The 57671-nt window shown below is 46.6% G+C and carries 37 protein-coding genes (1 of these 37 running past the window's edge); 20 read left to right on the top strand and 17 right to left on the bottom strand.

Going from position 1 to position 57671, the window contains the following annotated elements:
* From ACR6Z4_RS14575 to ACR6Z4_RS14565, 3 genes are all read left to right on the top strand, one after another.
* Positions 1-760 carry the final stretch of a helix-turn-helix domain-containing protein gene (locus ACR6Z4_RS14575; RefSeq protein ID WP_479718019.1) on the top strand. 905 nt of this gene lie to the left of the window's left edge, so the window shows 760 of its 1665 coding nt (coding positions 906-1665); the start codon falls outside the window, past its left edge; it ends in the stop codon at positions 758-760.
* 1141 nt (positions 761-1901) lie between these two features.
* Positions 1902-4583: a DnaB-like helicase C-terminal domain-containing protein gene (locus ACR6Z4_RS14570; RefSeq protein ID WP_479718018.1), complete on the top strand. Its 2682-nt coding sequence runs from the start codon at positions 1902-1904 to the stop codon at positions 4581-4583.
* Entirely contained in the window at positions 4564-7017 is a 2454-nt protein-coding gene (locus ACR6Z4_RS14565; RefSeq protein ID WP_479718017.1) for a bifunctional 3'-5' exonuclease/DNA polymerase, read from the top strand. The genes ACR6Z4_RS14570 and ACR6Z4_RS14565 overlap by 20 nt, the downstream gene beginning before the upstream one ends.
* A 39-nt stretch (positions 7018-7056) precedes the next feature.
* Here the strand turns inward: ACR6Z4_RS14565 and ACR6Z4_RS14560 are convergent, their stop codons facing one another.
* The gene (locus ACR6Z4_RS14560; protein WP_479718016.1) at positions 7057-7383 is read right to left on the bottom strand and encodes a hypothetical protein; all 327 of its coding nucleotides are present in this window, start codon (positions 7381-7383) and stop codon (positions 7057-7059) included.
* Between the two features lie 136 nt (positions 7384-7519).
* Here ACR6Z4_RS14560 and ACR6Z4_RS14555 point away from each other — a divergent pair, with 136 nt between their 5' ends.
* Complete coding sequence (locus ACR6Z4_RS14555) at positions 7520-10819, top strand: RNA dependent RNA polymerase (protein WP_479718015.1); 3300 nt, start codon at positions 7520-7522, stop codon at positions 10817-10819.
* A gap of 22 nt (positions 10820-10841) precedes the next feature.
* Here ACR6Z4_RS14555 and ACR6Z4_RS14550 read toward each other — a convergent pair whose 3' ends face one another.
* From ACR6Z4_RS14550 to ACR6Z4_RS14540, 3 genes are all read right to left on the bottom strand, one after another.
* Complete coding sequence (locus tag ACR6Z4_RS14550; RefSeq protein WP_479718014.1) at positions 10842-12533, bottom strand: ATP-dependent nuclease; 1692 nt, start codon at positions 12531-12533, stop codon at positions 10842-10844.
* A 63-nt stretch (positions 12534-12596) separates the two neighbouring features.
* The gene (locus ACR6Z4_RS14545; protein ID WP_479718013.1) at positions 12597-12854 is read right to left on the bottom strand and encodes a hypothetical protein; all 258 of its coding nucleotides are present in this window, start codon (positions 12852-12854) and stop codon (positions 12597-12599) included.
* Positions 12855-13187 carry a hypothetical protein gene (locus tag ACR6Z4_RS14540; RefSeq protein ID WP_479718012.1) on the bottom strand — a complete coding sequence of 111 codons (333 nt, stop codon included), beginning with the start codon at positions 13185-13187 and terminating at the stop codon, positions 12855-12857.
* Positions 13188-13339: 152 nt separating this feature from the next.
* On the opposite strand from ACR6Z4_RS14540, the gene ACR6Z4_RS14535 reads away from it, so the two are divergent.
* Genes ACR6Z4_RS14535 through ACR6Z4_RS14500 form a run of 8 tightly spaced genes read left to right on the top strand, consistent with a single transcriptional unit; the run spans position 13340 to position 24345 of the window.
* Positions 13340-15289 (top strand): hypothetical protein, encoded by a 1950-nt coding sequence (locus tag ACR6Z4_RS14535; protein ID WP_479718011.1) that lies wholly within the window; start codon positions 13340-13342, stop codon positions 15287-15289.
* A gap of 31 nt (positions 15290-15320) precedes the next feature.
* Positions 15321-15953: a hypothetical protein gene (locus ACR6Z4_RS14530; protein WP_479718010.1), complete on the top strand. Its 633-nt coding sequence runs from the start codon at positions 15321-15323 to the stop codon at positions 15951-15953.
* 25 nt (positions 15954-15978) lie between these two features.
* On the top strand, positions 15979-19224 hold the full coding sequence (locus ACR6Z4_RS14525; protein WP_479718009.1) for a hypothetical protein: 3246 nt from the start codon (positions 15979-15981) through the stop codon (positions 19222-19224).
* Between the two features lie 12 nt (positions 19225-19236).
* Complete coding sequence (locus tag ACR6Z4_RS14520) at positions 19237-20052, top strand: hypothetical protein (protein WP_479718008.1); 816 nt, start codon at positions 19237-19239, stop codon at positions 20050-20052.
* 55 nt (positions 20053-20107) lie between these two features.
* Positions 20108-21226, top strand: coding sequence for a hypothetical protein (locus tag ACR6Z4_RS14515; RefSeq protein ID WP_479718007.1), 1119 nt, complete (start codon positions 20108-20110; stop codon positions 21224-21226).
* Positions 21227-21228: 2 nt separating this feature from the next.
* Positions 21229-21954 carry a hypothetical protein gene (locus ACR6Z4_RS14510; RefSeq protein ID WP_479718006.1) on the top strand — a complete coding sequence of 242 codons (726 nt, stop codon included), beginning with the start codon at positions 21229-21231 and terminating at the stop codon, positions 21952-21954.
* Positions 21955-21970: 16 nt separating this feature from the next.
* Positions 21971-23641, top strand: a complete 1671-nt coding sequence (locus ACR6Z4_RS14505) for a hypothetical protein (RefSeq protein ID WP_479718005.1) — start codon at positions 21971-21973, stop codon at positions 23639-23641.
* Positions 23638-24345: a hypothetical protein gene (locus tag ACR6Z4_RS14500; protein ID WP_479718004.1), complete on the top strand. Its 708-nt coding sequence runs from the start codon at positions 23638-23640 to the stop codon at positions 24343-24345. Before ACR6Z4_RS14505 ends, ACR6Z4_RS14500 begins: the two co-directional genes overlap by 4 nt.
* Before the next feature lie 2 nt (positions 24346-24347).
* Here ACR6Z4_RS14500 and ACR6Z4_RS14495 read toward each other — a convergent pair whose 3' ends face one another.
* The gene (locus tag ACR6Z4_RS14495; RefSeq protein ID WP_479718003.1) at positions 24348-25193 is read right to left on the bottom strand and encodes a helix-turn-helix transcriptional regulator; all 846 of its coding nucleotides are present in this window, start codon (positions 25191-25193) and stop codon (positions 24348-24350) included.
* A gap of 307 nt (positions 25194-25500) precedes the next feature.
* On the opposite strand from ACR6Z4_RS14495, the gene ACR6Z4_RS14490 reads away from it, so the two are divergent.
* The 3 genes from ACR6Z4_RS14490 to ACR6Z4_RS14480 are packed head-to-tail and all read left to right on the top strand — an operon-like array spanning position 25501 to position 29683.
* Entirely contained in the window at positions 25501-26634 is a 1134-nt protein-coding gene (locus ACR6Z4_RS14490; RefSeq protein WP_479718002.1) for a hypothetical protein, read from the top strand.
* Positions 26635-28890 carry a Mov34/MPN/PAD-1 family protein gene (locus ACR6Z4_RS14485; RefSeq protein ID WP_479718001.1) on the top strand — a complete coding sequence of 752 codons (2256 nt, stop codon included), beginning with the start codon at positions 26635-26637 and terminating at the stop codon, positions 28888-28890.
* Positions 28891-28894: 4 nt separating this feature from the next.
* A complete protein-coding gene (locus ACR6Z4_RS14480; RefSeq protein ID WP_479718000.1) occupies positions 28895-29683 on the top strand; it encodes a hypothetical protein in 789 nt (262 codons plus the stop codon).
* Between the two features lie 50 nt (positions 29684-29733).
* Here ACR6Z4_RS14480 and ACR6Z4_RS14475 read toward each other — a convergent pair whose 3' ends face one another.
* Genes ACR6Z4_RS14475 through ACR6Z4_RS14465 form a run of 3 tightly spaced genes read right to left on the bottom strand, consistent with a single transcriptional unit; the run spans position 29734 to position 31804 of the window.
* Complete coding sequence (locus tag ACR6Z4_RS14475) at positions 29734-30495, bottom strand: hypothetical protein (protein WP_479717999.1); 762 nt, start codon at positions 30493-30495, stop codon at positions 29734-29736.
* Complete coding sequence (locus ACR6Z4_RS14470) at positions 30465-31007, bottom strand: hypothetical protein (protein WP_479717998.1); 543 nt, start codon at positions 31005-31007, stop codon at positions 30465-30467. Before ACR6Z4_RS14470 ends, ACR6Z4_RS14475 begins: the two co-directional genes overlap by 31 nt.
* Positions 31007-31804, bottom strand: a complete 798-nt coding sequence (locus ACR6Z4_RS14465; RefSeq protein ID WP_479717997.1) for a DUF4058 family protein — start codon at positions 31802-31804, stop codon at positions 31007-31009. Before ACR6Z4_RS14465 ends, ACR6Z4_RS14470 begins: the two co-directional genes overlap by 1 nt.
* A gap of 528 nt (positions 31805-32332) precedes the next feature.
* Here ACR6Z4_RS14465 and ACR6Z4_RS14460 point away from each other — a divergent pair.
* From ACR6Z4_RS14460 to ACR6Z4_RS14450, 3 genes are all read left to right on the top strand, one after another.
* Positions 32333-33439 carry a tyrosine-type recombinase/integrase gene (locus ACR6Z4_RS14460; RefSeq protein ID WP_479717996.1) on the top strand — a complete coding sequence of 369 codons (1107 nt, stop codon included), beginning with the start codon at positions 32333-32335 and terminating at the stop codon, positions 33437-33439.
* Between the two features lie 284 nt (positions 33440-33723).
* Entirely contained in the window at positions 33724-34554 is an 831-nt protein-coding gene (locus tag ACR6Z4_RS14455; RefSeq protein WP_479717995.1) for a ParA family protein, read from the top strand.
* Positions 34551-35507: a ParB/RepB/Spo0J family partition protein gene (locus ACR6Z4_RS14450; RefSeq protein WP_479717994.1), complete on the top strand. Its 957-nt coding sequence runs from the start codon at positions 34551-34553 to the stop codon at positions 35505-35507. Before ACR6Z4_RS14455 ends, ACR6Z4_RS14450 begins: the two co-directional genes overlap by 4 nt.
* A gap of 32 nt (positions 35508-35539) precedes the next feature.
* Here the strand turns inward: ACR6Z4_RS14450 and mads8 are convergent, their stop codons facing one another.
* The 8 genes from mads8 to ACR6Z4_RS14410 all read right to left on the bottom strand — a co-directional run bounded on the left by mads8 (position 35540) and on the right by ACR6Z4_RS14410 (position 53626).
* Positions 35540-41026 carry a methylation-associated defense system ATP-binding protein MAD8 gene (mads8, locus tag ACR6Z4_RS14445; RefSeq protein WP_479717993.1) on the bottom strand — a complete coding sequence of 1829 codons (5487 nt, stop codon included), beginning with the start codon at positions 41024-41026 and terminating at the stop codon, positions 35540-35542.
* A gap of 22 nt (positions 41027-41048) precedes the next feature.
* Positions 41049-42710: a methylation-associated defense system protein MAD7 gene (gene mads7, locus ACR6Z4_RS14440; protein ID WP_479717992.1), complete on the bottom strand. Its 1662-nt coding sequence runs from the start codon at positions 42708-42710 to the stop codon at positions 41049-41051.
* On the bottom strand, positions 42710-46972 hold the full coding sequence (gene mads6 / locus ACR6Z4_RS14435) for a methylation-associated defense system protein kinase MAD6 (RefSeq protein ID WP_479717991.1): 4263 nt from the start codon (positions 46970-46972) through the stop codon (positions 42710-42712). Before mads6 ends, mads7 begins: the two co-directional genes overlap by 1 nt.
* Positions 46972-48381 (bottom strand): methylation-associated defense system restriction endonuclease subunit S MAD5, encoded by a 1410-nt coding sequence (gene mads5, locus ACR6Z4_RS14430; protein WP_479717990.1) that lies wholly within the window; start codon positions 48379-48381, stop codon positions 46972-46974. Before mads5 ends, mads6 begins: the two co-directional genes overlap by 1 nt.
* Positions 48378-50411, bottom strand: coding sequence for a methylation-associated defense system DNA methyltransferase MAD2 (mads2, locus tag ACR6Z4_RS14425; protein WP_479717989.1), 2034 nt, complete (start codon positions 50409-50411; stop codon positions 48378-48380). The genes mads5 and mads2 (ACR6Z4_RS14425) overlap by 4 nt, the downstream gene beginning before the upstream one ends.
* Positions 50408-52549 carry a methylation-associated defense system DNA methyltransferase MAD2 gene (mads2, locus tag ACR6Z4_RS14420; protein ID WP_479717988.1) on the bottom strand — a complete coding sequence of 714 codons (2142 nt, stop codon included), beginning with the start codon at positions 52547-52549 and terminating at the stop codon, positions 50408-50410. The genes mads2 (ACR6Z4_RS14425) and mads2 (ACR6Z4_RS14420) overlap by 4 nt, the downstream gene beginning before the upstream one ends.
* 38 nt (positions 52550-52587) lie before the next feature.
* Positions 52588-52983, bottom strand: coding sequence for a helix-turn-helix domain-containing protein (locus tag ACR6Z4_RS14415; RefSeq protein ID WP_479717987.1), 396 nt, complete (start codon positions 52981-52983; stop codon positions 52588-52590).
* A 148-nt stretch (positions 52984-53131) separates the two neighbouring features.
* Positions 53132-53626 carry a MerR family transcriptional regulator gene (locus ACR6Z4_RS14410; protein WP_479717986.1) on the bottom strand — a complete coding sequence of 165 codons (495 nt, stop codon included), beginning with the start codon at positions 53624-53626 and terminating at the stop codon, positions 53132-53134.
* A gap of 248 nt (positions 53627-53874) precedes the next feature.
* Here ACR6Z4_RS14410 and ACR6Z4_RS14405 point away from each other — a divergent pair, with 248 nt between their 5' ends.
* Both ACR6Z4_RS14405 and ACR6Z4_RS14400 read left to right on the top strand, forming a co-directional pair.
* Positions 53875-55245 (top strand): DUF4365 domain-containing protein, encoded by a 1371-nt coding sequence (locus tag ACR6Z4_RS14405; RefSeq protein ID WP_479717985.1) that lies wholly within the window; start codon positions 53875-53877, stop codon positions 55243-55245.
* Positions 55235-56743, top strand: coding sequence for an argonaute/piwi family protein (locus ACR6Z4_RS14400; protein WP_479717984.1), 1509 nt, complete (start codon positions 55235-55237; stop codon positions 56741-56743). The genes ACR6Z4_RS14405 and ACR6Z4_RS14400 overlap by 11 nt, the downstream gene beginning before the upstream one ends.
* Here the strand turns inward: ACR6Z4_RS14400 and ACR6Z4_RS14395 are convergent.
* Positions 56734-57671, bottom strand: a 938-nt coding sequence (locus ACR6Z4_RS14395; protein WP_479717983.1) for a hybrid sensor histidine kinase/response regulator, incomplete at its 5' end; no start/stop codon positions are given. The two genes, ACR6Z4_RS14400 and ACR6Z4_RS14395, sit on opposite strands and share 10 nt — an antisense overlap.

Raw genomic sequence — 57671 nt, 5'->3', positions numbered from 1 at the left:
AACGAAGGTCGGGAATGGACCTGTCCGAGCTGGCACTCTATTCAAGGTGGCATTTGGCACAGAGAAGGTGGAGCAAGCCAGGAAAGCTTCTGCTCCCCGTAAACGCCTGGTTTCTCAGTGGAAAACTACCCTGAAAGTGTTGGATGAACAGGGCTGGAAGTTTACGTTTGATCTGGCAACTTATCCACCTCAGTACCTGCCTGACCTGCCTGACCTATTGCCTTTAACTGACATTCCCGATGATCCCGAACAGGCAGCCGAGTTCTGGTTAGAGGATGGGGCTAAGGGAGAGGGCGATCGCCTCACCGATACTGTAAAGCGACCCTATGGTGGTTTTGAGCAGTTGCTCACAGCCCGAATGGTTGTACAACCACCAGAGGAAATTTCCAGGAAGTTAGAGGAGCTAAAGGAATCACGCCCAGTACGCAGCATTTCCGCAGGGGAAGCAATATCCAAGCTAGCCTTAGAGGCTGAACCTTCATCACCAGCGTCAGTTAAATCGCGGTCTCGCAAGTCTGAACGGCGCTTACTGTCTCCTGAACCATCTAACCAGTTGCCTGAAACCACTAAGCCAACTGAACGGATTGATTCGGGAGAGAAGTTGAAGGCGCTGAGGCTAACCAGAGGCATGACTCAAAGTGTCCTCGCCGCTAAGATTGGCAAGAGTACAAGTTGGGTCAAACTGGTTGAAACCGGCAGACGCAGCATTACGCCGGAGGATCAAACAGTACTACTGACTGTTCTTCAAGCCACAATGTAGGCGCTAAAGGCATCTGTAACCTTTGGCAGTCCGACAAGGTTACATTGTGGTTACACTGCGACAGAACTGAACGCTAAATCTGGGGGTTTAGTTGATTAACCTTGCATTATAGGTAGAGTTCCAACTTTCGATCGCATCTTTGAAAAACTTCCAAAAAGCTTGCGGGAGCGGAGATCCAGATCCTACTGACAGGTGCTGCTGCAAGTCAGTTCAAAAACGGCTTTCAATACCCCAGGATTAGACTGAAGGTTACAAACAGCTTACTGAATGGAACGTACTGCAACTGGGTTAAAACTCTTGCGTAGATACCATTTGAAGGAGTTTTCAGGCAAACTCGAACCTTGGAAACAAACCCGTAGTCAAAGTAGAAATACCGTAGGGTTAACCAGAAGGTTACAAGCCAGTATTTTTTAGAAATACCCTTAGCTAACTCCAAAAGTTACAACACGAATTGAAACCATAGAGTATCCCCAGGCTAGCCCTAAAAGTTACAGTAGAAGGGTTACATCATGGGTTCGCCAGAATCACCCTAAGGCTATCCTAAAAGTTACGTTGGAGGAGCCAGGGTTACAAAATACCCCAGGGTCAGACAGAAGGTTACAAGCGAGTTTTGAAGAAATATCGTAGGGCAGGACCAATAGTTACAGAGAGAGGGTTACAAAATACCCCAGGATTGAGCTGAAGGTTACAGTAGGGACAAGATTTGCCATAAATACCGTTGGCCAGTTCCAATAGTTACAAATATCCAGGTAGCGATCGTTTTGTAACCATTGGGCTAATTTCTCAAAAGCCTTATTTTTCAGATCATTCAGCGATTCGCTTCTCCCGTTACAAACCCAACTCCTTTCAAAGGTTACAAGGAAATACCCCAGGGTTGCTTAGAAAATACCCCCGGTCTGTCCCAAAAACACCCTCTGCTAATTCCAAAAGTTACAGGAAAAATCTTGAAACGCCTATCCAGTAAGCGTTTTAGATTTTGGTTACACATCTGATCATTCTAATGATCTTGATCCAGCAACCGCTCTGGCTGCCTTCCAGAGCGGTTGCTATTGTTAGAGCAACAAAAAACACCGCGCCGTCGGTACCAGTTTGTTCTTAGGCTCATCAATCTCAAGACTTCGTTGCAGCGACAGTTAAATCCATGTCCCCCGGTACTACAACTCAGCTCACTCAACAGCTTTATCGCCTGATCCTTCATGAGCATCAGCAGCTTTATGCAGTCTGGCAAAGCACTGACGTATTGCAATCACAGTATGACAAGGTGCTGACCCTTGATGTTGTAGAAGCCCATCTTCAGGGCAGACAAACTGTGTCAGTGCGATTATTGCAACCGGGCACTAACACTGCTAAAGCGGGTTGTATTGATTTTGATGCTCCTAAAGATGGCTCTGATACTGAAGCACTTCAGGCAGTTTTAGCTCAAGCACAAAAGGTGCAGCAAGTTGCTACCGATCGCGGTTTATCAACATACCTAGAATTTAGCGGTCGTCGGGGCTTTCATCTTTGGTTATTCGCTGATACCTCTCTACCTGGCGCAACATGGATTAAGGCATTACAAAACCTCTGCTACTTATCAGGTTACAAACCCAAAGAAATTTATCCGGCAACCGCGACGATCGCAAATGACGGCAAGGCTTCTGGACGACCAATTCGTTTACCCTGTGGCATTCATCAAATGAGTGGTAGGCGCAATGGATTCTTGCTTGAAGTAGTGGAGTGGGCAGAAGGTTTTCCTGTTGTGCCAGAGAACCAAGTGGCGCTGATGACAGAATTTCAACAGGTCAATGCAGGTGCGATCGCTCGATTGGCAGAGGAAAAGTTACAGGATACAGACAAGATAAAGGTAGCTCCAGACTTCCATGCAAAACCCAGGATCCAGAATCTAAAAACAGACTTTTCTATCCTGTCGCCTAGTGAGCATCCTGTCTGTATTCACTATCTGATAACCAATGGTGCTCCAACCGACCAAGACTACAATGCTGTCAACCTCACTCTCTCTCGCTATGCCATCACTAGAGGATTCGATCGCACCCAAATAGAATCCTTAGCGGAAAGAATGGCTCAGGCATCAGATCACCACCCTACTAGCAAACTTACCGTTGATGCCAAGCTACGAAACTTTCAGAGTGCCTACGCTTCGGCTCGACGCAATCCTCAAGATTACCAATGGAGTTGCAGTTATGTTCGAGCTAGTCAGGAACTGGTAAGTTGTGGGGGCTGTACGGGCTATGCTTGTCCCTTCTGGCAGTGGGAAAAACCTGATGGTGACAATGAAGCAGCAAGACGCGCAGAACGAGAATTATTAGCATACATCCTCTGCCATCCAGAAGCGGGGATGCAGGAAGCGTTGGGGATTGACCTGCCTGCTGAGGGATTCGTTGCAAACTGCCCATCTGTAGCAGATGAAAAAACTCCTTTATACTTGCATCAATTAATTTGGGAAGCCCTCGTAACGCTTGAAACCGCAGGGAGAGAACTGATTCCTAGCTTGATTCTGGCTCAATTGGAACAGGTTTTAGATGGGAAATCAGCTTCGCCGACCAGTGTTATCAACCAGGCAGCCACGTATTTGGATGAATTGCTGCAAATGCCGCCTTGTAGTTGGGACACGTTTGTTGAGCATTTGACAAAGGTAAGAGATACGGGGCTGCGTTTACTGGCAAAAGAAAAGGCAACTACGGCGACTGAGTTGTTGGGCGATCGCCTTCAACCCGTCACCGAAACCCTGGAAACCCTGATCAATGAGTCTCAGAATCTCCAGCGTCGCAGTGCCTCTCAAACGCTGCCAATGGTGGCATATAGCCAGGATTTGATCCATGACCTGTTTGGACAACCACAGACTGCAATTCCGACACCTGCCCACTGGCTCAACCATGCTCTCAATGGTGGGCTGCATCCCGGCAGGCTCTATGTGATTGGTGCACCCCCTGGCTCAGGCAAGACAACGTGGTGTGCTTGGTGTGCGGATGAGGCAGCCAAAGCCCGAACGCCGGTGCTGTATGTCTCCTTTGAAATGGGCAAACAGCAGCTCTGGGTCAGTGCTTTGTCCAGGCTTGCTGGACTGAATTCAGGACTGATTGAGTCTAAACAATGGGATGAGCCAGGCTATTCCAATGCTCAGTGGTTGAAGCAGCAGGTTGCTCAGGCGATTCGTGCTTACGACCAGCAGATTGCAGAACATCTAACCATTCTCGAAGCTGGACCAGAAGTGACAGTAGCTCACCTTAAAGGTGTGATTGCTCAGGTTAGACGCACGGCTAATTTGAATAAGAATGCACCAGTGCTGGTGGTCGTTGATTACCTGCAACTGATGTGCTGTGGAGATGAAAAGTTGGATTCTGGTGCCAATGAGGTTTTGCGGGTTTCTAGAGTGGCAACCGGGCTGAAACAACTGGCACGGGATACGAATACGGCTGTCGTTGCAATTAGTGACATTAATAAAGCGGCTTATCAAGAGGCACTCCGCACTGGAATGTTGGACATGAGTGCGTTGCGAGATTCGTTCAAGATTGCTCATGCGGCGGATTGCATCATGCTGTTGCAAACCGGTAAGGCACAGCGTGGTAATGACCAGCCTAGAGATCAGGTTGATTTATTGGAAGAACGCTATGCAGGTAATCATTTGAAGCTTCGACAACTTCAGGATGTTCGGACTCGCTTTCCTTTGAATGAAAGAGCAAAAGCCACTTATGCACGTCTTAGTCTGCTCAAGAATCGAGGTGGTATGACCGCAGAACCCATGTTTGTTTATGAAAAGGCATATCACCGCTTTGTTCCGGTTGATCTTGATTTAGGAGGGGACAATGAATTTGAAGACCTCTAGCTCCTCCACGTCAGCATCGGAAGTTGACCTGAACTCTTCAGATTCCATCTACGATGACCTGATGGATTGGGCAAAGGAACGCAAGCAGCAGTTCTTAAGAAATCGTGCGAAAGGTAGTCCTATAAGCTCAAGCTCAAATAATCCAGAATTACCCATCAAAACAGAGACAGAAGCCTGGATTGAAACCTGGTACACTCCCCCGTCTCTGCCTTCGAGAAATGCTAGACAGCGAGCCGTTCCTTCCAAGGCTCTTTGTCAAGAAGCGACAGATATAGAAGATGGGGAAGTGAAGAAAGTTCAAGAAGAGAGTCAGTCTGAACTTCAAGCTCTAGAGCCTAAACCCTCTCCCTCGCCTCAGTCTGCTGTTGTACTAACTCAACATCCCTCAACGTTTGAGGTTGGTCATAAAGTTGTTCTTCGTCCAGATGCTAATCGTATTCCTGATGGTATTCCGCTAAATGCTGTAATGGTCATTCAGGAGATGTATGTCAATGTTTATCGACAGCATCAAAATATCTGGTGTATTTGGTGTAGTAGTGATGCTTTTTCTGGTCTAAAGTCGATTGATTCTGATTGCTTAGTGCCATTGATAGAAAAGGTCTCTAACTCTGATGTAGAAAGCATACCGGTAATGGAATCGGAAGAATTTCATGCTGGGATAATAGACTATGTCTCATCTAATGCGGTTGTCAGCTACGAGTTTGTTGAAGACGGACAGCGGCTTGCAGAGATACTCAAACCTTTGCAAACCTGCCCAGTAATCGCAGTTGACACAGAGACGACTGGGCTTGACCCACTGAAAGACAAAATTCGTTTAATCCAGATTGCGGCTGAAAATAATCCAGTTATTATTGTTGATCTCTTCAAGATTTCAAGGGAAACGCTTGCTCCTCTAGCTGAACTGTTTCAGGGAGCACCGATTAAAGTTTTGCAGAATGCCAAATTTGACCTGAAATTTTTGCAACAGGCAGGACTTCCCATTGCTGGCAAACTGTTTGATACGATGGTCGCTGCACAGTTGTTAGATGCAGGGGTGAGATCGCACGGCTACAACTTGGCGGAACTGGTCAAGGTTTATCTGGGAGAAGACTTATCCAAGGAACAGCAGCGAAGTGACTGGAGTAATCCCAGTCTTTCGTCAGAACAGCTAGAGTATGCAGCGCGGGATGCTGCAATTTTACTTCGGTTGCGTGAGGTTATGAAACCCAAGCTAAAAAATGCTCGCTTGGTCGAAACTGCCAAGCTGGAATTTGACTGTTTGTGGGCGATCGCCCAAATGGAACTCAACGGGATGTTGCTCGATCTCTCTCGATGGGACGACCTGCGACAAGAACTCGAACGAAGCAGGGATCAGTTAGCAGATACCTTGAGAAAGCAGCTCCAACCAGCTTTGCTCAGTACTCAACTTGATATTTTGGGAAATCAAACCTCTCTCAATTTAGACAGTCAGCACCAGGTATTAGAGGCACTACAGCAAATGGGTGTGCCAGTGAAAAATACCAGCAAGCTCTCTTTAATTCCCCTGGCAGAAGAGCATCCATCGGTTAGAGGGTTGCTAGACTACCGCAAGGCAGCCAAATCAGTCCAGGCGTTTGCCAGTAGCCTACCCAAGCATGTTCACTCCATTACCGGACGAATTCACCCCGATTATCAGCAAATGGGGGCTGCTACTGGGCGCATGTCTTGTCGAAACCCCAATCTACAACAGATCCCCAGAGACAAAATTTTTCGCAGTTGTTTCATTCCGGCTCCAGGATATTGTTTGGTGGTAGCCGACTACTCTCAGATTGAGTTGCGGGTAGCCGCAGAACTCAGTGGCGATCGCCGCATGATTGAGGCATACCAGAATGATGAAGACCTGCACCAGCTAACCGCTGCCTTGATTGCTGATAAATCCTTGGATCAAGTTGAGAAATCGGAGCGGCAGGCAGCTAAAGCCGTCAATTTTGGGCTGATTTATGCGATGGGTGCTAAAGGTTTGGCTGAGTACGCCTACAACAATTATGGAGTACAGATGAGCCTGAAGCAGGCAGAAACGTTTCGGAAACGATATTTTGAGGCATATCAAGGAATTGCCCGATGGCATGGGGCGATCAAGCGCAGACTGCCGAGGGAGATGCGGACAATGGGCGATCGCCTCCGGCGCTGGCAAGATGAGCCGAAGTTAACAGAGCTTCTGAACACCCCAGTTCAGGGCACTGCCGCAGATATTACCAAAGCTGCATTGGCAAAACTTCCCGCAGCTTTGAGAGAAACGGGAGCCAAGTTAATTGCCACTGTGCATGATGAAATTCTGCTGGAAGTCCCAGTGAGTGTAGCGGAACGGGGTGCACAGATTCTTCAGCAAGTGATGGAGCAGTCGGGACAGCAATATCTGAGGAGGGTGCCAATTAAAGCAGAGGTAGCGATCGTCAGCAGTTGGGCTGAGAAATAATATTTTGGGAGTAGTTACTCAAAAATTATTTGTCTACAACTACAAAGATTCGTCGGGCTCGTAAGAGCGCCAGTCAAAGCGATGAGACTGACTACCACTATCTAACTTATCGATTGCCCCTGGATCACTGTTCAAAAACTCATCCAAATCTTCGTACTGGCTGGGATAGCGAGAACCAGAAGTAGTGGTTTTTGGTTCATCTGGTAGTACCAGACTTTCTCCAGGCTTCAGATGAGCAAAGCGCGGGTAGCATTCATCTTGCGTCTTGCCGTCCGGTGTCAGGAGTTCTTCGCTTTCATCATCGGGTTCCCGATCGTATTCCTGAACCAGCAAACCGTTTTCTAGACGCTTAATGTGCCACGGCATAATTTAGTCTCCTTGCCTACTCAATCAGAAATAGCCACATGGCTGATTTTGTCAATTTTGTTGTGCGTGAAAGTTAGAAAACAGTCTAACGCTTTTAGACAAGGGAACAGTACGTACACCCCACATACCGTAGGTAATGGATCTGACCACACGGGTCATTGCAGGTTCCGGTCTCAGCATCCCGATTTTTGATGGGGCGCACAATAACGGGAAAGGACGGTATTTATCTGAGCCGGAGATTATTAAGAACTCCTTGCTGGAGCAGATGTTTGAACCAGAGGAGTTGCAATCTTTGCTGCTGGTGAAAATTGATCATCGCAATCCAGACGCAAATCATCTACGCAGACGCGAATTTGCAGATGGCACTCGACGGCGACTGGCGTTTAGTTCTGGCAACAGTTACTACTTTGCAGATGACGACTTGCGTAAGAAGATCCGGCGATTGTTCGCAACAGAGCCGGATGCTGCCTGTCGGTATGGTTCTCTGCTGGTGAGTAACTGCTACAAGGGGTCTGATACGTTAGAGAACCTGCGGGTCAAAATAGTGGATTTCAGTGATCCGCAGTATGCTCGCTATAAGACCGGAGATTGCCACGGTAAGATTTCGCCCCAGCTTGCTCGTCACTTAGGGGGTGAGCAGAACTGCCCGTTTCAGTTCCGGCTTGCCTGGAGGCGGCAGTGGGCGGAAGGAAGTGAAGAAAGCGGTCCCCGTGCTAGCTTCCTATCCAAGGGAACGCTGCTGCCTGATGCTCAACTCACTGATGCAGAGGGTTATGACATCGTTATGGATCGATCGTCGATCAAGGGCATTAAAAAGGCGCGATTGGATGAGTTGATTCCTTGTGGAGATTATGAGTTTCCGCAAGTTGCAATGGGCAACCGGGGCAATGCCAGAGCCACCAGTTACGACAATAGCTGGCAGTTTACCATCTGGTATTCTGAGGACGCTGTGCGGCAGGATTTGAAGCAGCCAACAGAGGAAAAAGCTAAGGTCTTGGCAGATTTACAACGGAATCCTTTGGCACTGGCGCGGTACATTGTGCAAGAGTACGACAAAGAACAGCAACGGCGACAGGAGCGATCGGAAGAAGAATTTGGGGATGTGGATGGCAATGCCAACAGCCAAGTGCAAGAATCCCGCTGGATCTCTCTGCTTCGCAATGACAAGTATGGACAGTTGGTTGAAACACCCAAGTTTCGGAAATTTGCAACAGATTATGTAGCGGGCAGATGGCGAGATCTAGCGATTAAGAGCGGCTACACCCACAGTTCAGGTATGGCAATGCCATCGAATAATCTACCGCGCGGTACGGTTTGTGTGCCTCATTTACCAGAAGGGGATGTAATTCTGACCCGATATCCGATCGTCAACTCAGACAATATCCGCCTCTATCAAAACGTTCACGATCCAGAATTAAAGAAAACTCGCAATGTCATCTGGATCAATCCCAGAGATGCAGAGGAATATCACCAGGCAGACTTTGATGGCGATCAACTGATGGTTAGCCCTGCCAGCAAGTTACCCAATATCGCCAAAGAAACGCTGCGGGCTGGTGAACCAGGGCGATTTGAGACGGTGAAGCAACGCCCCAAGTTAGCCTATACCGAAGTTCTAAATGATGATGGCGGTTTGAAATACCGGAACCTGGCTCAGATTGCGGCGGCAGTGAATCAGAATAAGGTGGGATTGGTGGCAACTAATATTGGACGGGTGCAATCGTCAATGCCGGGGGAAGGGGAGAATGTTGAGCGGTTTGAGCGCCGCCAACGAAAGTTGCTCAACCGTTTGTTTCAAGCACTTCAGGTAGAGGTTGATTCGCCCAAGAGTGCAGAGCGGCTGGAGGATATCAAGGAGATTGAAGGAGAAAACCTACTTTCAGATGCGAAGCGGTGGTCTGAGACGCATCCTAGCCACTTTTTTGACTTTAAGAAGGACGATCGCCTCTATCGCAGTTTTGCCATGCCTGCGGATGCTCCCGGTTCGATCAATGTTCTTGCTAGAGAAGTGGTCAATCCCTTGTGGGAACCGACTCGGATTCGCAGCCGCGATCGCCATGAGTTCCGCTATCTGTTCCCTAAAAATGAATTATCTGTGGATGCGTTGGAGTGGGCAGAGGAGCTGAAGACTCGCTTCCAGCAAGCCAGAGATGAGATTCAGGAAAGAGTTGGGGAAGACCGGGATGCCTTTAATGAAGAGCTGGGCAAACTCTACGATAGCTACCGGGCTGAAATTAATGAGTTGTTTCCGACCCCAAAAGAACGGTTTGAGGGGGCAGCCGCACTCTGGTATACCCAGCACACGCGCCCAGAAATGGATCGGCACCGCCGTGACTGCCTGACGCTGGCAGAGCAAATGGATATTACCTTTACCCTCCAGCATGGGTATGAATTGCCCAGTGAAGCGCTACCCAGAGATGCCTATGTGTTGAGTGTACCGTTTGGGTCGGATGCAATTCGGTGGAAGGAAACTCTGGAGCAAAAGGGCATTCAATTTGATGCGATCATTCATCCTCAGCTACCGATGATTGAATTTGCACTCAAAGATATTCCCTCGCGATTGGTTGAGAAACTAGAGGCTAAGTTTGGCAAGAACGTTAATGATCTGGATGCACTTCACGTACCTGATGATTTGCGGATTATTCCTCCCGCTGATCATACTTGGGCGGCATCTCGGCAGGATTCAGGCGTGGGGGCGCTGGCATACAACCTGTTGACTGAGGAAGTCTGTCAGCAGCTTCAGGCATTTCAGTTTGATGAAATCAAGATCTTAGGCATTCGCCACAATGACTTTGCTGGGGAGAATTTTGCCAGTAAGCAATGGCGCAATCAAGCGGTGAGTTTACAGGTAGGTGCATTTGAACTGCCGGAATCTCATCCTGAGTACTACCGCTATAACGGAACTCCGATCGTGCAGATTGATGACAAGAACTTGGGCACCTTCTCACCAGATATGCCCAAGTTACCCATTGGGAGTTCCTTTGAAGCCAAGCTACGTCCTGAAGGTTCCAGCGTAGTGCTGAAGTTGTATCCTGACTCAATTCAACTCCCTGAGCCAGTCCTCCCTGGTTCAGAACCTATCCAAAGCTCTGAACTAGATAGAAATCAGTGGCGTAGGGAAATGTTTGAAGGCTTAGTGACAGCCGTTGGTGCAACCTATGAACAGCAGCGGTCAGATGGATCTGAAATTGCGCAGTTTAAGGTGGGTGATAAATGGACTGCTTATGTTCAACCAACAGGCGACTTCACTATTCGGAATGAAGCAAGGCGAACGATTTGTCGGGGAAATTTGAATACAGGTGAGGAAATAGTTCCATTAGCCGAGGATTATGCGAGTGAACTGGAGGGTATGTTGGCAAAGAGAGAGCGATCGCAAGCCCTTATTGAGCAACGAGTTATTAAATCAAATACTAACTATAGTAGTGTCGAGCTAGCTTAGTAATTTTAAACTTATTTATTGTTCACCTGGTTAGTAGTTGTTCTAGGTGAATCAGAGCAGCATTTATAGAGTTAAAAACTTGAATCCATCTAAAAGCCCAATTAAAGTCTGATTGGGTTTCTGCAATTTGCTTCATCTGTTTAGAGAAATCTGATTTATGGTTATCTTTTATTTTAAAGGTCTCAAGAGTTCCCGAAGCATCTACCGAGAAATCATTGTCAAACCAAGAAGAGTGCTGATTCTTTAAATTAATTATCCAATCATCAGGAAAAAGACCTTCGATAGCAAATCTATCTCTTATAGAAACATAATGGATATTTGGTTGGAAAGGAATTTGTTTTTGACCAAAGTAGTTTTGTAGATCCCTTCTTTCTCTAACCCCAGCATCATCTCCGTCAAAGATAGACACAGTAACTCTTTCCTTACTCATAAATTCATATGTGGCACGTAAGAAACCAGACAGATGTTTTACTCCACCAAAATCTAAAATTGCAGTTTCAATTGATCTTAGATGAGACCAGCTTGTATCTTGTCCATTGATATTGGTTGGTAGTAACTGTAAAATCCATTCAAAATAGCTTTTGTCTGACGGTCCTTCAACAAATATATTGTATTTGGCTAAATTGTAGTAGTCACTAAATTTAATACCTAGGGATTCTCTTAATTTTCTAGTTGCATCCAGATGAGATTTAAATGTACTAACTTTTGTATGTCCATTAACTAAATCAATACCTGCTATCATATTAGGATCTTGAGGTACGAAACGTAAGGAGTGAGTTGTGAGCACAACAAGTGATTCTTCCCGAAGTTTCTTAAGAATTAGATCGCAGTTTTCCGAAAGCTCAGGGTGCAGATACGATTCTGGTTCTTCCAATAGCCAAATTACTTTTTTACCACGTGATATTTCTTCTTTAGTCACCCATAAAAATGAAGCCATTAAAGCTGTCGATTGAATTCCCATTCCTTTTCGGAAGATTGATGTTTCTGTAGGATCTAAAAGTCTGAAATCGAATCCACTGATAAAGTCCTCAAGAGAATTGTTAGGTATTCCGAATGATGCCTTTATATTAGATAAACCAGAATAATTGAGTACTTGATTTAGATGATCAGCAGTTGTTTGTAGAACATCTTTAATATCTTGTATGTGAACCAATATTTTATTTGCAGTAACGCTTTTAAGGAAAGGTACAAGTAAATCAGTATAAAGATCTCTAACACTTTTCTCAGATGGAATATAGTGACATGAAAAACTTGAAAGAAGATCAGAAACTAATTGACGTTGCTTGTTAGAATACTGAACTTGCTTAGTTCCTGTCTTAGGTTTCTTTGCGTTTGGAAAGAATTGATACGTCGGATTAGAGTTAGAGCTAAACTGAAGGTTTAGTGATATTGATATTTCATTGTTTCGGCTTGTTCCCAACAAATTATGTAGTTCATCAATGCCGTCATATATCGATTTATCATTACCGTTAGGATCGCCACTAAAGGTAGCTAAAAGACTTGTTCTGGATCTATTGTCATTGAAAGTTAGATCCAGGTTCCTATCATACCCTAGCTGATTTTCATGACCTGTAAATAATAATTGAACAGCTTTAAGAATATTAGTTTTACCACTATTGTTTGGACCAACAACTGCTAGTCCCTTCGCTAAATCTAAAGACTGTTCAGCACTTATAGTTCTGTAAGATTTAATTCTTATACTAGTTAGATCCATATTCAGATGATTAATGATGAAAGACTGAGATTTACCTTAAGCTCGTAAGATATTTAGGCTCGTTTAAGGTAGCTGTCCGTAGTTATACATCACTGCTACCACCACAATATACTCCTCAGAAATCGGTAGATAAAGAACATACCAGTTCCGGAACTTGATGAAGCAGAGGTCAGAGTAGCGTGGATCAGAGCAACGCATTCCCTGTCCGATGTACGTCATGCTTCGCAAGAAGTCTCTTAAGGGTTTGCGGAACTGTGTTGGCACACCTCCCTTCTCGTTCTTGATGTCATCTAGAGCAGCTCGTTGAAACGTGACTTTCATTTAGTCGTCAAACACCTCAGCCTCTTCTTCAGGAGTTGCCCACTCTCCTTGTTGGGCAGCCGCGATCGCCTCATCCAATCGTTGCAACCCCCCATGCTGCTGTTCATAGCTGGTTAGCACGATTTGGCTGACCTTAACCCGCAGTTCATTCCAGGCTGAGATCAGTGCCTCATAATGCTCTGGGTTGACTAGATAGGCAATAGTTTCCCCATTCCGAGTAATGAGAACATCCGCGTCTTTCGCCAAATCAGCGATTTTGGCAGTATTTTTCAACTCCGTCACCTGAGCATGGCGCATCGGGAACGTAGGATCTTTGATTACGCTGTTGTTCATAGCTTGAGCAAACCGAAAGGATATAATTCTGGGATTATTATAACCTAGCCAACTGGATACTGGACAAATCGCCATTTGGCATAGGTAGCTTGAGCGATCGCCTTGTTAGGGTGACAACTACAGCAACCTTAACTTGTGTTTCAGGGCTGCCTATGGCTACCAAAACACCTACCCGACCCAAGCAGCAGCAGAGTACCCAGAAGCGATCCTGGCAAAACCTGACCGATCGCCGCAAACTCCGCCATCTTGAAAACACCCTGGATAAAGCGATCACCAACGCCCTCCAAGAGGGAGGCATTGAGTCGCACGAAGACTTCAAGGCTTATGTGGAGTCATTCAGTGAGCGATCGGGCAAGGCTCCCATCACGGTTGAGCTTTGTGAGGGTGGTGGCAATGATGATGAAATTCGAGGATACCGCTTCTATCTCAGCAGTGACCCCAGCCAGAGAACCAGCGGCAAGTATCTGATCAAAAACTTAGAAGGCGTTACAGACAAGGATGAAAACTACTTTACGCCCTCCAACATTGCTGAGATGTTTGGGTTTGAAGAGGCAGAACTTGATGATCTGGATACTGACCTGGACGATGCGCTTGATCTCGATGACGACTTTGATGAAGAGCCAGATGAGGATTTAGAGACGCTACTAGATGCCGATTTAGATGATGAGTTAGATGAGTTAGGGGATGAGGAGCTTGCTTCGCCTCCGACAGCTAAACATCAAGCTAAAACGTCACCGACAGCTCAGAGCAGAACTCAATCCAAGGCGCAAGCTCAAGGCAAAGCAGGTAAATCTAATCATCGGGACTTCCGTTACCGCGACCCAATGGAGGAAGCGTCGCGGCTCAGTGCTTCGGCTGCTGTCAATGGACGCGAAACGAATGGAGTGAATGTTGCAGGGCTGGCAGGACAACTGGCAACCTTGGGCATTGTGGTTGGGCAGGGAGTGTTAGAAAACCTGGCAGCTCAGGACGACGAGGAACGGATTGAACGAATTGTCCAAGAACTTCAGCGGCAGAATGAGCAGGTAGAAAACCTGACCAACCGTTTACAAGAAGCAGCAACCGGACGTGCAACGGTAACGCCGACAGAGGAGCCAGAACAAATTGCGGTTGAGAATCCTTTAGCAACTGCGGCTGAGACAGTTGGAAGTAAGGTAGACAGGCTAGGTGTAAAACTAGATTCCACCTACAAATCTCAACCGCTAGAGCTGGACCGGGAAGCCAGCATTAGCGAACAGCTTGACCAGATTGAGTCATACCTGAAAGGTCTTTCCAAACGACTTGATCGTTTAGAAATTGCGGTAAGTCGTTTAGAGAAGCAAGTTGCAGAACAAACCAGTTCTTCAATGGTTGAGCCGGAGGTACATACAGAAGAAAGTCAAGCTGCGGCACCTGAACAACTGATCGCAGAGTCCAAAGTGCTGGAACAACTTATGGCGCGACGAGCTGATCCTCAGCAAGTTTCTTGTGCAGAATCTTTGGTGGGCTTTGCCAGAGTTGCTAATGAACTCTCGGATAACGCTGATCAAGAAGGAATTGCGATTTCCAGTAACAAAACTCTTCGGATGAAAGAGCAAGGGGAGCAGGTGGCGATCGCCCTGAACAACAACCAGGGCAATACCCTTTTTGCAGGCAATCGTAATGATGGGCAGTGGGCGATCGCAGAAGATCACCTCAATTCTGAGGAGAAAGCTGCCATTGCTAAACTTCCTCAGTCCAAGCAGGAATACGCCACAAAAGCCAGCGCTCAAGCACTGATTGCAACCTTTCAAGAAAAGCTACCAGAGCGATTTAACGGTGAGGCTGAACCTGTTTTTACCTGGACAGATCAGGGCAAAGCCAAATACGAATTTGAAGTTGTGACCTTACCAAATGGAACACAGTTGCTTCAAGGATTCGACCCGAACCATAAGGATGAACAGGTGTTTGATGCCATGTTAGTGCCTGGTCAATCCCCTGACATTCTACATTGCAGTATTCCAGTACGAGAGATGGAATCAGCCATAGCTGATCAGTCAGATGAACGAATAGATGATAAGCACTCAAATCGCCATTCTAGTAAAGGCTCTGCCAAACCTAATCGTGAAGAGTTGCAAGTTTAAGACCGATTGTATCAGCCCTAATGAGGAATATATGATGTACAACACTAAAACTCAGGTTATTGAGTCTCATTCAACTCAAATACGTCATCATCCAATCAAACAACTTAAGCGTTTTAAAGTTACCAAAACAGATCTGCTGTTCATTGGATTTTGTGTTGTAGTCGCTGTTTATTTACTGCTTAAAGATCCGTTATTGGTCACCGTTTTAGGTTGTGCCAGTGTAGTTTTCATCGGTTTGTGGCACTTAATTCATGCAGTACCCATCTTAGAGAAATATTTGGGTGCAAAGATCCGTTTCTGGCATATTGCATCACTCATTATCACCATTACTGTCTTACTCAATACTCTGATTGCTCCTGCCCATGCCATTTTCTTAAGTGGGCTAGAACAATTCTTTGTCAATCTAGCGCAGCAAACGTCTCAGGCTGGAGGCGCGACCAATACATTAGATGCCAATGTTGTTGGGTTAATTTTCAATCTGATTCGGGGTGTATTTCTGCTACTCGTTGCTGCGGCTGCCCTGTTTGCTTATAACCAGGCACAGCAGGGAAACGACTGGAGACCAATTGTTACTCAGGTGGGACTCGCGTTTGCGATCGTGATTGCGATTGATGTGGTCACGTTCATCTTTGTAGGAAATGGCACGGGAACTGCTGGTGGTTAATTTGGCAAAGTGAATCGGAATAGCTATGGAACGGGATTTCAATCGAGAATTTATTAAAGTCAATCAAATTTTAGGTAAGCAGGCGAGTATTGGTCCGATTCCGGCGGATCAACTGGGTCCCTGGGTTGCCATTGTTGTTCTTTGCTATGTCATCACAAATGGGTTCTTTAGTTTGGGTCTTGGTTGGTTTTTTGGAACCTCGTTCTGGTTGATTGTAAGCTGGTGGATTTTGACTGGAAATCAACCCCATCAATTTCTCGATCGCTGGCGGAATCCACCAGGAACTGAATGGTGTAACGGCAACAATATCTATATTTCGCCTATCCCAGAACAACGACACGCTTGGATTCGCAAACGTTATGGTGATGCAAAGGTCAATATTCGATTGAAACCAGTGCAGGTGCCAAATCAGTATGGAGGCAAAAGCATATTTATGCCATTCCAAAACGAACTTAATATCTGCTGTATTGCAGAAATCAAAAAAGACGATCGTGAAGTTGCAGCGCTGTTGCTGGAGAAGGGCAAATCTCAGTACCAGCTTATATTTGGATTTCACATTGCTGGGCTACACGATGTGTTGTACGACAGTGAGGTGGCTGCGTTTGCTCATGCAATTGAAGAAGGAATGAAAGAGTTACCAGTTGGGGAACGAATTACCTTTTGCACAGGCTGTTATGGCGATGATGACGAACGGCAGAGTGAGTTGTCTACTCTGGCAGATGATTGTCAATTAAAACCTGTGTCAGTACTAACTCGCAATGAGCAATTGCGGGTGCAACAACTTGCTCAGGGAGGAACCCGACAAACATGGCAACAACTTGCATTTTGCACCTGGACTAGTGACGACGAAGCCGGGACGCAGCACAAAGATTTGGTTGGGGGGTTAATTGAGAGATTAAGAAAAACAGGCTCCTGGGTCGTAGAGCAAATTACGGGAAATAAACGAATTTATCAAGAAGCATTTTTCAAAAAGCTTTTACTACAAGGATTTCAGCAGGGATTTATTCAATGGGAACTGTTACTGAATACAAAAGTAGGACTGGAGGTAACTCCCTGTAATGCAACGGATCTATGGCAGTGGCTCTGGAACCGATTTAATCAAGGTGTTGCTCCTCCGATTCCGCAGGTCATTTCCCTGAAGGAGACGGAAACAGGACTCGAATTAACTGAAGCCGTGACGACAGACAAACATCTGTGTACCTTGCTAATTGAGGGAACGCAGGGGCGTTCTGCCTGCCCAGAACATCGAGGTGATCATGACCGGGTTTACCTGACTGGAAAAGATAAAGTCTGTGGAGTGATGACCATGACTGATCCACCAATGGGCTGGACAAGTACCAGAGAACAGCTGAAGTGGGTCTGGAAAATTCTCTCTTCCAGCTATATACATGATACTGAAGCCTGGATTGAGATCAGTCGCAGCAATGACTTTTTTATTCAGGACAATCTTGCACGGCAAGCAAAGCAATCTAAGGCAGCTCGCACCGTTGCGATCACGAAGGGACAGGGGCGAGATGTAGGCGCTGAAATTAAGCAGGAAGAGTCCTTTGAAGCACAGCGTCGTATTTATGAGGGCACTAAAGCGTTACACTGTGCGCCCGTATTCCTGGTTTATCGTAATAGCGCCGAGGAATTAACTCACGCTTGCAATTTACTGGCAAACAGCTTTGAGACAGCGAAAGTGATTCGAGAGCGTCATATCGCCTGGGAAATCTGGCTGCAAGCGTTACCCATTACCTGTAAGCGCCTGTTGCATGGCAGCAACTTGAATGAGCGCCGATTGACTCTCGATACGCATACGGTGGCAGGCATAATGCCCCTAACGATGCCGAAGGACATCGATTACAGAGGTGTGGAGTTTCTAACCGGACGCGGGGGTAAACCTGTTTACATTGATTTATTCCATCAGCAGATTGGACGTGCGTTGATTACGGGAACATCAGGTTCTGGCAAAAGTGTATTGGGCTGGCGGTTTGCCCTAGAAGCATTGGCAAACAATATTCCAGTTGTGGGAATGGATATTTCTTCTAGCGGGAATAGCACGTTCAAAACTGCGATCGAACTATTGGGCGATCAGGGTGCGTATTACGATATTTCCAGCGGCAGCAGTAATCTGCTAGAACCTCCTGATTTGCGACGCTTTGATAAGTTGGAGCGCGATCGCCGGATGGAATCTTGGAAGGATTTTATTCGCCGAGCATTAAGCGCGATCGCAATGGGGAAAATCCATAATCCTCATTTAGCACAACGGGTAGATGCCTTGCTAATCAGAGCATTGGATGTATTTCTGCGTGACCCAGAAATCATCACTCGTTACAACCGAGCCTTTGAAATGGGTTGGCGATCGCCTGAATGGCAGCAGATCCCAACTCTACCTGATTTCATCAAGTTCTGTACCCGTGAACGCTTGAACCTCCGGTCATTTGAAGACTTAGATCGCCATGCACTCAATCAGATTCAGAGCCAGGTGGGCGCGTTATTGGCTTCACGACTAGGGAAAGCGATCGCGCGTCCCAGTACCTTTTCACCTGAACCTGCGATCAAATTCTTTGCGCTCAGTGGTTTGACCAACGAACAGGATGCTTACCTGATGGCAATCAATGCTAATGCTGCCTGTATCCGTAATGCGCTTTCTCATCCACGCAGTTTGTTCATTGGAGATGAGCTTTCGGTATTGCTTCGCAGAGATGGGTTTGCTCAAATCGTTGGAGAAACCTGTGCGACAGGACGGAAAGACGGTATTGCAGTTCTGTTGCTTTCTCAAGATCCAGACACTATTTGTGAATGTTCAGCAGGCTCGCAAATTATGCAGAACATTAATTACCGAATTACCGGACGCATTACCAGCAGCGGTATCAACTCCTTTCAACGGTATCTTGGCTATCCTGCCAACATCATTAGCCAGAATGCCACAGAATCATTTCTACCCCGTAGCAGTGATCTCTATTCATGCTGGCTGTTGGAACTGGGTGGTCGATTCTGGAGGACTCGGTTCTATCCTGGTGAATTGATGCTTGCCAGTGTTGCCAACAATCAGGATGAACGCGAAGCGCGAGACCGGGTTATGGCGCACTATCCATTCACATCCAAAGGGCGGCTGCTGGGGTTGAAAGCGTTTGCAGACGAATATATTCCAGCGTTACGGGAAGGCAAAGGATTCAGCCATATTGGGCAGGGTTTATCAGCAGCACCATCAAGGCAGTTGCAGCAACACGAAGACCATCCTAATGACATGGTTGAACATCATCAACGCTCACTCATTGCACGTTAAGGAGACATATTTATGCAACTTAAGTGGATATTAATTCGATTCATCACTCCATTCCTGGTCTTAGGTATTGGGGCTGTTAGTAATCCTGCACTTGCACGCACCCAAGACACAGGCAGTGATCCAGTTGAAGCGGCAATTCAAGACCAAGTGAATGGCAGCAATGTTTATGTTTCCAGTACGGAGAACCAGATTAATGATTTCCTGGGAGATGTTCAGAACTTTGTGCAGAATGATGTGCTGAGTCCTGTAAATAATTTAATTCAATCGACGCTGGGTGCAGTTCAGATTCCAGATCTGTCTCAACTTTGGAGCCAAATTATGCGAGGTTCAGCCAGCCGTGCTCCGGGGGCTGTTTTGTCCGAAACGCTAGAGAACAAAACCAATGGTCGCAGTTCCTATGGCATTCGAGAGGATCTGAGCAAATACGTCTCTAGAGCCACTGCTATAGGGGTAGCGGATCAATCTACCTTGAGCCAGGAAGCCCAAACCCAAATGACTCAAGTACGGCAGGCAACGCAGCAGAATACACAGGAAAGTGTGCGTTTAGGTGAAGAGTCTCAGGGGTTGGACGTGACTCAACGAATCATGCAAAACCTTTCTCAACAGACCGCCCTCAACAGTCAAGTTAATGAGCGGGTGTTGCAGGAGGCACAACAAGCGCGGGTTGATCGAGCGATCGGCAATACGTTATCAGCTCAAACAGCAAGTGAACTTTCTGCCATTACCACTGCCGATCGCCGCAGAACGATTTCCGCAGGCAATACAGCTAGCCAGCAAGGAGGATTGTTGATGATGCCAGGAGGAGTAACCCTCGGCTCTGATCAGTAGTTCAGTTTGAAACTGCGGCACTCCCTATGACGGTTTGATTTGATGGTTAATGCTCATGATGACCCTGATTGCTCAATCCTTTCCAACGACAGGTGGAGAATCTGACGCGCTGGATATTATCACCAGTTCACTGGAGTTGTCCCGTGCAACAGTTGAGTCTTGGAACACGGTCTGGTTGGTGACGCTAGACCCGCTTGCATCTGGACTCTGGATCGGGTTAATTCAGTTGGGTATTACCTTGGGAGCTGCCAGCATCTTGTTCATTGCAATGACTACAGGAAAGGAGATTATCGAGAAGCAGTCTTGGTCAGAGCTAGCCTCGATTTTCATCTGGCCCCTAGTGATTATGATTTTTTTAGGTGCGAATGGCAATATTCTAGCGGGCACGATCAAGTTTATCCGGGGTTTTTCCTATGCTCAAGTACAAAATGTATTGCAGCTTCAGGTCGGTGAACTGACCTTTCGGGATGCGATTTCCAATGTGACGATCACTGGGATAGCTAAACAACAGCTTGAAAGCCTCTACAGCGAATGCCAGGGTAAAGTTGGCACTGAACTGGTGGAGTGCTGGAACTCAAAGCAAGAGCAGGCACAAGCGATCGTGACTGAAGCCGAACGACAAGCGCGATCGCCCCTTGAGCCGTTACGTGCGTTTGGTGAGGCGTTATGGAATGCATCATTACCCGGTCAAATTAGTACAGCAGTGCGATTAACAACCGACCCTGGTAGTGTGTTTCGAGACACTGCTATTCCGATCATCCGATTCATTCTCTATGCCCTGCAATGGGGATTCGTCAATATTCTGGAAGCGGCACTACTGTTGACTGCATTATTTGCACCGATCGCCATTGGACTCTCACTCCTCCCTCTGCAAGGTCGTCCGATCTGGGCATGGCTTACCGGATTTATCACGTTGTTTGGAATTCAACTGGGTTACAACATTGTGGTCGGATTAACCGCCGTGGTGTTGGTTAAGTCGGGAGCAGAATTGGTGTCGGATGTAGCGTTTCTCTTTTTCCTCAGTATCTTTGCACCAGGGCTAGCAGTCCTAGTAGCGGGTGGTGGAGGCTTTGCACTTTATAACGGCATTTCATCCAACGTAAAAAGCCTGATTGATATTTTCAGTAATGCGATCGGCACAGTCACGAGTATCGCGTTGATACGACGAGGGTAGTTATGCAGATTAAACGGCTTCAAGCTCCACTTCTACCTGAGGCAAAGAATTTGCTGGCAGTGTGTTTCATCTGCCTGACTGCCTTTAACAGCTTGATTTTTGTTTTGACATTATTTACTGCTTTTCGAGTGAACCGAATTGCCGAAAGGAAGACAACCTTTGCTCAATTGGTGAATGGTGAAACGATTTATGTCTCAGAGCAGGAGCGGAACTGGCGCTACCCATCAGTAATCCAAAAAGTTGTGAGTGATTGGACGACGCTGACCTTTAATTGGGATGACAAACTCCCTGGCACGGATGAATCTGATCAGGGAATTCGCGTTGGCAATAACAAACGTATTCCGACGAATACCTGGTTTGCTTCTCTCCTCATGGAATCAGAGTTTGCAAAAGCGTCTCTACCCAAGATTGCTGAATTAGTTCCGCCTGCATTTTTTTCAGGGCAGATTCGTAGTACGACGATTATTTCCTACGTGTCAGAACCGCGAGAAATTCGACCCGGAGAATGGGAGGTGGATCTGGTAGCAACGCGAGTGCTGATCGACCGAACCACAGGTAGAGATGAGCGAATCCCCTTCAATCGCACATTTACCTTGCAAGCAGTGGAGGTGCCGCGATCGCCCCTTGGAGCTGACGCACCGTTGGTAGAACGCAAAATTTACGAGATGCGAGCTGCGGGATTGCAAATTACTCGAATCGTTGAATTTAACCCCCAGCAACAGCGGTAGTGCAGCGAGGATGATCATGACGAATGCGAATCAAAAATTTGAATCCCCTGAGTTTGATGGCGTGTCTGAGGCACATTCAAACCCTGCTCAGCATCTAAACGGGAATGGTAAACCCTCTACAACTCCCATTCTTAGTGAATTGCAGGAGGATGACGACCTGACCCCAGAAGAGGAACAGCAGCTAGCAGGGTTTAACCCCGCAACCCCGCAGCTAATTTCAGAGGAATATCGACTGAAGCAAGATCAGGAGGGAGCGGTAGAGCGTCCGTTGGCAGAACGTGCCAGTATTCGGCTAGGGTCTGTGGTGGCTGTGGTTGGGACAGTGATGGGAACTGGAGCGGTCTTGTGGTTTGGTTTTCTACAGCCGCGCCCACCAACTCGACAGGTTACGCAGTCACCTTCCCCAATACCCACAACGCCTCCAACGTTTGATGAGACAGCTGAGCTGAAAAGTCGTTTAGCATTTCAGGATCAGCAGCAACAACTCCAGCCTGAAGCCGTTGCTCAGCCTGAATCCTCTCCTCCACCAAGACCTGCTGCTTCGAGACCACCAGTTCCAGCACCTACTCCGGCGGCGGTGTCTCCTCCTGTAACAGTCTCTCGACCAGAGCCAGTAGTTGTGCGATCGCCTGTCGCAACACCCGAAAGGATTCAACCTGTTGAGAGAATTGATCCGTTCCAACGATGGGCACAACTGGCAAATGTTGGACAACTGCGAGTCAGTTCTGGTGCAGTGGAGCCTTCGAGGTCGGCTTCCAGTAATCTGCCCGATGCTCCGTCTAATCCAGTTTCACCAGCGGATCAACAGAATCCTGTTATTCCTGTAGTCTCGATCGGAACAGACTCATCCACAATGGCGACGGGTTTTGCGTTGGTTCCTAACTCCTCTAGGGCAGCTTCACCTACGGAATTACGATCTACGTCTAGTGCTGACCTAACTCCCGGTATGATTGGCATCCTGAACCGTACTCCGGTGAGTCAACTTGATCAGCGCACCGGCGGCTTAAGCGAAGTCGCACTCGGAACATCCACCAGGGCTAAGGTTATCCTGCCAATGATTTGGGATGAAGGCGGCGACAGTTCGACTGGTAGGACAGCGTCTCCCCCAGAAAATCGCTTCGCTGTGGAGTTAACTGAGGATATGAAAGCGACCAATGGAAGTGTGGCACTCCCGGCAGGTACAATTTTGGTTGTTCGCACCCATTCTGTAGGACGGGGCAATAATTTAGTGTCAGCGAGTGCGATCGCCATTGTGTATCGCGATCGTGCTGGTCAGATCCGCCAACAAACCTTACCTCCCGATAGCCTTCAGATTCGGGGACAAGACAATCAACCGCTGGTTGCCCAAAGGCTTAATGATGTGGGACCCGATATTGCCCGACAAGATCTGTTGATTGGGCTGCTCAGTAGTTTAGGTCGCGTTGGAGGCATCATCAATCAACCCCGCACTCAATCCAGTACGGTCTCCTCTGGAGGGGGCTTTAACCAGAGTGTGATTACGACCAGTGCTGAGCCTCAAATCTGGGCGGCTGTCTTAGAAGGGTTTTTTAATCCCATTGTTGAACGCATGTCTCAGCGATCCGACCAGAATATGCAAGAACTCCTGCAACGACCGAACGTGCAGTTTGTTTCTGAGGGAACCGAAGTTTCTGTGGTGGTCAATAGTTTTTTGAGGGTAAACCGATGAAACGATTTCCTGTTTTGACTTCTGTCAGTACATCGTTGCTAATTGTCTTAGCATCGCCTGTGTTACCCGCGCAGGCGCAAACTTCAGCCTATCAGGTCGTCGATCGCAACAGAGCGACCACCAGTGCTGTACAAGTTCAGGTGGCTCCCGGACGGGCAACTTCGATCAGTTTTAGCCAGACGGATGAGACGATCGCCTATATCCTGCTGGCAGATGCCTCGCGGGTGGTCTACAGCACTGATACTGAGCTAGAGACTGGGCGGGCAAAAACTATTTTCTTGAGGGTAATTGAACCTCTCCGCTTTCCGGGAGCGACCACTACGCCTGTAACCAACCTGATGGTACAAACGGTAGATGCTAGAGGACAGAATCGGCTCTACACGTTTGATATTGTTCACAGCAGCAATCCACGTTATGTCGGTGTTCAGATTTTGCCTGCGATCGCCCGCTCGCAACCAGCTTCTGTTGTTAGCAACCTCAACCTAACGCCCGACAACATTCAAACTGGGTTGAATATTGCTATCATGCGAGGCTACACAGCGATCGATGATCCTGTTGTTGCCAAAGTTCGACAGCTTCTAGAACTGATGTGGACTGAAAACATGACAGTTTCAGAGGCAGCCTATTCAGTTGGGATTCCATTAGCGGTGCTTGAAGAGTTAGAGCGGCTTTCCCAGACAAGACAGCTTTCTAGCTTTTTGTAAGTCTATGGTAAAAATTTGTAGTGCTCACAAAGCTTCTTCAATTTGCTTATTAGTTGATCTTGCACGCTTGCTGGAGATACAACTATACATTCTTCCCCATAACGTAGGATCTCCCGAATAAACCAGAAGGTATTTGATACACGCCTAGCCACGTAGCGAGCATCGCCTTTCACTTCATTGGTTATGTCATCTGGCTTGGGCTCATAAGCTTTTACTAACCTTCCCAATAGTTGTAATTGCACTTCAACATATTCAAGCTGATCTTGCCAATCTCCACTTGCAGGTAAGACATTGATAATTCTATCTAAGCGGAAGCAACGGTTATGGATGAGTTCAGGTAGATTCAAGCTACTCTCTGTTTCTTCGCACCAAGCCTCTAGATAGAATCGCTTCTCCCAAAAGCGAATTTCGCCATAGCGAACGGTGAATTCCATCTGTTTATTTTGGGAATCTTCATAGAACAGGTAAAAAGGCTGTTTAGCTTTAATTTGCTGATCAATGACCCTACGCCATGATTCAGTAGGATGACTAACTTGTTCCAGCAGAGCTTGGCGTAAAGGTGTCTCTAGGTTGCCATGTTTTAGTAGGAAAAGGGCTAAAGTTTGCGCATCGGCAATACGACCAGAGTCAACCAAGAGTTTTATAGCTTGTCTGATGGCTGTATTTTGATTTAAATCGAGTGTAAGTACACTTCCAATCTCAAGTTGACGTTGAGCAATCGCCACGACTAGCCCAGAAATACTAGGGTGATCGCCCCACATAATGCCTAAGCCAGCAGCTATTGCCTCCAGCTGTTCTTTAGTTCCAGGCGGGATAGAAAGTGTGATTGTCTCTTTTTTGCGAGCCATCTAGTTTTACACTTGCACTTTACAAAAATAATGTTATGATACGTGTAGATAGCGTTCTTGGGCAGAACGGTCTTGTATCAATTTGATTCTATCACTCTGTTAGTAAGGGGTTAGCGGGATATTTCTGGGAAAGCTATATCTATAATGTGTCAGTGAAAAATCCAAAATTTACAGGTTTGCAGAGGCATTTGCGCAAGGATGACCTTTTTCTTTGGCTTTAACTACTCAAGTCAGAGAGTCCAGAAACCGCAATCAACAATAAGTTCTATCCTGATTAACTCAAATTCAACTTCTAGCGAGTCAGTTAATGCACAAAGTTATTTTCTACCCAGTACAAAATGGCGACACAAGCCAGATTATTCTAGACAACGGTAAACGCATACTTTTTGACTTTCGTCACCTAAAATGTGGTGAGGATGAAGATGAACCAGCTATTGATCTCAAAACTCAACTAAAAGAAGAACTCTTAAAAGCAAAGCGTGACTACTTCGATGTTCTGGCTCTTACCCACGGAGATCTAGATCACATCTTGCATAGCACTGAATTTTTTGAGTTGAAACACGCTAATAAATACCAGGGCAACGGACGAGTTAAAGTTAATGAGCTGTGGGTTCCAGCTGCGATGTTGCTGGAATCATCTACTATTGATCAGCGGAGTGCAGAATTTGTCATTTGGCGGCGAGAAGCGCAGCATCGTCTCCGTGAAGGCAAAGGTATCCGTGTCTTCTCCAAGCCAGAAATGCTCAAAACTTGGCTTGAGAAGAATGGGTTGACCCTTGAATCACGGCGACACTTGATTACTGATGCTGGGCAAGTCGTTCCAAGCTTTTCTCTTACAAGCGATGGCGTTGAGTTTTTCTGTCATTCGCCATTTGTGAAGCATGTTGACGATGGTGACGACTTACGGAATGATGCGTCTCTAATCTTCCAAGTTCGCTTTGAAGTTATGGGCGTTCAAACCAACTATTTTGCTGTGGGCGATTCAACCTGTGATGTTCTTGAGGATATTGTACGTATTACGAAATGGCATGGCAACGAAGATCGATTGAAATGGAATTTGTATAACAATCCTCACCATTGCAGCCATCATGCACTCAATCCTGACAAAGGTGATAAAGAAACAGTTCCCTTACCCTTAGTGAAAGAACTTCTCCTGCATGGTCAACCAGGAGCATACATAGTGAGTTCAAGCAAGCCGATCCCTGATACTAAGGAAGCCTATCAACAGAAGCAACCACCCCATATTCAAGCTAGAAATTGCTATGAACGATATTTAAGACAGGTTAGTGGACGAAGATTTGTTGTCACTATGGAGGAGCCGAACGAACGAAAGCCACAGCCTTTGGAGTTTGATATCACCAGCGCAGGAGTCAGTTTGAATATGACTGGAAACTCTGGAGTTAACATTATTGTCTCTTCTCCAGCACCAAGGGCAGGTTAGATGGTAGATATACATACCAATTTTGGTGAGGTGATTTCTGAACTCACCGAAGATGCTTTAACCATACCAATCTCGCGTCGAGTTTTTAGAGCTTGTTCTACTCATAAATTTTTTGAACTTATCGAGCTAAGATGTTTTATTCACGACGGACAACGCACTGCGGAAATGCTCGTTGTTGATTGCACTAATGATGGTGTTCCTACCAGAAATGAAATTGGTATTCTCTATCAAGAGCGTATTGGATTAATCTTCAGTACTGAAGAAACTAAAATACCTGAGGTACGAGCGTTGCGAAAAGATTTCCCCGTGACCTTACACCAGAATCTTGTTAGAAGGGATGAACCTGCGTCATTATGCCTTTATTTTGAACCGTGGGAAGTAGTGCAACGTTCTTGGACTCCTCAAAGCCATCTTAATCGCGTATTATGGTGGCTTTCTGAAACCGCTAAAGGTACTCTACATCGTGAAGATCAACCAGTTGAGCCGTTCTATTTTCGCAGTCCCTTCGAGATTGTCCTGCCTCCAGATTTTGATGAAAAAATTCGGCATCCTGATTTTTTGCTAACGCTTAAACGAGTAGAAGATAGAGTATTTTTAGGATGCTTTTTTCAGGCTTCCAAGAAAAGAAATGTTCAGCTAGAGCTAACCTGTCTCGTTATTGCTCTTCAACCAGTAACTCACGGTTCTATTGAACCTTTTCCACATGATCTAGGAACACTTGACAAACAATTTGCAGCACGAGGCGCAACTCTGTTCAATTTACTTTGCACTGAGATCAAGCGTAGTGTGAACGGAGAGGGAATTCCCAAGACATCTGATAGTAAAACGCTTCTCATTCTTCAGATACCTGTTCAACGAAATGACAATAGTGTTGTAGAGCGAAATGAGTATAAAGCCTTTTGTTTCAATATCAATCTTGGGCAGTTAGGTGAAGCCTGTGGTGTGTTAACAGATGGCGCAGATGGTAGCTACTATGATATCCCTTCATTTGGCGCAGATTTAAGTTCCAATGATGCTTGGCGCTCTATTGAAATTGAACCGATCGAGATTATATCCTCTCTAACTCATGAAACCGCACGACGGGCTTCGGGTATCACTACTGACACTGCTGAATTTTTTGGCGTTCTTGCAGGTGTTGGAGCACTTGGTAGTAGTCTTGCCGACGTTTGGTATCGAGAGGCGTGGGGCACTTGGACGTTTGTTGATATCGATTACATCAAGCCACATAATTTAGCCCGACACACAGCTAAACACTTTCAAATTGGTCAGTTTAAAGCAAATGCAGCCAAACAAATAGTAGAGGAAAATTATTGTGATGGCTATGCAAAAGCTTCTGCTATTGTCGATAGTGTAACTAATTGGTCAAATGTGGACTTGAAGACTGCCGTTGAGAGTGCAGACTTAGTAGTTGATGCAACAACTACGCTTGTAGTACCACGCGATTTAGCGATCGCTGACCTTAAGCGATCAGCATCTATTTTTCTAACTCCCTCCGGACACGGCTCTGTTTTACTTCTCGAAGATTCCGATCGCAACGTGCGATTAGACGGACTGGAGGCACAATATTACGGAGCTATTTTGAATAATGCCTGGGGTGAGCAGCATTTGCGTGGACATCAAGGGCATCTTTGGGTTGGTGCAGGATGTCGTGATGTATCAAGTGTGATATCAGTTGAGCTTCTTCAGGTTCACGCTGCAACCCTTGCACGGCAAGTCAGGCTCAGATGTGAACACCCCGATGCTGTAATCTCGGTATGGCACGTTGAAGAGCAATCTGGAACCATTAGCGCTAACACAGTACCTGTGGCTGCGAACCTAACTGTTGCTGCTAATGGTTGGACCATCGTATGGAACACTCACTTGCAGGATAAGGCTAGGCAAATTCGTTCCACTAATCTCCCAAATGAGACGGGTGGGGTCCTGCTTGGCTACATCGATCAGAAATTACAGACAATCTTCGTGGTCGATATTCTCTCTGCTCCTTTAGACAGCGCAGCAGATTCAAGTGGGTTTACACGTGGCACTCAAGGTCTTGAGGAGCAGATCCAAATAGCGCAATCATGGACGGCTAATATTGTGTCTTACATTGGTGAATGGCATTCTCATCCATCGGGAATCTCAACTAAACCGAGTGAACATGACATTAGGCTTTTAAGCTATCTTGCTGAGATTCTTAATCGTGATGGGCTGCCAGGTGTAATGCTCATTGTCGGTGAAAATCAGGAAACATGGTCGATACAAGAAATACAGGAGTAAACATATGGTTATAGATTTTATTGAAAAGAACTTTGACGACTACAACCGCAAAGCGAGACTAGCGCCTGCCTTGCTTGTTAGTTTACCGATCGCATTAATTGTTATTGCGTTTTTTCCAGATAATGTTTGGTCATGGGGAGGAGTAGTCAGCTTACTTGCTTGGTTTGGGATACTCAAACTTTTGGCACAACTCGCACGTGATATGGGCAAAGCTAAAGAAAAAGAGTTATATAATTCCTGGGATGGTAAACCTACAACGTATTTCCTACGACACCGCACTACACCAAACAAAGTAAACTTAGCTCATCAACATATTAAATTACATGAATTAACAGGGCAGTCTATGCCAAATGAAAGCGAAGAACTGGCTAATCCGGATTTGGCAGATCAGATATACGATACTTGTACTCAGTTTTTGCTTGCTAAGACACGTGATCATAATAAATTTTTCCTGATTTATGAAGAAAATTGCAATTATGGCTTCCGACGAAACTTACTAGGAATGAAGCCTCTCGGGATCGTCACTTCATCTATAGGTGTGATTTTTATTGGGGTGCAATGTACTTCAAAAATTGGATTATTTAATATGTTTGCTAATTGGCGAATTGATAGTTTGACTCAGACAGGGATGAATTTGCAATTCTCTAGTTGTCCTCCACTATCACTTGTCTGCTTATTGGTGAGTTTTTTTCTGCTTATCACATGGTTGATTTGGATCAATTCGGGTTGGGTCAAAGGAGCAGCTGATGCATACGCGATCAGACTACTCGAATCTTGTGAAAATTTACCCTAATTCTTCCTAAAACTCAAACAAATAATAATTCCAGTGATTCGCTTCGGCTTTCACAATCGATAGTCTAACGAGGGAGCACCTGATGTTACATTGTTCCCGTTAATAATCCAGAGGTTCTCGGTGTCATAAAAATTGCCCTGTTGATCCAAGGAGTATCCTCCCATTAATAAACCGAGCCATATCTCCACTATCGACATCTTTAACATCTGCTGCAAATCAGATAAGCGAATATTTGCGTGAAGACGCTGAAGTTGTTGGGCGATTGTTCTCGACCATTCCTCCACATTTTCTCCATGTGCCAACTCCCGAATCTGCTCTGCCACTTGAGCTTCATCCAAGGGTTGCTCCGCTACCATCTGATCAATCCAATTTAACAACGTCTCCTTATCTACTTCCCCAACGATTGAGTCATCTACTTGAGTGGATGACTTCTTTTTACGGTTTGTCGGGTACTGCACTGGCTCTGGTTCTTCAAATAAATCGGTGACATCCAGCGATAGCGATTGGACAAAGAGCTCGACACACTCCTCCAGATTCACCACCGGCTCAGTTGGGTTATGCCGCCGCTCCCAGCGAGAAATTAGGAGGTCTGCTCGTGCAGCATGAACCTCTGAGAGTTGCACCAACACATCTCCTGCAACTGCCAACTGTTCGGCTAAAGACTGGTCAGAGAGAGTTTGCTCTAGCGCATCACAGAGCGATCGCAAATCTGCTGTTTCTGGAAACCGAGCTGCTGTCTCCAAAGATTGCCACAGGTCAAGCTCTAACTGCTGCACTTCCATCACAGTTTGACCTCCGGATAGAGTGGACAAGGTCGAATTGGGCAATTGTGGGGATGCAATTCCACCGACGATCGGAAGCGTTCTACTTTGATGCCACTGTGCTGAGAAAAGACATCTAAAATCCGAACTAACAGTGTTTTGACTTGCAGTTCGGTCAATCCCAGGCAGTGAACTGGTTCAATTTTCGCAACCCGATCGCTGCCTATCCAGAGTTCTGCACCCAGAGCATGGAGGGGTGCATCTTTCGTGATGCGGTACCAATGAACGACCGCAGCGGGAACAGCAGGAGCCAACACTTCTAGGGTTGCAACCCGTTCAAATAGGGAAGTTCCAGATTCTGCTAACCCAGATTCGGCTGGCTGTTCCCGTCGTCGCTGTTTACGGACATGGTTCCGTACTCCCCGGTGGCGATAGTAGGAACGGCGATTATGGCAATACTTCGGATTCCAGCAGCCGTCCCCGTCCGGTCCATGACGCTGTTGGGCTTCCTGGGAATCGAGCTTGGAGCAAAGCCGACATTTTTCCTGGTCGGGACGTGCCATCACGCACCTCGAATCGGAGCCAATAACTCATCCACCCACAGCTGATCAGCCTCCGATAGCTTGGACGGTGGTATAGGCTGACGATAGTCGATGCGTTCGTTATACCCTGCCCGATCGCACACGCCCTGCACAATTGTCTGTAATTCTACCAACGGTTCCTCATCTTCAGGTTTTAGCGGCAGCGGCACACTGGGAATGGGTTCACGCAAGTCAAAGTCATACAGGTCAGCTTGAGGACGTTGCGAACTACGACTGACAATGAGGCGATAGTCACTCGGCTGTACCTCTCCTATTATCGTCATTGGGATGCCAGCCCGGATCAGATCGATTTCAACCAGATTGGAGAGACTGCCCAAAATTCGCCTGCGCTTATTTTCATAAGCCGTTCTGCCTTTTCCCTTCTGTTTGTTTTTAGGTGACAGCGCCTCAATCGCCGTAATGACCGTATCTGTGCCGACTTCGCGAACTTCTAGATAACGCTCTTTAATACTGGTTGGCTGGGGCAAGAAAATGGAGCGGGGCCGTTTCTGAGTTAACGTTGCACCCGGTTCAACTCGCAACGGCTCCAATTGATCGATTGATCGAGCAGCTAAGACATCAGCCTCTGGAACACCCACAAGAATTTCTTCTGGCTCTTCTTGATCCTGGTAGGTGCGAGTCTCAACCTCAATGTAATAGTTGGGGTGCAGTTGGGGCGCTACTGTATCGGCGATCGCCACCATCAGTCGGGTATGAAACGACGACCAGAAGGCTGGATGTTCCAGGTAGGGATTCATGCCAGGGAAAGGCGACGGCATCCATGAAACTCCCGCAGTGCAAGGATTTTCGTTCAGTATACCTTACCTCATCTGAACCTAGTCGTAGTTTAGTCGTATAAAAGATATTGTTCAGATACTTTACTTGAAATACCCTAAACTGAAAGTGTGACTGTAAGGATAAGTTGAGCAGATTGCTCGCTTTTTGCTTACACGGGAAACTGCTCAGCTTATCCTTACAAACTTTGGCTCCATATATAGAGGATGGCAGCCCTAAAGCTGCCATATCTAGAGCGTGTCTAGAAAAAATGAACTCGAAGGAATGCTTGTCACTGTTGAGGGAAAAGGGTTGTAAGGTTCACAGGTTATGAAGTTTAACTTTTGCTTACTTTATGATTTCAAAATGTACCTTTGCTCACCTTATCGTTTCAAACGGTCTTAATTAGAGCTTATGGTTAATGGATGAATCAGGGTTTTAGGCTCCGGTTTGCTCACCTTATCGTTTCAAACCTGCTCAACTTATGCTTACAGTCACAGAAAGAGACAACTTGAGTTATGTGGTGATTACTCATGTTTTCAGGCTCAGATGGACTTCCTTCGATTCGCTTGGTGGCTTCCCAGGCTCCATTACCATCACGCTCAATAGAACCGACGGATTTGCGTTGGCTTCGAGTTGAGGAGTATTTCCAAGCCAGATCGCTGGCTGACAACACCCAGAAAGCTTATCGACGTGAATTGAAACGATTTCTCGCTTGGACTGATCGCGCATGGTCAGATCTCACACCTCGTCAAATTGCTCAATTTAAAACGTATTTACAGGGACAAAACTTATCTGCTAACTCGATTAATCGAGCACTGACGGCGTTGATGAGTTTCTTTGAATGGTTCCGCTCGGCTTACCCGGAGCAGATTGCCCATGATCCCACTACAGCGGTGGAGATGGAGCGAGTCCCTTTGCCGCCAGCAAGAGATTTATCAGAAATTGAAGTTGCGGCGCTGTACTTGGCATTGGAAGAAAGGGGAGAGACGGAGGTGCGAGATCGCGCGTTATTCGCAGTGCTCAGTCATGGTTTAAGAGCAGAAGAGGTCGTTAATTTGAATGTAGAAGACTACGATGGCGTTCGGTTGACGATTCGGGCAGCAAAAGATGACAGTACAGGTACGGTACCGCTTAGTCGTCAAGCACGGGAACAGGTAAACACCTACTTAGTGCAGCGCCGCTCTGAGGAAGGAGATTTATCGACTGATGCTCCTCTTTTTCTATCTTATGGGCGGAATCGAATCGGAAATCGGCTGGGCTATCAAGGGTTGTACTATGTCGTTAAATCGTTGGGAAAGATTGCAGCAGAACAGGCCCAATTGGCATTAGAGCGGCAACAGAAGATTGAATTGGAGGAAATAAAATTTGATCCGCAAGATAAATGGGTACAGTTTAGTCCAACGGAACTGAACCAAGTTCTAGCTTTGGTGAATGTGCATCCTCACCAGTTACGCCACACCTTTGCGACTGGCTTGCTTTTAAGGGGAATTGAAAGTCTCCATGCTCGGACATTGACTCGTCATAAATCAGAGGCAAGTTTTAAGCGATATGCCAAACGGGCGCTCAGTGCAGCGGCTGAACGGGCATTTTATCAATCCATTGGAGAAGAACCCCCGCAGAATAGCGAACTGAAATGAGGCAAATTACAAAAATGGGTGCTTAATTGAACTGGTCTTGATACATACTATTTATCAGGTCTATTTTGTCTGATCGATCCTGGAGCGGTTCTTTGGACAATAGTTTCATTTCAATGCCCCGATTTCTAGCGAATCTGCTGAATCTGCTTAAAGTTTTTGCTGTTATTTTTGATGATCCCCTTATAGCAGGGGTATTTCAGAAATGCTTTACAGTCTATTTTTTGAGATGAACCACAACGTTGTGGTTCAGAAATTAATGAACTCTAATAATTGGAAACAGCCTAATGAGTCGGATTATTGCCTTGTTTAATCAGGCTGGTGGAGTTGGCAAGACCTCTCTTGTCAATCAACTTGGATACATGACTGCTTGTTATAAACGACTAGACCTTGAGACAAAGAAACGAAGTAAGAAGAAGGGAGACTACTATCGAGTTCTTGTAGTAGACATGGACCCGCAGGCTTCTCTTACGATATTTATGGGTCTTGACCCTTACGAATTAGATAAAACGATCTATCACGCTATTTTGCAGGATGAGCCATTACCTATCCATAAGGGAATTTATGCTCAGACTCAGCGAGAAGATGGCACCCCCGGTGTTGATTTAATTCCGGCTAACCTGGGGCTTGCTTTAGCAGAGCGCGAGTTGATGTCAGCGGTGATGAGTGATTTCCGTTTGCGAGAAGCATTACTGCCTGTCAAGGATCATTACGATTTTATTTTGATCGACTGTCCTCCAAGTTTGGGTAATCTGGCTTATATTTCTTTGGTTGCAGCGACTCATGTGTTAGTGCCGATTCAGTCTCAATACAAAGCATTTAATGGAGTACAGCAACTCTTCGACACGATAAAACTGGTTAAGGCGCGTCCCAATCGAGATCTGGCAATCGCAGGTTTCGTTCCAACGATGTATGACCAGCGTAACTCCCATGATGAGCGAACATTATCAGCGATCCATGAACAGCTTTCTCCTGTTGCCGCAGTTTACCCACCAATCGCGCGATCTACGATTTTTGCAGATGCTTCAGAAGAACATCTGCCTTTAGCACTTTATGATAAAAAGCATCCTGCACTGAAGGCGATGAATCAGATTATCGAGGGGCTGGAACTTCTATGACACAATCTAAAGCTTCTAAAAAAGATAAGCCCTATGGGGGGAATATTGATTTAACTAGATTATTTGGTTCTACGAATCAGGAAGTGGAGCAGTCGGATTCTAGTGAGACAAAGAATTTTCTGCCGATCGCTCAGATTCACCGTAAGCCAGAGCAAGTCAGGCGCTATTTTGATCCTCAGAAAATGGAGCAGTTGACTGCTTCTGTACGAGAGTACGGCATTTTGGAGAACTTATTAGTTCGCTTGATGCCAGGAAAGCCTGGAGAGTACGAACTGGTTGCCGGGGAGCGACGTTACAGAGCGGCTCAGGGAGCAGGTTTAGCAGAAGTTCCAGCGACTATTCTTGAATTAACCGATCAGCAGGCACTTCAAATTACGCTAGTTGAGAACTTACAGCGAGAGGATTTGAACCCTGTTGAAGAGACAGAAGGGATTCTACAGTTGTTAGCGATCCGCCTGGAATTGTCTGTTCAGGAGGTTGTGTCTCTTCTATATCGAATGCAGAATGAATCAACCCGGAATTTGAACCACAACGTTGTGGTTCAGGAAGAAGAGATTGTTGAAGAGGTGTTCACTGCTTTGGGGAGAATAAGTTGGCAGTCCTTTGTAAAGCATCGATTACCCTTACGGAACCTGCCTAAAGAAGTGCTTGAAGCGCTTCAGCAAGGAAAAATTGAGTACACGAAAGCGCAAACCATTTCACGGATCAAGGATGAAGGGCAACGTCAGGGGTTACTTCAAGATGCGATCGCACAGAGTCTTTCAATCAGAGATATTCGCGATCGTATTAAGCAACTCTCCCAATTGCGGAACACTACTTCTCAGCCTTCTGACTACTTAAAGCGGTTCAATGCTGTAAGTCGCCAGCTGAAAAAAACGACTGCTTGGGAGGATCAGGAGAAACGCGATAGGCTGGAGACACTGCTCAAAGAGATGGAAGCTTTGATTCAATGAGGTTTTATACCTCGAATGACTGAAGCAGTTCATCAGAGGGCAGTTTTAGTAGCCCCTCCGTGTTGTGTTAATCTCGGACGACATTTGACTTTCACAACATTTTTTATAAAACTGTCTTCACTTGATTTACTAGACCAAATATAAGCTTCACCAGCACTGAGCTGGCTCATCTTTTCAGGAGTAAGGCTGTTAAGGGCTGTATTTGCTTTTTGAATGTGTTTCAACCATGAGGGCGAGTTGAACCGATGCAAAATGATTTGAGAAGATAATTCAATAAGGGACGTGGGGACAGACGGAGGATCTTGAGAAGCTACTAGAATGCTAGTTCCTTTGTGGCGCATTTCACGTACAACTTCGATAAGCCCTGTAACAAGGTCAGGGCTGTCTATATATTTATGTGCCTCATCAAAAACAACCAGCTTGTTGAATAAGGTATCTTGATAAGTCGCTTCTGAAAAAATTTGCAGCATGACAACAAATAAGCCTAGTGCCTCGTCCTTCTCAATAAACTCGTCCCGAAGATCCACGATGATCAAACGTCCAGGGCGAATAATATCTACAAGTTCCTGGCTGTCATCTATGTATTCACTGGCAAATTCTAAACGGGTTTTGGCCAAGTCTTTCAGGTGATCAGTTAATCCTGATTCCTCAACAGCGTTCCTCAGAGATTCGAGAGTTAAATTATCTCTGAGTTTTCTCATAGCCAAATTGATTTGACGTAGATACATACTTTGGCTACCTACAGCACCCATTAAGAATTTCCAATGTGCTGCCTTTAGCTCTGAAGCGGCGAAGGTAATTGGCAGAACTTCAGCAGTTGGGTATTCTGCTTTTCGTTCGTCTACTTTCGATCTAGGAACTAAAATAACCACGTCACTGAGTTGAGTTGGTTCTGCCTGATATCGCTCTTTCAAAGCTACCACCTGAGCGTGGACACTGTTAGGTTGCAGCATTGAAGTGAATTCAGGTTTATAGTCTTGGGTTGGGCTGTAGTGGAAAATAACTGTTGAAAGAGGTTTGGGTAAGACATTAATACCAGGTGCAGGTATACATGCCATTTCGACAATAGTTCCTAGGGTGTAGCTTTTTCCGGCTCCTTGAACTCCAAAAAGGCTAATGGTATGAGTTTGATTCAGATCCAAAGCGACTTTACGCCCTGCGACTTCCCCCAGGATGCCGTACTGTGGAGATTCTTCTTGAGTTCCTAAAATAATGTCATAGGGGAGTTCAGATGCGAGAGGTACTTTAAGTTGAATAGATGCTTGAGAAGCTGATAAGGCCCTGTCTTGGATAGGGGAGCTAGTTGGTTTTGTTGTAGATGCTTGAGGAGCCTGTAATTCTTCTGGTGTTTGTGGTTTTAGTGCTACTTCAGACTCATAAATCTCTTGGGCGGAGGATAGGGTTTTATCTACGTCTTTAGTTTCCGGGATAGATTGTAGTTGCTCAGTTCGTTGGGATTTCTTTGACTTAGTTTGTTCAAGAGATTCAGCAATAAGAGTACTCTTTGACTGGCTGTAAGATTCCCAAGTCACTGTGTGATCGCGTTTAGGACGAATAAATGCGGCTGAGTCTAATCGAGGAATGGAATCTTGTTCTGGTTGAGTCAAAGTTTCCAATTCTTCATTTAATGAGTGTGCTGCTTCGACAACTAATGCATTGATTACATCAATACCTACTCGATGGAACTCAATCCCAAATTCTTTTTCTGGCGGCTCTGTACCTGATTTTTCAAAATCGAAGATTAGGGCACTACGGGTAAAATGAAGCGTGTAACCTTCCTCTAAAGTCGTTAACAACACATCCGCATCCTCAGCTGCTGCTTGCTCAATCAGCCCGTAACGAATTCCTCTGTCTAAGTAAAACTTGAGTAGAGTTGCGAACTGTCTTGTAAGTAACGAGCGATCTGGACGATCAGGGGATTTCCATGCAGGATCAAAATATTCGCGTAGAACCTCTTCACTACGGTCAATCTGCTGAACAATCTTCTCCCTAAGCTGAGTGTATGCACTTAAAGTCCCCAATGTATGGCACTTGACTTCAACAAGGTTACAAGAAATGGTGCGAGAGGCGGCATCTAGTCCAAATAGTGCTAAATCAGTTCTCTGTAATGTCACTTCATTGCCGATTTCTTCTGCATATTTCTTAGCGGACTGGAACAATTCTGTATGGGCATCCAGAGGAAGAATGATCTGATTCGATAAAGCCTTTTGATATCTTAGGAACAGACGAGCTAGTGCCAACCCCAATACTTCTGATTGTTGTGACAAAGAAGAGAGCAGTTTTAGGGCTAACCGACTGGATAGAAGCCTTAGTTGTTCCAGCAGCAAAGTCGTCTGTGGTTTCTCGATTTGAAATCCGTAACGTTTTAGAACAGGGTAGAGCAACGCTTCAAGCTCAGATAAAGAGCGGGAGGTAATGACAATTTGATAACCATTTCCGGTTATTGCACTTGGAACATAATCAACGAGGTAATCTGGGCGATCGCTCTGTCCACCGTGATCGAAGAACTCAATTCCCAGATTGCGATCAACTGTAAATACCCAATCACTTACAGTATGAACATAATGAATCAGTTCTCGTTTGTTGATATCAAGACCTAGAGTAATTTGAGGGCGTTGCTCAAAGGCAGCAGATCCCAAAGCGATTGTCGAAACGGCACCAGATAAAAGAGCGGGTAATGTAGTGAGTAAATCAACCAAATGCTCATCTACTGAAGCTGAATGTGCCTTACCATGTCGAGGTTGCCTGATCCAGTAAGTTCCATTTTCATCATCATGATATTGAACAGTAAAGTCTTGAATGAGTCCATGCAGAGAAGCAACATCTACTGGATACAGAGCATTACCTGTTGACATCTCAGCCCCAGGAAACAGGTCTAGTAATAGGCTTAGATGGGCACGATAACTATCAGGATTGGCTCGGAATTGTTCAACAGTATGAATTGACAGACTGAGCTTGGGCAGTAAATGATTACCGCTTGAGGTTGAAAAAGCATCCGCCTCGTAGCTCACTGTGCCTGTAGGTGAAAGAAGTTGATCAAGTGCGTCACCGACACCTGGAGTTTCTGAATCTGGTGTAAATAGGCGGATGTCATAACGGAGTTGAGAAAATGCTTTTTGCTTCTGTAAAGTTACAAGTGCATTAGCTAAAACACTTGCCTGTCCTGGGTTAAAGACATTGATAGAAAGTATTCGGATATAGGGGTGCTGTGCCAAATAACGGATAATTCGTGATGCGAGCGCATCTCCTGTAGCTGTGGTTCCGCCAATTAAAGGTTCAGGTAAGTCGAGGGCCGCACATACCTCAGCTAATAACCCTCTAGGGTCTTCCGTTGTTGTAGGTGTGTATAATGACCAAAATGGATGAATGTTATCAACGGCTACAAACACTCTGCCGTCAGAGACAGGTAAGATAGCTGGAATGTTTGAGAGAGTTATGCTTTCCAGGAGAGTATCCCGGACTGGGGCAGTGTATTCTATTAATCCGTTTTTTGTCGCAAGCATCCAATCTTGAGCGGTTTGTGTCCATGTTGCTAACCAGAGAGATCGCAGTGGATGAGTTGGACCAACTAAAACCGCTTCCCGAACTTTGCCTCTAAAGTCTGTTGCGATGACATGAATTGTATCTAATAGCAATACAGTACGTAGAGCTGTGATTGCTTTTTGCTGATCAGTTCCTGTACTACGTTCAATTTTGCTCTTAAGGTCTAATAACAAGTCCTGATATGTAGCTGCATACTCAGCACAGATGTCTTTCAAGGAAAGAAAATCAACTGCCTGTGAAATTAACTCTTCACTAGAGTTGTAGACGGATTCAAAATACTGAGTTCTTGCTGCTAGAAAGCTTTCTACAGCTGTAAGCTTTGGTAAGTCTAAAACTTCTGGGGATGGGCTTTCGGCTTGCCGATTATTAATTTGCCAACGCCAACTTACAGGGCTTCTAGGAGACATCAGAATACGCTGTTCCAAATGCTTTAGATGCCGTGCAACTGGAATTTGAAAAGTTCCATTGCGACCAAATTTAACTTCTAAAACTTCATGACCCGTTTGGCGGGTACGGTTACTTTTGTCACTCCAAGCAACTGATTCGGGGCTAATTGCTTCGGGTTCACGACCGTCTAGGATCGCAGCGAATTGGAGTTTAAGCCTTGCGTATTCAAGGCTGTGTTCCTGGGGAAAAGTTCGTTTAGTTGGTTCCTCTTCAAACTCACCTTCAGGTAAGACATAGAAAGGTTCGCTTTCATTCGGGGCAAGGCGATCGCTCGAAGCGTCAGTTCGAGGATCAACTAGAGGAATAGGATCATTATCTTCTGTCCAGGCAAGGATACGAACGAAGTGCCACCCTTCTTCCCAATCCTGTTTATTCAGCTTGTCTAATGAAACGGTGCAGGTTGATTTTTTTGTACTCCACGCCTTTGGAGTTTTGACTACTCCTACTGGGATTCCCTCTTTCGTAAGGATTTGAACGGAGAAGTGATGTAGTCCTTGAACTTGGGCGGGGTGTGGATCACAAGTAAAGCTAACGTTAAACTTACGTCGGTCTTTAGGAATGAGAATTTGTTGACCGACCAACCCCTGTAACCGCTCGTTAGACTCGTTCTCAGAGACGACTGGTAGATCAGTGTTGTGAACTTCAACGAGTACCTTTTCAGTTCTGATTTCAGTTTCAAACTGCCACTTGTCAAACGACAGCCCCCAGTTTGTACGGTTAAGGACAACCTGACGAGTCCAGGTTTGGGGATTATCTAAACCTGTTTCGACAAGAAACTGAATTAATCGGCGTTTGAAAGCCTTATTACTTAAACCCAGTTCTATTACTCTGCCTCGAATTGAAAGGTCAGAGTAAGTCAGTTGATGAACGGCAACGTGGTTTCGATAAATTCGGTTCAGAGAAATGGTTGGATCATCGAAAAGCTTAAAATCAGGTACTAGACCTAATTCATATAAAGCAGCTCCCAAGGAAGCACCATCAATACCATTTTGAATAGCTGTAAGGAGATAGCGGACTTGAGCAACTTGATCTGCCCATACCCAGATGATCTCTGTTAAGTGCTTTAGAGTTAATTGAACGTGTCCCTGAAGGGTGGTGGGAAGCTGCTTTAGAAGAGTTTCTGTTAAATCTTTGTAGATATTACTAATTTGGATTTCCTCAAAGGTTGTTACCCCAAAGGAATCTTCTGCGCTGGTGCGTAAATTTGGCGGCAAAAATATGAGTAGTGGGGAACGGAGGGTGCTGTCAGGTAAAGGATTGCGTAACTCTACTAACTTTGTGGCGGAGATGAATAGAGCAGCGCGATCGCCCTCGTGTGGCTCTTCTGACAAGATAAATACTTGGGCATCTAAAACAGATTCCTGTAGACTCTCGCAAAGTAGGAGCATCAGATCCCAATCTAAATCCGCCACTCGCATACAGTGTCCTGGAGCGCGAGAGGTCAGAATTTGCTGAAGTTGGGGAAGCAACCACTCTTGGAGTGCTTGAGTTAATTCTGCTGGCTGTAATTCATGAAAATCGTTACTCATGATTTAACTCTCCTACTGTGGGCTAACGCCGTGCTTCAGGGGTGATGGTGTAACGGGGAGTTACAGTTTGAGTAATGTAAGCATCTGATAGATCCTGAAAGAAACCGATCTCTCGCAATCGAGTCTTGAAAGCTTCCACATTGTGGCGTAAAGCTTGTCGATCCAGAATACTGGTGTGATCAAACCCGTCATAGGTAGGGAGCTGGTCAATGTAGATGCCATAGCGTTCTCTTAAGAACTGAAGCAATTCTTCAATGCGAATTTCGCGCGTTTTGAATGAGCTTCCCTGGGGTGTGAGAACGGCAATTTGTAAGAGAACTTCCAGCAACCGGCTACCCATTGAGAAATAACGAGGGCTTTTCTTAGCTCGTGCCTGGGCGAGTAATCCAGAATCGCTATTTTTCATCAGGAAGGAATCCAAACACTTGGTAATTCGCTCCCGGTGGAATTTACCCCGGAGGGCAACCAGAATTTCGATGTAGGTGTCAAAGTCATCCAGCCCCATATCAAGAACGTGTCGGATCTCTGGATCAATCTCCTCTGATTTACCAGATTGTGTTTCTTCGACTAGACTTGCCAACCGTGCCTTAAAATAAGCTCCTCGCTCGATCGCATGTTTAGGTTCTAAAAATTGAAGTATCTGTCCCACAGAAAAGTAACCAGCAGCAGGCAACGCTAACTTGCCGAGTTTGCTTGTCAGGTAGTCGGCAAATTCATCTAGCTTCTTAGTAATGTATTGGGCTTCAACATATTTGGCGATGCGGCGGTAGTGAACATCCGCACTTCGGCAGGCGAGTTCTGTCATGTGGGTGTTAGTTGGATCGCCCATGTCTACAACTAGTCCCACGCGGTGTGGACAGTTACCGTGGGGTAAGGTTTGGTCAGGGTCAACCGGACATTTGACACAAATTGCATCATCACTGCGCTGACGGACTAGTGCTGGAAGCAGTTTGAGGAGACGTAAATGGTAGAGTGCTAGATGAAATGCTAATAAGGTTTTCAGATAATCTACCAGCACTGATCGCGGGATGTGTTTTTCGTAAACCAGAAGGCGACGGATATCATCTGCCAGGAAGTCAGCCTGTCCAATGCAGAGGGGTGAAAAGCGAGTGGGTGTTCTGGAATCTCGCATGTCTCCAGTGACCTGCTGATCCAACCTCAAGAGTGCTTGTGTCTCTACATCAACAGTAATTTGTGGGTTGTAGCGATCCGTGTTTAGATCAATGCCAAGAAAGAAGAACCGTTTAAGGGCATCTCGGACAGTTTGCCCACGTCCCCGTCTAGCGTAATAGAGCATCCAATAAAGCTGATCGGCGGCACCATAATCTCGCGTGTGTTTGGCATTACGAAACTTATAGGTGTTGCCATGTAGGGGACGGGGAGAGGCGATCGCCTGATTGGGTCTCCCCCGATTTACCAAATCCATCAGGTCAGTTTCAATCCATTTCCGCACAATATCAGGATGTTGTGCGAAGCCATCAAACCATTCTGGATGTTCAAGAAATTCCTTAGTGAATTCCTCTAATGATAAGTCGGCTTTGCGAGGCGGACGACGGCTACCATGACCATCAAACCGAAGGCGGGGAAACAAAAGGGTCAGTACGCGATCGATTTCAATGTGGGTGTGATCGACATAGGTTACTTTGGGAATGCGAAATTCCTTGTCCCGTCCTTGAATTACCATTACTCATTCCCTCCTATGCTTCCATCTTGGTTATCTGCTGTGGAAGGGTGATCAGGACTTGTAAACTCTGTTGTTCCAGGCTGAATCTGCTCCATTCGCAGCTTGCCACTTGGCTCTCGCTGGATTCGGTAAAATTCAAATTCGTTATCTGTCAGCAACACTTCTTGATAGGGCGCAGAGGAGAGAACATTTTTAAACACGACTAGGCTCTGGTAGAAACCCTGTAGCTCTTCAACGCTGGGACGGTAACCATTCTTTAGGCGATCCAGCATCTCGTAAATGTCAAGGTTGAGCATTAGTTTTGGCTGTTGGGTATTTTGTTGCCCAATCGTTTGCTCAGGGGAAGGGTCATATTGAAGGATGAGAGTCTGTGGCAGGTATTCAATAAAGCGAGAATTAACTGCTGGACGAATGAGGGAGAATGCCTGAGCGTTGAAGAGTCGATAGCTGTTGAGGGTTGCTTTTTCGACTTGTCGAACTCGCAGGGCTAATCGAGCGCCTAAGCGTGCTGGATTTTTCAGCCCCTCACCTCGATTAATGGCAGCAAGTAAGGTTGGAACTTCATCTGATAAATTTTTTGTGCCTTGGATTAGTTCCAGAAACATTCTGGCGCTGCGGTAGGGTAACATGCTCTGCCAATCGTCATCCCGCCGTTCAAAATAATGGCGGCGACGTAGCATGGCGACATAGTTTCGGTAGGACTGAACCCGATGCAAACTGTTGCTGTCGGAATAGTCTCGCGGTAATTCCTCGAACGCCTTTTTGAGTAGCTCGTCGTCATAGCGTCCCCGTTCTGGGAAGGTAAAGCGCCCCATTTCACCAGCGTCGGGTTGCAGGAAGGCAAAACTGCGATCGAGGTCTGGGCTGCCTGTCTCACCAATATCAATTTGCCGGAGCAGAGAAATTAAGCGGTCTTTTGAACCCTGAATTCCTCCCAGCCAGGAATTGAAGTAGAATCCGTCGAGAATTTCCTGTACCGCTTTGGGGGTGCCAGTGCGGTAAAGCTCATGGACGCGATCGCAGTCTCGTGTACCCACTAGCATGAATGCCGACGCCGATCGCAGATCTCGTAGGGTAATGTGTAAGCGTCCGCGTAGATGAGTCAGGGTGTAAAGCTGTTTGAGCCGTTCGATTACTTTGGGACCTGCGGTTGGGTCAATGAAGGTACGGGCGTTGTGGTGAATGTAGCACTGATCTCTCAGGTCGCAGCTTTGGCAGGCTTGCCAGAACCGCTCTTCGGTCATACGGTGGGTTAAACGACTAAAGATAGATGCATCGTTAAAGGGTGGGTCAGTAATAATGGCGTGAATTTCGTCAGTTTCAGCACCGGAGAAGGGATCTGCAACAACAGATCGAAGGTTGAGGTTAATGACGGCGACTCCGTTACTGGGGTCAGAGCCTTGCAGTCCATTCCGCACGATCGCCATCAAGCGAGAAAACTGGGTTTCGTGGTCAGTGAGGAAATCAATCAGACGACCTTCATTGATGGCAATTAACCGGGTCTGATCGGTTGTCCAGGATTGGTCATTGCCCTGGAATGGGTTGAAGAACTCTAGCAGCACCTCATCGTTAACGCGATCGCCCTCGTCCTGGCTACCGTCGTAGTTGGTGATGAAGGTACGTCCATTTAGCTCAAAGGTTGCCCCATTTTGTCCGCGAGTGAGGTGAGCTGCTTCTCGTTCAGCGTGCTTTTCTAGCTGCTGAATAAAGGCGGTTTTGCCATCGCCCGCATTGCCGGAAATGATCACAAGCCGAAATTCACCATTCAACACAGCGGTCATAAGCTGGTCGTCTAGCAAGGTGGGGATGTAGAGGGCTTCCCCGATCGCATCTAAGCCGCGCGTTCCACTGTTGGTTTGTTGGCTCTGGCTGTAGACCGTAAGTAGGTGACTGACAAAGGGATTGAAATTGGGCTTATCGGTTGAGACACCAGCAGGTAAGGGCAATAAGGTCTCAGTTGAGGTCGTTTGGGGACGAACCTTGGGAAGCCGCAGCGTTTTGATCGCTTGAAGTGCTTGTAGCAAAGATTCAGCCGAGGTAAATCGTTCGGCTCTGGTAGGGGCAATGGTTTTCAGCAGCAGGTCTACCAGATCGGGGTTGAGGTCTTCGCAATTTGGTGCGGCTTTTGGGTCGTTGGCTCGTTTCCGTTTGGGTGGTTCGTGTTCCTCGAAGGGATATTGCCCCGTAACACACTGATAAAAGGTGATGCCCAAAGCATAGAGATCTCGATCGATCTTGTCTGCCTGAGTGAGTTCAAAGCTGAAGTCGAGGTCGGGGGGGAAATAACGGCGCGTACCTCCAATGCCTAAATCATCTTCCAGGTCAGATTCGGCAACGTTGAAGTCGATGATGCGGACTCCTTCATCGGTCCATAGCAGGTTCGAGGGTTTGATGTCCTGGTGGTAGACGTTGTGTTTATGGAGATGCACCAACCCGGCTACGGTTTGGCGGGCGATCGTCATGGCATCTTCTAGCGCCAGCGCATCTTTGTCCAGTAGGGTTTCAATATTTTGTCCCTTAACAAACTTAAAGGCGATGTAGGGGGTGCCGTCAGATAGTTTATCTGCCCAATAGACTTCAACGACATTCGGATGGGGCGGTACTTTGTGAAGCGTAGCGTACTCTCGTCTCAGCCTTTCCCATGCCGATATTTTGTCGTGAAGAATGAGCTTGAGAACTAAGGTGATATCTCCTGTTGGATCAAACACCCGATAGACGACTCCAAAGCGTCCCTGTCCAAGTTTCTCCTGAATCCGAAACCGCCCATCGAGTTCGTGTTCTTTGGGCAGATTTTTCAGATCTTCAGTGGCGATGGGGGTAGCGTTGGCTTCTGAGGCAGCGGCTTGGGTTGGGGTGGGAGTGGCAGAGGTGATCACCAGGGATAATTCGTGCAGAGCAACGGCAGCACTGGGAAAGCGGTCTTCGGCATCGATCGCGCAGAGTTTTTGTAGCCAGTCATCCAGTCCGGCTGGCAGATCGGCTTTGTGTTCGGAGAGTTTGATCGGGAAGATGGCATCCTGCTCGATCAGTTGATCCATACTCTCGAAGGGTGGTTCTCCTGCTATCAGTTCGTAGAAGACCAATCCAGCCGAAAACAGGTCTGAGGCGATGCTGGCTTGGGTGGGGTCTCGATCGCACTCTGGAGCCTGATAGAGCGGGTCAAGGTCATCGACAATCATTCCGGCGACGGTGCTGGTGCGGTTTTTACCAACACGGGCATAGTCAAAGGCAGTGAGGCGGGCGTGTCCGTCGGGGCTGACCAAGATGGCATCGGGGGTGAGGTTGCGGTGGATAACTTCGTACTTATGGGCATGATCCAGGGCAACGAGTACGTCTCGCAGGATGCCAACTTTTTGATCGAAGGTGAGGGCGAGGGAAGCTTTTTTGATGTGTTGGCGTAGCACCTGACTAGGGACATCTTCTGTCACCAGGATGAAACGATCGCCCTCTTCGGTGGGGAAGAAGTCTTTAACGGTGACGATGTTTTGATGGCTGGGCATCTTGACGACTGCCCGATAAGCGTTGCTGATGCGGAGCCGTTCAGCTTCTCGGATGGTGGTGTCCTGGTAGGGATCGACCTGGTAGATGCGGAGCCGTGCTGTGCCGCCGCGTTTGCCGACAAAGATATGTTTGGCGCGGTATTCCGTGTAGCGATCGCCACCACCAAGACGGTCTTCTACTTGCCAGTTGCCGTAGCAGGGTGGGGCAGTGATGGCTTTGGCTTTGCCTTTGATGGCACTTTCAATGGTGGAGAGCAGGGATTGAATATTGTCGGAGCGAGAACTGGGGATGTGAGATTTGTCTTTGAAGTAGGTGACGCACTTGTTGTTGAGGTAGGTGATGTCATCGCCATCGCGCCCACTGTAGTCGATCACATGGGCGTTGGGTTCGGTCATGAGGATGGCGGCGTGGACATGAATGTTCCGCAGGTCAGACCGGGAAGGAAAGGCGTATTGAATCAGGGCTTTGACGATTTTGGCGTGTTGCCGCAGCTTTGCCAGGGGCGAAAAGTAAGGCTGGCGACCATCGGGATACCATTTGTTGCCATAGATGTCGATTTGTCCCTTGATGCCTTTGACATCCACGACAAAGACGCAGTGGGGAGCCAGCACCGCCAGATCAATTTCAAAGATTTCTGCGCCCTGGGTAATTTCAAAGTTGTGCAGAACGGTGAATGTGCTGGGCAGATGATCGCGCAAGTAGGCGATCGCCTTTCGCTCAGAGTCGTTGACTGGCTGACCAATGGGAACAATTCGCGCCATCAGGTTGCTGCCTCCTGATGAATAGCATCTTCAACATCTTTAATCGCTTCTTCTTCTAAAATCAGTGCTTGATGTCGTACTTGGTAAGCATTACGAATAAGGTTTTCAATTTCTTCTCGTTCTGACATTGAAGGGATAGGAACAGGTAAACGAGCAAGAATATCTCGGTGAAAGTCTTGTAATTTACTACCTCTGCTCATAGAACGGAGACAGCGAAAAACTGTTTCTGAACGTAAGAATGCAAACAAGAATGCACCAGAGATATCAGGTAATCCAGAACGCACACGCAATAAATGCTGACTATAAGCGTATTTCGTCCACTCTCCTGTAATTAACTCTCCTCTACAAAAGACTTCACTTTCTCCTAAAGTTCCTTGAGAGGCAAGCAAAATGGTTTCATCTTCTACAAAAATATCTGGTGGTGCAAATGCAGATGAAATCCAGCGACCTTCGGGCTGTAACCAGAAAAGTTCTTTTTGTCCAATAAGCTTTACTCCGTATGCTGGTTCACAGTCAATCCGTCTGAATCGTAATCCGCTTCGCAACTCTCCATTTGCACAAATATCACCTAAGAGTTCGTGATTAACTGAAGCTAATTCAGCAACTAGACTTTGAAATCTGGGATTGAAATTTAATGCCCGTAAAGATTCAGGAGAAGTAATTTTCTGAGTAAATCCTAAGTCTGTACCAAGTGCGTGCCATTGTGCAGGAGTGATGTCTGTTAATCCAACGGCAGCAAAGAGTAGTTGGGTGGCTTGGCGAACTTGATATTGATACTCACTTCGCAGTTGAGCGGCTTCGACTACTTTTTGGTGGACTTGTGCTTCAAGAGTGTCGCCCAACCGGGGAACGGGCAGGTTGGCAATGTGGTGGGGTTCGATGTGCTGAACGATCGCCCCATAGGTTCCAAACACCACCAGGGGCACACCATAACTGCTGCGAAGATAGGCAAACAGATAGCCCGACGGAATTTTGTCAGTATCGGGCTTGACTCGCATTGCATGTTCAGAGCAAGCCATTCCTGCCATGTCTGGGCGGACATACGCCATACGCCCGATTGTTCCAGAGCGAGTGATCAGAGTCCAACCTTCTTGAATCAAGAAACCAGGACTTCTCGCAATTTGTCTTTTCGATAGCAAAGGCAAGTAGGAGAGATCAGCCGCAAGAATATCAATGCTTCCCAGAAATGGCACACCGTAATCTGCATTATTGACATATTCGCGTCCTGAGCGTCCGGCATGAAAAATTCCCGCTAATCCACCTTCCGTCACTTCATGTAACGGCATTTTAGGAACGGCAAGATTTTCTAGCGCGACTTTTGCTTCCATTGCTCCAGACAAATAGGGACTGGAATCGAGCCGTCGCCCTTCTTGTCCCAACCAAGTACTTGGAACGACTTTTACCTTCATAGGTCAAGCCCTCCCGTGCGGGTGAAGTGCTTGTACCTCTCGGCTACGTCAGGCAACTCATCATGAATCTGCTTGAACTTTCGCAACACCCGCCGGATATTGATTTGCTCGCCGATCCGTACCCGTTCCACTACCTCTTCTTCCACAATCAGTTCTTCGCCAGTGGGCGATCTTCGATACACCTGCTTACCTCGCGAATCGACTCCACCTTTTTGGGCAACTGCCATAAACACGTCGTACTCTGGGTAATCAAGCTGCATCAGTTCCTCCTGATCCCGTCGCCGCAAAATCAAGAAGCTGGGCAACGCCGGAGATAGACGGTACTGGTTGACCGTCACCTTAAAAGGTTCCAATGGCAGTTCCACACTGGCGATCACCTCGCAATGACGCAAAATCCACCAGCGAATATATTCATCCCCTGGATTTCCGAGCAGACCATTGGGAAGCAAAATCCCAACTCGTCCCGTGCCTGGTTTCACCCAGTCCAGCGCCCGTTCCAAGAACAGAACCTCTGGGGGAATGCCGCTGCTCAAGTCGCCTCGATTGCGGTAGCCCCCTTCCTCCGTGCGTTCCCACACTTTGCCCAGGTCATACCGCTGCAAAATCGTGGTATCGGTAACGGTATCCTGCGGCTGAGTCGAGAACCAGGGGTTCAGAATCACAATATCCAGCGTGCCTAGCGGAACTGCCCGACTGCCATCCGTTACCCCATCCAAATCTCCATCGGGAAAGGTGCGAGAATCCAATCGAAAGATTCGTCCTGGATGTCCCGCCGTTAACAGTAAATTCAGCCGGGTAGTCACTGCTAAAAAGGGGTCAAGTTCGCAGCCAAAAGCATTTTGTCTTGCCCACTCTGCGGTTTGTGCCTGTGCTGTCAGTCGTTGGTCAGCCGTCGCCTCTTCCCGATTGGTGCCTGCTTCCGCTAAAAATTGGTCATACAAATGCACAGCGGTCATTGCCAGAAAGGTTCCCGTCCCACAGGCACAGTCCAGCACCCGATCCTCTGGTTTCGGTTCCAGCATTTCAACCGCCATCCGTGCCACGTTCAATGGTGTGGGATAGCGACCTTCTTTACCATCCATCACCATTCGCACGATCGCGCGATAGGCAACGGTGAGATCGAGGGGGTGGGTTTGAGCAAAGGAATATTTGGCTAACTCCTTCACAATCTGCGCGGTCTGGTCTGCTGCCAGGTCTAAATTCCAGCCCCGCGACAACATTCCCGGTTGCCAGGGCATTGCATCTTGCAAACAGCCCTGAATGCGTCGTTCAATCTCGGCTTGTCCTAGTGCTGTAAAAGGTTCATCCCCCCGAACCCAAAAACGGCGATCGTTCAAAGGAGCGGTTTCATCATAGAGCTTTGCCAGCAGTAACACCGCCAACTGCTTGAAGGTATCCTTGTGATCCAACCCCAGGTTTCGGTTCAAAAATCGATAGCACCGTTCCAGGGCGGCTTGGAGATCTTCTGCCTCTGCTGCCACCTGGATGGGTCCACCCGTGCGATCGGCAGCTTCCGTTTCCTCACCAGGCGCAGGCAGCACCCCCAACGGAATAAAGCGCACCTCAAATCGATCGTGAACTGCCTGAAGATAAAATTCCTCAAAGCCATTCGTCCAGATGCCAAATCGGCAGTCTGGCAAGTCTTCCATTAATTCCTTCAGCTTGTTCAAGTCTGCCTCTGCTTCTGCCAGAGAGCGCAATTTATCCCGCTGGCGTTGGGTTTGGCAGAGAACGATTCGCTGTAGGTTTTCGTTGGTGTGGGCAGTACCGGGGCGAAAGATCGCAATGTCTACTTTGCGGTTGCGTCTACCCGCCAACCGAGGGTTGTAGTTTACCTCCAGGTCAGCGCGATCGAAGCCGTAGCTTTCAATCAGTTGTCTCAGAACCTTCTGCACTAACTGATTCTTGGGTGTAACCCGAATCTGATCCCCGGTGAGGATATCGATTAGAAAATCGTTCAGCCCCTCAGAGTCCTCTTCTGGAGACTCCTCCTCACCTGGAATTAGATCCTCATCTTCAAAATCAGTCATCGCTGCTGCTCCCGACGGAAATCTTCATATTTATCGCCAATGATGGGCAAATCATCGTCTAATTCTTTTTCCTGAATCGGTAGCTTGCGGGTCATCGTACGATCGCCCACCCTAACCTGTACCGGAACTTGCCTTGAGACAAAGATCTCCTCACCCGATGGCTTCCGCTTGTATAGCTTGTTGCCCCTTCGATCAAAACCTACTTTTTCAGCAACCGCCATAAAAACGGCATAGGGTTTCTCTGGCTGTTTTTTCTCATCGGGAGCCTTCCGCCGTAAAAACAGCAAACTGGTCAAAATATTGACATTGGCATCCACAATGAAGATCTCCACAGGCAGGTCAATGCTGGCTAATACCTGCGTTTCTCGCAAAATCCACCAGCGAATGTACTCTGCTCCAGGATTCCCCAAAATTCCATCCGGCAGGACAATTCCCATCCGCCCTGTTCCCGGCTTCAACCACTGCACACACCGTTCAATAAACAAAATCTCCGGTGCCACACTGTTTTGAATCTTGTCCGTCATTTGAAAGCTGCCATCACTCTGCCGCGCCCAAATATGCGCCAGGTCATACTGCTTTAAGATTTTTGGATCGGTAATCGGAATATCCGCCCCAAAGGGAGGATTGGTCATCAACACATCAATACTGCCTAACTTCACCTTATCCACGGCATCTTTAACATCCGCCATTGCCCCAGCCGGGAACTCTAGCGAGTTGATATTAAACAAATTGCCGTGCTCGTTGCTTGCCATTGCCAGGTTCATCTGGGCAGTTCGCACCAAAAATTGGTCAAACTCTGCCCCAAATACCTTCGTGCGAACATAGCTGCGAAACTTGGTGTAGTAGTGGGCAAACTCCTCAGAAGACTCAATTTCCTCGGCTTGTGTCGGCTTGTGCTTGATCTTGCGGAACACATGATCTAACGCTGCTACCAAAAAGCCACCCGTCCCACATGCCGGATCAAAGACCGTCTCGTCTTCCGTCGGGTCAAGCATTCGCGCCACCAACTTTGTTACCCCCCTGGGCGTAAAATATTGACCGCGATCGCCCCGCAGGTTTGCTCCGACCAGTTCTTGATACGCTGCCCCTTTGACATCAATTTCTGTTCGGGTGAACTCAAACTTGCCCAGTTCTGACACCACAAACGCCAGGGCACGATCCGACAACGAAATTTCCTCTGTACCCCGGAATAGTTTCTTGTAAGTTTGCTTAACTTCTTCAAATAACGCTACAATCCGAGTCCGAATTGCCTTGCGCCCTTCTTCCTCAAACTGATCCCTGGGACCTGCCCAAAAGCGCCGTTCTTCTCTGGGCGATCGCTCATCGTGCATTTTGCAGAAAATGAGGTAGAGAAACTGCCAGAAAGCAGCATCCTTGGGTAATCCCTCATTGCCATGAATGAAGTTGTGGCAGCGCCGGAAAGCAGTTCGCAGCATCTCAGCATCGGCATAACGGAGTTGCACCATCGGGATCGCATTTTCCTGCTCAATCGGGACATCGATCGGTGCCCAATCGGCGATCGGCTCGAAATGAACCGCTTCACCTACTTTCTTCTTCGTTAGGTAAAAACACTCCAATCCATTCGTCCACATCCCATGCTGGCAAGATTCGATCTCGTCCATCACTTCTTCCAGTTCCTTGAGGTCTTTGGAAGCTTGCTCGTGATCCCGTACCCGAACCGACTTCTTTCCCACCTTGGGCTCAGGACGGCAGACCACCACATGGGTAATAGTATCTGGCTGATGGTTTGCCCCTTGCTTAAAAATGGCAATATCCAGCTTCTTACGCCGCTTGCCGCCGACCTTCACGGCAAAATCCGCTTCCATGTCGCCCACGGCAACCCCATATTCATGGCAAATTGCCACCGCAATCCGTTGCCGCACCTGTTCTTTAGGAGTTTCCTTCAGCCGCTTCTCCCCACTGATGAAGTCCAGGATATAGCCATCGGCGATCGCGGTTTCATCGCCAGAGTCATCGTCTTCTAAAGTACTGTCACTCGAAATAAAGCCGTTCTCAGAATCTTTTAAGGCGGACTTGCCATTCTGAGCAACAGCGTCCCCCACCCCGTTTTGGGGTTCCAGAAGCGCCAACTGCTCTGTCTGTTTCGATTGACCTGTTCCGCGTTTCCGACCTTTCATGAACCTACCATTTCACTATATGAGCTGCTGTGTGGGCATTAAGAATGAGTGCCAGAGGGCGAACATTGCCGCAAATCGCCCAAGGAAGAGGAATTTGGGAAATCATGCTCAATAAAAGACAACACCTGATTCAACTGTTCATCTGAAAGCCCTTTTGCCATCACTAACCGCACCAGTTCCAGCACCTTTGGCTTTTCCCTCAAGACTGATGTCACATCGGGGTCTGTCGTCGAGGCTAACCGGAACAGCACATCGGGATCAGCCGCCAACACTCGTGCCAGATCCTTTATAATTTCCGGCTTGGGGGGTGATTCCTTTCCCCGTTCGATCCGGCTCAAGTAAGCTGCCGAAATTCCTACCCGACTTGCGGTTTCTCTCAACCCCATGTCCTGGGCAACTCGAAGTTGTCTGAGGGTTTCGCCAAACTTGTTCATGTCTTCACTGGTGTTACCTGTTGCATAACGCTAAACACTTTTGATATTCATTGTCCTCTGAAAGAACAACGAAAGGAAAGAGGGATGAAGCCTAGACTGCGGTGATTTTAGCGACAGATGCTCTAGGGGGATGCCCTCGTAACAAACCTTAAGCGGGTTGAGCCTTAGCCCGTTGCCGAAAGCTCTCAAAATCAACCACTTCGGACTGTTGGGCAGCCTGCCATACCTCCTCAACGACACTGGCTAGGGGTGGAATCACAATCAGCGTGTATTGTCCTAGCTGGCGATCGCTCTTATCAGCGACCTTCATAACACGCGGCATATCTGACCAATCTGGCATCACCCAATACACTTCATCGTCGATTACTACGATTTTCTTATCCCTCAAGCTATTGTCGAAGCCGCTTTCATCCAGTAGGGCGATAATTTTTCGGATGGTTTGAAGCGACACCTCCTGCCGCAGGTTCTTGATTGCCCGGATCTCTAAAACCTGCTCCCAGGTATAAATGACGGTCGGTTTCTTGGAATTACCGTACCGCTCTGGCACCACCAGTTCTGTACGGTCGAGATATTGCAGGCGATTTGACGTGGTTCCGGTTAGAGCCAGCGTTTCTTGTCGTGTAAACCCCTCCATTACAGCCATAGCACTCTTTCTTAGCAAACACGTTTTGAGGCAGAACAGTAAACTGCTGCCATCATACGTCAAATTAATTCGGTGTTTAAAAAATTTAACGTATTAGATCCTGGGCATTTATTAATACGTTAGCTTATACTGCGATCAACCGCTATACACTTGAACTACTCAAAAGCTTTTAGGCACCCTTAGGCACAGTTTCAGAGTAGTTGCGTTCACACCGTAGCCCAACGCAAAGTTGATCAGGAGGCAACTCAATGGTTAAAACTGTCCTACCGTCTAAGTTTCAAGAGTGGCGGGGACTCGATCGCATCAACCACGTCGTGCACGAGATGCGCTGTATTTTTCGGGAACTCTCCAAGGATGACTTTGGGATTGATGGCGAGATTGAGGTGGTTGTCCCAAAGGAAGATGGCAAGGGGTATCGAACGACTGGCGGCATTATCAAGGTGCAAGCAAAATCGGGCAAAAGCTATATCCGGCAGAACTCTGCTACGAAATTCAAAGTTGCCGTTGATAGAAATGATCTGGAATTTTGGTACAACGCCACCTTCCCTGTAATTTTTGTTGTTTATCATCCAGATGATGACAAACTTTATTGGAAGGAAATTAAGTCCTACGTTCGTAGCAGCCCCAATGTCTTTAAACCACCATTGGCTATTGCCTTTGAAAAAGCAACAGAGGAATTTACTGTTGCTTGCTACGATTCAATTTGTCAAATTGCCAGTGTTAGCCCACCCAGAGTTTCAACCCAGGAACGGGAGCGCCTTTATTCAAACCTGCTGCTGATCAAACAGTTGCCCAAAGTTATCTTTCATGCACCAACACAATATAAGACGACTGAACAGATCCGAGAAGAGATTGAGGGTTTTGTTCCGCCTTTTTGTATTCATGCAGGTCAGTTATATACACTTTCTGACCTACAAGATAGTCGCTGTACATTAAGAAAATTCTGTGACACCCGTTATATCAGTGAGTTGCCAGCAGATCAATGGTTTCAGGATGAAGGTGATCGGAAGAATTACACATTTCTATTAAATCAATTATTGGGTATTCATCTGCGCCGTTGTGGATTGAGATACAATCCTCACTTTCGACGTAACTACTTTCCTCGACAAAACAAAACCGACACTGTATTTCGTCAAAACTGGTTTAATCTCCGAACGGGTCGGTCTGCTCCAGCTCGAATTGTTGCTAAGTTTTACCAGTATGGGAATAACAAATTCTGGCGACATTTAGCAGTTAATCTTTCCTTCAAACCGATCGGTTCTTCCTGGTTCTTGCAAATTATCCCAAAATACTTCTTTACCAGTGATGGTGAGACTCCTTGGGATAGTTATAAGGTTGGTCCCTATACAACCAGGATCAAGGCTAATGAACACAATATCCAAGTTCTAAATCACATTTTCTTCTGGGCTGATATTTTGTCTCAACAGCAGCCCATGATTGAATTAAAACTAGACTATAAAACTTTGATGGTGATTGAAAAAGAGCCACTCTCAGGGATCGCCAATTTTGCAATCCCTAATGATCCGGCTGTGTATGAAGAACTTCAAGATATTGGTCAATTGAGCTTGCTTGATGAATTATTTATCGGTTCTCAGGAGGATAGTAACGATGAATATTAAACTAGAGTTTCTGTCAGAACCGAAGCTTCAATTTGGTGGATATTTTGAGCATGAGAGTAGTAAAACTGGCTTAGCGGAAGCTGGTCCATTTGGTGAGAACATTCCAGGCTTACATCCTTCTGAAATCAAGTTAGGGTTTATTGGTACGTTAGACACGATATCCAGTGCTAAGGAATGGATTGACCAATGTGGTTCCACCATTGAAAGCAGTAACCTCAAAAAGATTGGGCAACCTGTCCCTTCTGACGTAAGCTCATTATTTCCTGATCAGGCTGCTGAATCTACAGAGCGAACCAGATTGGAAAAAACCCTAGATCCTGATTTTGTGGGCTTCAACCGCGACTCTCCCTTCAAATGTTGTTTTCAAATGAACCAGCGATGGGAGCGCGTGATTCCTCATCGGGAGTTACAAGGAATTTTGAGTATTGAAGATAAAGCGCATTGCATCCGACAATTAATTTCCTTATTTGCTGGACACATTGAAAATCTGGCGACGACTGATCCTTCACCCGATATTATTATTCTTGCGCTGACATCAGAGATTACTGACCAAGCACACTCTGTTAGAATCTCTGGCAATTTTCATCTTAATTTTCGACGGGCAATCAAAGCTGAAGCCATGAAATGGGGTGTGCCAATCCAACTTCTCAAGCGTAGAACCGCAGCGGGTAAGGGGAAAGATTTACAGGATAAGGCAACCCGTGCCTGGAATTTCTGTACTGCTCAGTACTACAAAGCAGGTGGAATTCCGTGGCGACCTACCATGCTGGATAAGGATGTTTGCTATGTCGGTATTAGTTTTTACGTGGCTCAAGATGTTAATGATCAGTTAACAATGCGATCAAGTATTGCTCAAGCTTTTGATTACCTGGGACAGGGTTTAGTACTCAGAGGTGATCCATTCAAATGGAATCAAAAGACCCAAGGAATGTCGCCCCATCTTACTAAAGAAGGAGCTAGCCAATTGATTCAGAGAACACTGAATGAGTACATGAAAGTTACAGGTGTTCCACCGCGTAGAGTTGTGATTCATAAATCTTCTGAGTTTTGGGGCAGTACTCATGGAGAATACAACGAGCTAGATGGATTTTATGAAGGTATTGAGTCAGTTTTTCCAAGATGTGAAAGTGATTTAGTAGCACTCCGACAAACGGGTATTCATCTTTTTCGCGAAGGAAACTATCCTCCCCTTAGAGGAACCTATTTTGCGATCGAGGATAGTGAACACTTCCTCTATACAATGGGCTTTATTCCATATCTCCACACCTATCCTGGTTCTTACGTTCCTGATCCTTGGCAAATTACTCAGCATTATGGCGGCAGTGCTCCTAAAGACTTACTGCGCGAGGTTTTAGCATTGACGAAAATGAATGTAAATAACTGCTCTTATGCTGATGGAACACCGATCACAATCTCTTTCTCGGAATCAGTCGGAGAAATTATGAAACATATTTCAGATGATGGAATTGTGCAACCAAGGTATAGATTTTATATGTGATTAGATAAGTCAAATCTAACTGTAAATTTGGTTCCTTTACCAACTTCAGATTCAACTTCGATAGATCCATGATGTGCTTCCACAATTTGACGCGATAGATAAAGCCCTAATCCATTACCTCGACGTTGGTGATTCCCTTGCCTAAATCGCTCAAATAAAAATTCTTGTTCTTCTGGAGCTATGCCAATGCCTGTATCTTCTACTTCAAGCACGATGAGATCATTCTTTGGAGAATTGCAAATCAAGCGTTGCAGGCGTAGCTCTACTGAACCAGTATCGGTATAGCGGATGGCATTACCAAGCAAGTTAGTTAGTAAACGACGAAGTTCCAGTCGATCGCCTTTTACTTGTAATGAAGTTTGATCAGTATTGTCTACTAAACTCAGATTGAGGATCAAGTTTTTATTTTCAGCTAGAGGAGTAAGTTCTCTAATGACATCTCGACTTAATTCCCAAAGGTCAATATTGTGAAAGTAAAGATCTTTACACTCTGCTTCGTACTGATAGATTTCTAGAAGAGTGTCTATCATTTCTAACAAAGTTTGATTACTTTGAACTACTTGCTCTAAAGAATCTCGCATTTTGGGCAGGGTACTTCCGAAAGCCCCTCGGCGGAGTAAATGTAGGACATGATCCGCTGCAATAAGAGGGGTTCGCAGATCATGAGTCAAACTGGCGATGAATTCTTCATGCTGCTGGTTAATTCTGATTTGTTCATCGATACTGTGTTTCAATCGCAACATTGCTAGAATCCTAGCAAACAGCTCTCGTTTTTTTACCGTTGGGCGGATGACATCGTTTGCGCCTAATGCTAATCCTTTAACGACATTGGAATGGTTATGATCTGCTACCAGCATAATTGGGAAAAAAGGTAGCTCTGGGTTCCTCCGAATTTGTCGAGTTACTTCGTAGCCATCTATGTCGGCAG

The sequence above is a fragment of the Calyptranema fuscum S582 genome, assembly GCF_055793305.1.
This window is presented reverse-complemented; position numbering and strand designations above follow the sequence as displayed.

Coding starts and splice junctions, on each gene's coding strand:
- ACR6Z4_RS14570 (WP_479718018.1), top strand. CDS start 1,902: ATGTCCCCCGGTACTACAACTCAGCTCACTCAACAGCTTTATCGCCTG.
- ACR6Z4_RS14565 (WP_479718017.1), top strand. CDS start 4,564: ATGAATTTGAAGACCTCTAGCTCCTCCACGTCAGCATCGGAAGTTGAC.
- ACR6Z4_RS14560 (WP_479718016.1), bottom strand. CDS start 7,383: ATGCCGTGGCACATTAAGCGTCTAGAAAACGGTTTGCTGGTTCAGGAA.
- ACR6Z4_RS14555 (WP_479718015.1), top strand. CDS start 7,520: ATGGATCTGACCACACGGGTCATTGCAGGTTCCGGTCTCAGCATCCCG.
- ACR6Z4_RS14550 (WP_479718014.1), bottom strand. CDS start 12,533: ATGGATCTAACTAGTATAAGAATTAAATCTTACAGAACTATAAGTGCT.
- ACR6Z4_RS14545 (WP_479718013.1), bottom strand. CDS start 12,854: ATGAAAGTCACGTTTCAACGAGCTGCTCTAGATGACATCAAGAACGAG.
- ACR6Z4_RS14540 (WP_479718012.1), bottom strand. CDS start 13,187: ATGAACAACAGCGTAATCAAAGATCCTACGTTCCCGATGCGCCATGCT.
- ACR6Z4_RS14535 (WP_479718011.1), top strand. CDS start 13,340: ATGGCTACCAAAACACCTACCCGACCCAAGCAGCAGCAGAGTACCCAG.
- ACR6Z4_RS14530 (WP_479718010.1), top strand. CDS start 15,321: ATGATGTACAACACTAAAACTCAGGTTATTGAGTCTCATTCAACTCAA.
- ACR6Z4_RS14525 (WP_479718009.1), top strand. CDS start 15,979: ATGGAACGGGATTTCAATCGAGAATTTATTAAAGTCAATCAAATTTTA.
- ACR6Z4_RS14520 (WP_479718008.1), top strand. CDS start 19,237: ATGCAACTTAAGTGGATATTAATTCGATTCATCACTCCATTCCTGGTC.
- ACR6Z4_RS14515 (WP_479718007.1), top strand. CDS start 20,108: ATGATGACCCTGATTGCTCAATCCTTTCCAACGACAGGTGGAGAATCT.
- ACR6Z4_RS14510 (WP_479718006.1), top strand. CDS start 21,229: ATGCAGATTAAACGGCTTCAAGCTCCACTTCTACCTGAGGCAAAGAAT.
- ACR6Z4_RS14505 (WP_479718005.1), top strand. CDS start 21,971: ATGACGAATGCGAATCAAAAATTTGAATCCCCTGAGTTTGATGGCGTG.
- ACR6Z4_RS14500 (WP_479718004.1), top strand. CDS start 23,638: ATGAAACGATTTCCTGTTTTGACTTCTGTCAGTACATCGTTGCTAATT.
- ACR6Z4_RS14495 (WP_479718003.1), bottom strand. CDS start 25,193: ATGGCTCGCAAAAAAGAGACAATCACACTTTCTATCCCGCCTGGAACT.
- ACR6Z4_RS14490 (WP_479718002.1), top strand. CDS start 25,501: ATGCACAAAGTTATTTTCTACCCAGTACAAAATGGCGACACAAGCCAG.
- ACR6Z4_RS14485 (WP_479718001.1), top strand. CDS start 26,635: ATGGTAGATATACATACCAATTTTGGTGAGGTGATTTCTGAACTCACC.
- ACR6Z4_RS14480 (WP_479718000.1), top strand. CDS start 28,895: ATGGTTATAGATTTTATTGAAAAGAACTTTGACGACTACAACCGCAAA.
- ACR6Z4_RS14470 (WP_479717998.1), bottom strand. CDS start 31,007: ATGGCACGTCCCGACCAGGAAAAATGTCGGCTTTGCTCCAAGCTCGAT.
- ACR6Z4_RS14465 (WP_479717997.1), bottom strand. CDS start 31,804: ATGCCGTCGCCTTTCCCTGGCATGAATCCCTACCTGGAACATCCAGCC.
- ACR6Z4_RS14460 (WP_479717996.1), top strand. CDS start 32,333: ATGTTTTCAGGCTCAGATGGACTTCCTTCGATTCGCTTGGTGGCTTCC.
- ACR6Z4_RS14455 (WP_479717995.1), top strand. CDS start 33,724: ATGAGTCGGATTATTGCCTTGTTTAATCAGGCTGGTGGAGTTGGCAAG.
- ACR6Z4_RS14450 (WP_479717994.1), top strand. CDS start 34,551: ATGACACAATCTAAAGCTTCTAAAAAAGATAAGCCCTATGGGGGGAAT.
- mads8 (WP_479717993.1), bottom strand. CDS start 41,026: ATGAGTAACGATTTTCATGAATTACAGCCAGCAGAATTAACTCAAGCA.
- mads7 (WP_479717992.1), bottom strand. CDS start 42,710: ATGGTAATTCAAGGACGGGACAAGGAATTTCGCATTCCCAAAGTAACC.
- mads6 (WP_479717991.1), bottom strand. CDS start 46,972: ATGGCGCGAATTGTTCCCATTGGTCAGCCAGTCAACGACTCTGAGCGA.
- mads5 (WP_479717990.1), bottom strand. CDS start 48,381: ATGAAGGTAAAAGTCGTTCCAAGTACTTGGTTGGGACAAGAAGGGCGA.
- mads2 (WP_479717989.1), bottom strand. CDS start 50,411: ATGACTGATTTTGAAGATGAGGATCTAATTCCAGGTGAGGAGGAGTCT.
- mads2 (WP_479717988.1), bottom strand. CDS start 52,549: ATGAAAGGTCGGAAACGCGGAACAGGTCAATCGAAACAGACAGAGCAG.
- ACR6Z4_RS14415 (WP_479717987.1), bottom strand. CDS start 52,983: ATGAACAAGTTTGGCGAAACCCTCAGACAACTTCGAGTTGCCCAGGAC.
- ACR6Z4_RS14410 (WP_479717986.1), bottom strand. CDS start 53,626: ATGGCTGTAATGGAGGGGTTTACACGACAAGAAACGCTGGCTCTAACC.
- ACR6Z4_RS14405 (WP_479717985.1), top strand. CDS start 53,875: ATGGTTAAAACTGTCCTACCGTCTAAGTTTCAAGAGTGGCGGGGACTC.
- ACR6Z4_RS14400 (WP_479717984.1), top strand. CDS start 55,235: ATGAATATTAAACTAGAGTTTCTGTCAGAACCGAAGCTTCAATTTGGT.